Origin of the sequence: Nocardioides sp. (assembly GCF_030655615.1) — a bacterium.
GTDB lineage: Bacteria > Actinomycetota > Actinomycetes > Propionibacteriales > Nocardioidaceae > Nocardioides.
In genome coordinates this window covers 1-55,943 of sequence record NZ_JAURVJ010000029.1, presented here as the reverse complement: position 1 = coordinate 55,943, position 55,943 = coordinate 1, and the positions used below count along the sequence as shown (strand labels likewise).

57 protein-coding genes and 1 pseudogene (1 of these 58 running past the window's edge) are annotated in these 55,943 nt (G+C 66.8%); 37 read left to right on the top strand and 21 right to left on the bottom strand.

Going from position 1 to position 55,943, the window contains the following annotated elements:
- The 4 genes from Q7T52_RS02715 to Q7T52_RS02700 all read right to left on the bottom strand — a co-directional run.
- Positions 1-1,423 carry the 5' portion of a hypothetical protein gene (locus Q7T52_RS02715; protein WP_304799208.1) on the bottom strand. It extends 587 nt beyond the left edge of the window, so 1,423 of the gene's 2,010 nt are visible here — the first part of the coding sequence; its start codon is at positions 1,421-1,423; its stop codon lies beyond the left edge, outside the window.
- Between the two features lie 138 nt (positions 1,424-1,561).
- Positions 1,562-2,395, bottom strand: a complete 834-nt coding sequence (gene mshD / locus Q7T52_RS02710; protein WP_304799207.1) for a mycothiol synthase — start codon at positions 2,393-2,395, stop codon at positions 1,562-1,564.
- Positions 2,395-2,757 (bottom strand): DsrE family protein, encoded by a 363-nt coding sequence (locus tag Q7T52_RS02705; protein WP_304799206.1) that lies wholly within the window; start codon positions 2,755-2,757, stop codon positions 2,395-2,397. Before Q7T52_RS02705 ends, mshD begins: the two co-directional genes overlap by 1 nt.
- Positions 2,754-3,908: an acyltransferase gene (locus Q7T52_RS02700; RefSeq protein ID WP_304799205.1), complete on the bottom strand. Its 1,155-nt coding sequence runs from the start codon at positions 3,906-3,908 to the stop codon at positions 2,754-2,756. The genes Q7T52_RS02705 and Q7T52_RS02700 overlap by 4 nt, the downstream gene beginning before the upstream one ends.
- Positions 3,909-3,995: 87 nt before the next feature.
- Here Q7T52_RS02700 and Q7T52_RS02695 point away from each other — a divergent pair, with 87 nt between their 5' ends.
- Both Q7T52_RS02695 and Q7T52_RS02690 read left to right on the top strand, forming a co-directional pair.
- The gene (locus Q7T52_RS02695; RefSeq protein ID WP_304799204.1) at positions 3,996-4,928 is read left to right on the top strand and encodes a folate-binding protein YgfZ; all 933 of its coding nucleotides are present in this window, start codon (positions 3,996-3,998) and stop codon (positions 4,926-4,928) included.
- Between the two features lie 101 nt (positions 4,929-5,029).
- Entirely contained in the window at positions 5,030-5,473 is a 444-nt protein-coding gene (locus tag Q7T52_RS02690; RefSeq protein WP_304799203.1) for a hypothetical protein, read from the top strand.
- Here Q7T52_RS02690 and Q7T52_RS02685 read toward each other — a convergent pair.
- Positions 5,379-6,365, bottom strand: a complete 987-nt coding sequence (locus Q7T52_RS02685; protein ID WP_304799202.1) for a glycosyltransferase — start codon at positions 6,363-6,365, stop codon at positions 5,379-5,381. The genes Q7T52_RS02690 and Q7T52_RS02685 overlap by 95 nt on opposite strands.
- Before the next feature lie 7 nt (positions 6,366-6,372).
- Complete coding sequence (locus Q7T52_RS02680; protein WP_304799201.1) at positions 6,373-7,116, bottom strand: response regulator transcription factor; 744 nt, start codon at positions 7,114-7,116, stop codon at positions 6,373-6,375.
- A gap of 126 nt (positions 7,117-7,242) precedes the next feature.
- On the opposite strand from Q7T52_RS02680, the gene Q7T52_RS02675 reads away from it, so the two are divergent.
- The 3 genes from Q7T52_RS02675 (at position 7,243) to Q7T52_RS02665 (ending at position 8,585) form a co-directional block, all read left to right on the top strand.
- On the top strand, positions 7,243-7,527 hold the full coding sequence (locus Q7T52_RS02675; RefSeq protein WP_304799200.1) for a MoaD/ThiS family protein: 285 nt from the start codon (positions 7,243-7,245) through the stop codon (positions 7,525-7,527).
- 97 nt (positions 7,528-7,624) lie between these two features.
- A complete protein-coding gene (locus Q7T52_RS02670; protein WP_304799199.1) occupies positions 7,625-8,044 on the top strand; it encodes a thioredoxin family protein in 420 nt (139 codons plus the stop codon).
- A gap of 4 nt (positions 8,045-8,048) precedes the next feature.
- Positions 8,049-8,585 carry a hypothetical protein gene (locus tag Q7T52_RS02665; protein WP_304799198.1) on the top strand — a complete coding sequence of 179 codons (537 nt, stop codon included), beginning with the start codon at positions 8,049-8,051 and terminating at the stop codon, positions 8,583-8,585.
- Between the two features lie 11 nt (positions 8,586-8,596).
- On the opposite strand, the gene Q7T52_RS02660 is transcribed toward Q7T52_RS02665, so the two are convergent.
- Positions 8,597-10,003: a polysaccharide biosynthesis tyrosine autokinase gene (locus Q7T52_RS02660; RefSeq protein WP_304799197.1), complete on the bottom strand. Its 1,407-nt coding sequence runs from the start codon at positions 10,001-10,003 to the stop codon at positions 8,597-8,599.
- Positions 10,004-10,047: 44 nt separating this feature from the next.
- Between Q7T52_RS02660 and Q7T52_RS02655 the strand changes: the two genes are divergently transcribed.
- From Q7T52_RS02655 to Q7T52_RS20590, 4 genes are read left to right on the top strand one after another with little or no spacing between them, the layout of a single operon-like run.
- A complete protein-coding gene (locus Q7T52_RS02655) occupies positions 10,048-10,860 on the top strand; it encodes an ATP-binding protein (RefSeq protein ID WP_304799196.1) in 813 nt (270 codons plus the stop codon).
- A complete protein-coding gene (locus Q7T52_RS02650) occupies positions 10,860-11,123 on the top strand; it encodes a hypothetical protein (RefSeq protein ID WP_304799195.1) in 264 nt (87 codons plus the stop codon). The genes Q7T52_RS02655 and Q7T52_RS02650 overlap by 1 nt, the downstream gene beginning before the upstream one ends.
- A complete protein-coding gene (locus tag Q7T52_RS20595; protein ID WP_370692282.1) occupies positions 11,093-11,398 on the top strand; it encodes a PqqD family protein in 306 nt (101 codons plus the stop codon). Before Q7T52_RS02650 ends, Q7T52_RS20595 begins: the two co-directional genes overlap by 31 nt.
- Positions 11,395-12,309: a nucleotidyltransferase family protein gene (locus tag Q7T52_RS20590; protein ID WP_370692281.1), complete on the top strand. Its 915-nt coding sequence runs from the start codon at positions 11,395-11,397 to the stop codon at positions 12,307-12,309. Before Q7T52_RS20595 ends, Q7T52_RS20590 begins: the two co-directional genes overlap by 4 nt.
- Here Q7T52_RS20590 and Q7T52_RS02645 read toward each other — a convergent pair.
- Positions 12,298-13,314 (bottom strand): GDP-mannose 4,6-dehydratase, encoded by a 1,017-nt coding sequence (locus Q7T52_RS02645; protein WP_304799194.1) that lies wholly within the window; start codon positions 13,312-13,314, stop codon positions 12,298-12,300. The genes Q7T52_RS20590 and Q7T52_RS02645 overlap by 12 nt on opposite strands.
- 263 nt (positions 13,315-13,577) lie before the next feature.
- On the opposite strand from Q7T52_RS02645, the gene Q7T52_RS02640 reads away from it, so the two are divergent.
- Genes Q7T52_RS02640 through Q7T52_RS02630 form a run of 3 tightly spaced genes read left to right on the top strand, consistent with a single transcriptional unit; the run spans position 13,578 to position 15,204 of the window.
- Entirely contained in the window at positions 13,578-14,039 is a 462-nt protein-coding gene (locus Q7T52_RS02640) for a DUF4395 domain-containing protein (RefSeq protein ID WP_304799193.1), read from the top strand.
- A gap of 11 nt (positions 14,040-14,050) precedes the next feature.
- Complete coding sequence (locus Q7T52_RS02635) at positions 14,051-14,905, top strand: sulfurtransferase (protein WP_304799191.1); 855 nt, start codon at positions 14,051-14,053, stop codon at positions 14,903-14,905.
- The gene (locus Q7T52_RS02630) at positions 14,905-15,204 is read left to right on the top strand and encodes a DUF1416 domain-containing protein (RefSeq protein ID WP_304799190.1); all 300 of its coding nucleotides are present in this window, start codon (positions 14,905-14,907) and stop codon (positions 15,202-15,204) included. The genes Q7T52_RS02635 and Q7T52_RS02630 overlap by 1 nt, the downstream gene beginning before the upstream one ends.
- 188 nt (positions 15,205-15,392) lie before the next feature.
- Here Q7T52_RS02630 and dtd read toward each other — a convergent pair whose 3' ends face one another.
- Positions 15,393-15,818: a D-aminoacyl-tRNA deacylase gene (gene dtd, locus Q7T52_RS02625; protein WP_304799189.1), complete on the bottom strand. Its 426-nt coding sequence runs from the start codon at positions 15,816-15,818 to the stop codon at positions 15,393-15,395.
- Between the two features lie 31 nt (positions 15,819-15,849).
- Between dtd and Q7T52_RS02620 the strand changes: the two genes are divergently transcribed.
- The 8 genes from Q7T52_RS02620 (at position 15,850) to Q7T52_RS02585 (ending at position 22,530) form a co-directional block, all read left to right on the top strand.
- Entirely contained in the window at positions 15,850-16,539 is a 690-nt protein-coding gene (locus Q7T52_RS02620; RefSeq protein WP_304799188.1) for an SGNH/GDSL hydrolase family protein, read from the top strand.
- Between the two features lie 100 nt (positions 16,540-16,639).
- Positions 16,640-17,428 carry an SGNH/GDSL hydrolase family protein gene (locus tag Q7T52_RS02615; protein WP_304799187.1) on the top strand — a complete coding sequence of 263 codons (789 nt, stop codon included), beginning with the start codon at positions 16,640-16,642 and terminating at the stop codon, positions 17,426-17,428.
- A 34-nt stretch (positions 17,429-17,462) separates the two neighbouring features.
- Entirely contained in the window at positions 17,463-18,311 is an 849-nt protein-coding gene (locus Q7T52_RS02610) for a 3-keto-5-aminohexanoate cleavage protein (RefSeq protein WP_304799186.1), read from the top strand.
- Between the two features lie 85 nt (positions 18,312-18,396).
- Positions 18,397-19,083, top strand: coding sequence for a collagen-like protein (locus tag Q7T52_RS02605; RefSeq protein WP_304799185.1), 687 nt, complete (start codon positions 18,397-18,399; stop codon positions 19,081-19,083).
- 97 nt (positions 19,084-19,180) lie between these two features.
- Entirely contained in the window at positions 19,181-19,672 is a 492-nt protein-coding gene (locus Q7T52_RS02600) for an FABP family protein (RefSeq protein ID WP_304799183.1), read from the top strand.
- Positions 19,665-20,120, top strand: coding sequence for a Fur family transcriptional regulator (locus Q7T52_RS02595; RefSeq protein ID WP_304799182.1), 456 nt, complete (start codon positions 19,665-19,667; stop codon positions 20,118-20,120). Before Q7T52_RS02600 ends, Q7T52_RS02595 begins: the two co-directional genes overlap by 8 nt.
- Before the next feature lie 156 nt (positions 20,121-20,276).
- Entirely contained in the window at positions 20,277-20,699 is a 423-nt protein-coding gene (locus Q7T52_RS02590; protein ID WP_304799181.1) for a hypothetical protein, read from the top strand.
- Positions 20,700-20,781: 82 nt separating this feature from the next.
- Positions 20,782-22,530, top strand: coding sequence for a DUF4012 domain-containing protein (locus Q7T52_RS02585; RefSeq protein ID WP_304799180.1), 1,749 nt, complete (start codon positions 20,782-20,784; stop codon positions 22,528-22,530).
- A 55-nt stretch (positions 22,531-22,585) separates the two neighbouring features.
- On the opposite strand, the gene Q7T52_RS20585 is transcribed toward Q7T52_RS02585, so the two are convergent.
- Positions 22,586-23,689 carry a glycosyltransferase gene (locus Q7T52_RS20585; protein WP_370692280.1) on the bottom strand — a complete coding sequence of 368 codons (1,104 nt, stop codon included), beginning with the start codon at positions 23,687-23,689 and terminating at the stop codon, positions 22,586-22,588.
- A gap of 60 nt (positions 23,690-23,749) precedes the next feature.
- Positions 23,750-24,406, bottom strand: a complete 657-nt coding sequence (locus tag Q7T52_RS02580) for an FkbM family methyltransferase (RefSeq protein ID WP_304799179.1) — start codon at positions 24,404-24,406, stop codon at positions 23,750-23,752.
- 805 nt (positions 24,407-25,211) lie between these two features.
- On the opposite strand from Q7T52_RS02580, the gene Q7T52_RS02575 reads away from it, so the two are divergent.
- The 3 genes from Q7T52_RS02575 (at position 25,212) to Q7T52_RS02565 (ending at position 27,825) form a co-directional block, all read left to right on the top strand.
- Positions 25,212-26,126, top strand: coding sequence for an O-antigen ligase (locus Q7T52_RS02575; RefSeq protein ID WP_304799178.1), 915 nt, complete (start codon positions 25,212-25,214; stop codon positions 26,124-26,126).
- Positions 26,072-26,971, top strand: a complete 900-nt coding sequence (locus tag Q7T52_RS02570) for a glycosyltransferase family 2 protein (RefSeq protein ID WP_370692279.1) — start codon at positions 26,072-26,074, stop codon at positions 26,969-26,971. The genes Q7T52_RS02575 and Q7T52_RS02570 overlap by 55 nt, the downstream gene beginning before the upstream one ends.
- Before the next feature lie 134 nt (positions 26,972-27,105).
- A complete protein-coding gene (locus Q7T52_RS02565) occupies positions 27,106-27,825 on the top strand; it encodes an FkbM family methyltransferase (protein WP_304799175.1) in 720 nt (239 codons plus the stop codon).
- Here the strand turns inward: Q7T52_RS02565 and Q7T52_RS02560 are convergent.
- From Q7T52_RS02560 to Q7T52_RS20575, 3 genes are all read right to left on the bottom strand, one after another.
- Positions 27,818-28,612, bottom strand: coding sequence for a glycosyltransferase (locus Q7T52_RS02560; protein ID WP_304799174.1), 795 nt, complete (start codon positions 28,610-28,612; stop codon positions 27,818-27,820). The two genes, Q7T52_RS02565 and Q7T52_RS02560, sit on opposite strands and share 8 nt — an antisense overlap.
- Before the next feature lie 1,645 nt (positions 28,613-30,257).
- Positions 30,258-31,328 carry a glycosyltransferase family 4 protein gene (locus Q7T52_RS20580; RefSeq protein WP_370692278.1) on the bottom strand — a complete coding sequence of 357 codons (1,071 nt, stop codon included), beginning with the start codon at positions 31,326-31,328 and terminating at the stop codon, positions 30,258-30,260.
- A 66-nt stretch (positions 31,329-31,394) separates the two neighbouring features.
- The gene (locus Q7T52_RS20575) at positions 31,395-32,036 is read right to left on the bottom strand and encodes a WecB/TagA/CpsF family glycosyltransferase (RefSeq protein ID WP_370692283.1); all 642 of its coding nucleotides are present in this window, start codon (positions 32,034-32,036) and stop codon (positions 31,395-31,397) included.
- 500 nt (positions 32,037-32,536) lie between these two features.
- On the opposite strand from Q7T52_RS20575, the gene gmd reads away from it, so the two are divergent.
- From gmd to Q7T52_RS02545, 3 genes are all read left to right on the top strand, one after another.
- On the top strand, positions 32,537-33,577 hold the full coding sequence (gene gmd / locus Q7T52_RS02555; protein WP_304799173.1) for a GDP-mannose 4,6-dehydratase: 1,041 nt from the start codon (positions 32,537-32,539) through the stop codon (positions 33,575-33,577).
- A complete protein-coding gene (locus Q7T52_RS02550; protein ID WP_304799172.1) occupies positions 33,574-34,548 on the top strand; it encodes a GDP-L-fucose synthase in 975 nt (324 codons plus the stop codon). The genes gmd and Q7T52_RS02550 overlap by 4 nt, the downstream gene beginning before the upstream one ends.
- A 346-nt stretch (positions 34,549-34,894) precedes the next feature.
- The gene (locus tag Q7T52_RS02545; RefSeq protein ID WP_304799171.1) at positions 34,895-35,581 is read left to right on the top strand and encodes a hypothetical protein; all 687 of its coding nucleotides are present in this window, start codon (positions 34,895-34,897) and stop codon (positions 35,579-35,581) included.
- 550 nt (positions 35,582-36,131) lie between these two features.
- Here Q7T52_RS02545 and Q7T52_RS02540 read toward each other — a convergent pair.
- The 7 genes and pseudogenes from Q7T52_RS02540 to cysC all read right to left on the bottom strand — a co-directional run.
- Positions 36,132-36,714, bottom strand: a pseudogene (locus Q7T52_RS02540) (IS481 family transposase); the annotation flags it as partial.
- A gap of 202 nt (positions 36,715-36,916) precedes the next feature.
- Positions 36,917-38,206 carry a sulfate adenylyltransferase subunit 1 gene (locus tag Q7T52_RS02535; protein WP_304799169.1) on the bottom strand — a complete coding sequence of 430 codons (1,290 nt, stop codon included), beginning with the start codon at positions 38,204-38,206 and terminating at the stop codon, positions 36,917-36,919.
- Complete coding sequence (gene cysD, locus Q7T52_RS02530) at positions 38,206-39,120, bottom strand: sulfate adenylyltransferase subunit CysD (RefSeq protein WP_304799168.1); 915 nt, start codon at positions 39,118-39,120, stop codon at positions 38,206-38,208. Before cysD ends, Q7T52_RS02535 begins: the two co-directional genes overlap by 1 nt.
- A 215-nt stretch (positions 39,121-39,335) precedes the next feature.
- A complete protein-coding gene (locus Q7T52_RS02525) occupies positions 39,336-39,551 on the bottom strand; it encodes a hypothetical protein (RefSeq protein WP_304799167.1) in 216 nt (71 codons plus the stop codon).
- 137 nt (positions 39,552-39,688) lie between these two features.
- A complete protein-coding gene (manA, locus tag Q7T52_RS02520; RefSeq protein ID WP_304799166.1) occupies positions 39,689-40,921 on the bottom strand; it encodes a mannose-6-phosphate isomerase, class I in 1,233 nt (410 codons plus the stop codon).
- 14 nt (positions 40,922-40,935) lie between these two features.
- The gene (locus Q7T52_RS02515) at positions 40,936-41,946 is read right to left on the bottom strand and encodes a sulfite exporter TauE/SafE family protein (protein WP_304799165.1); all 1,011 of its coding nucleotides are present in this window, start codon (positions 41,944-41,946) and stop codon (positions 40,936-40,938) included.
- A 3-nt stretch (positions 41,947-41,949) separates the two neighbouring features.
- Entirely contained in the window at positions 41,950-43,866 is a 1,917-nt protein-coding gene (gene cysC, locus Q7T52_RS02510) for an adenylyl-sulfate kinase (RefSeq protein WP_304799163.1), read from the bottom strand.
- A gap of 39 nt (positions 43,867-43,905) precedes the next feature.
- On the opposite strand from cysC, the gene Q7T52_RS02505 reads away from it, so the two are divergent.
- From Q7T52_RS02505 to Q7T52_RS02455, 11 genes are all read left to right on the top strand, one after another.
- On the top strand, positions 43,906-44,847 hold the full coding sequence (locus Q7T52_RS02505) for an asparaginase (RefSeq protein ID WP_304799162.1): 942 nt from the start codon (positions 43,906-43,908) through the stop codon (positions 44,845-44,847).
- A 148-nt stretch (positions 44,848-44,995) separates the two neighbouring features.
- The gene (locus Q7T52_RS02500; protein WP_304799161.1) at positions 44,996-45,577 is read left to right on the top strand and encodes a hypothetical protein; all 582 of its coding nucleotides are present in this window, start codon (positions 44,996-44,998) and stop codon (positions 45,575-45,577) included.
- A gap of 173 nt (positions 45,578-45,750) precedes the next feature.
- On the top strand, positions 45,751-47,157 hold the full coding sequence (locus tag Q7T52_RS02495) for a sugar transferase (RefSeq protein ID WP_304799160.1): 1,407 nt from the start codon (positions 45,751-45,753) through the stop codon (positions 47,155-47,157).
- Positions 47,154-48,545: a hypothetical protein gene (locus Q7T52_RS02490; RefSeq protein ID WP_304799159.1), complete on the top strand. Its 1,392-nt coding sequence runs from the start codon at positions 47,154-47,156 to the stop codon at positions 48,543-48,545. The genes Q7T52_RS02495 and Q7T52_RS02490 overlap by 4 nt, the downstream gene beginning before the upstream one ends.
- A 77-nt stretch (positions 48,546-48,622) precedes the next feature.
- Positions 48,623-49,495 (top strand): glycosyltransferase family 1 protein, encoded by an 873-nt coding sequence (locus tag Q7T52_RS02485; protein ID WP_304799158.1) that lies wholly within the window; start codon positions 48,623-48,625, stop codon positions 49,493-49,495.
- 80 nt (positions 49,496-49,575) lie between these two features.
- A complete protein-coding gene (locus Q7T52_RS02480) occupies positions 49,576-51,075 on the top strand; it encodes an oligosaccharide flippase family protein (RefSeq protein ID WP_304799157.1) in 1,500 nt (499 codons plus the stop codon).
- The gene (locus Q7T52_RS02475) at positions 51,072-52,229 is read left to right on the top strand and encodes a glycosyltransferase family 4 protein (protein WP_304799155.1); all 1,158 of its coding nucleotides are present in this window, start codon (positions 51,072-51,074) and stop codon (positions 52,227-52,229) included. The genes Q7T52_RS02480 and Q7T52_RS02475 overlap by 4 nt, the downstream gene beginning before the upstream one ends.
- A complete protein-coding gene (locus Q7T52_RS02470) occupies positions 52,226-53,374 on the top strand; it encodes a glycosyltransferase family 4 protein (RefSeq protein WP_304799154.1) in 1,149 nt (382 codons plus the stop codon). The genes Q7T52_RS02475 and Q7T52_RS02470 overlap by 4 nt, the downstream gene beginning before the upstream one ends.
- Complete coding sequence (locus Q7T52_RS02465; protein ID WP_304799153.1) at positions 53,371-54,186, top strand: polysaccharide deacetylase family protein; 816 nt, start codon at positions 53,371-53,373, stop codon at positions 54,184-54,186. The genes Q7T52_RS02470 and Q7T52_RS02465 overlap by 4 nt, the downstream gene beginning before the upstream one ends.
- Before the next feature lie 124 nt (positions 54,187-54,310).
- Positions 54,311-55,444, top strand: a complete 1,134-nt coding sequence (locus Q7T52_RS02460) for a glycosyl hydrolase (protein WP_304799152.1) — start codon at positions 54,311-54,313, stop codon at positions 55,442-55,444.
- A 2-nt stretch (positions 55,445-55,446) separates the two neighbouring features.
- The coding region (locus Q7T52_RS02455; RefSeq protein WP_304799151.1) for a hypothetical protein at positions 55,447-55,943 on the top strand (497 nt) is incomplete at its 3' end.

Here is a 55,943-nt window from a genome sequence, read left to right as displayed (position 1 = left end):
TTTCCGGCGCCGCCTCAACCACGGCCTCGCCCCCACGGTGGTCGAGCCGGTCGGCGCCCTGCGCCGTCCGTGTCGAGACCTCCGCAGCCGATCCCGGGGACGCCCCCACCGACTCCGGCTCCGCGGTCTCGACGACCTCGTCAGCAACGATCGCGGTAGGCTCCGCAGTCTCCCCGGAAGCGACCTCTGGCTCATCCTCGACAACGGGCGTCACGGCGACCGCAGGCTCCACCACCGGAGCAGCAACCGCGTCGGGTTCAGCGCTCCTGGCCGCAGCCCGACGTTCCCGACGCCGCGACCGGAAGGCGGACAACGGGTTCAGGGACGGCGGCGTCAGGTCAGCAACCACCGGCTCCGGCTCACCCTCCTCACGGTGGGTGAGCCGGTCGGCGCCCTGCGCCGTCCGCGTCGAGACCTCCGCAGCCGGTTCCGGTGAAGCTCCCAGCGGCTCACGTTCAGGTTCAGGTTCGGGCTCGGGTCCGGGCCCCGGCTCGACCTCGGCTTCTGCCTCCGGCTCGACTTCAGCCATCGGCTCCGGCTCGGGCTCGGGCTCCTCAACCTCGGCCACCGGCACCGGCACCGGCACCGGCACCGGCTCCGGCTCGGGCTCCGGCTCGGGCTCGGCCACCGGCTCGGGTCCCGGCTCAACCTCGGCCACCGGCTCGGGTTCGATCTCGGCAACCGCCTCGGGCTCGACCTCGGGTTCCGGTTCCGGCTCAACCTCGGCCGGGGCCTCAACCGCCTCGACCTCGAGCTCAGGCTCCCGCTCAGCCAGCTGCGCAGCCAGCTCCTGAGCCCGCACCTCCGCCTCCGCCCGTGCCTCCGCCTGGCTGACGAGATCGGCCTGAGCCCGTGCCAGCTCGGCCCGCAGTGCAGTGATGGCGTCCGTGGCCTCCCGCGCCGCCTTCTCCGCGTCAGCCCGCACCCGAGCCGCAGCAGCCGCCGCAGCCGCCGCCTCCGCCTCGGCCCGCTCGGCAAGCCCGTGCCGGGCGGCCTCGGCCTCCTCGACGGCACGCCGTTCCGCCTCGGCCCGCGCGCGAGCTTGCGCCTCGAGCTCGGTCTGGGTCCGGGTCAGCTCCTCGCGCAGCGCCTGGACGACCGACGTCGCCTCCGTCGCCTCGACCTCGGCCTCCGCGCGCGCCTCGTCGGCGTCCGCGGCGGCGTCGGCCGCGCTGGTCGTCGCCTCGAGGGCGACCTCGAGCTGCGCCCGCTCGGCTTCCTCGGCCTCGACCCGCGCCCCTTCGGACCCAGGCTCCTGAGAGGCCAGCGCCGCGCGTACCTCGTCCAGCTCCTCGATCGCGAGCCGCGCCGTCTCCGCCTGCTCGGCCGCCACCTCGTCGGCGGCCCGGGCGCGGTCGTCCGCGGCCGCCGCAGCGTCCGTCGCCACCCGGATCGCCTCGCGCTCGGCGTCCGCGTCGACCACCGCGACTGGTTCGACCTCGGGCTCGGCGGGCCGCCGCCGTGGGGGCCGTCGGCGCGGGCGGGCGCTACCGCTCGGCGGCTCCTGGGGGGCGGGGCTCATGCGGCGGATGTTACTCAGGGGCCACGGCCCCCGGAGCGGTTACGTCCCGAGTCGGCGCGTGTACTGCACGTGGGTGTCGCGCGCCGCGTGCTCGAACCCGAGCGAGCTGTAGAGCCGCACCGCCGGTTTGTTGTCCGACTCGACATAGAGCAGCACCTCGGCCACGCCCAGCCCGGCCAGGTGGTGGAGGCCGGCCAGGGTCACCACGCGCCCCAGCCCACGGCCCTGCGCGGCCGGCCCGACCGCGACGACGTACACCTCGCCGAGCGAGGCGTCGTGCTGCTTGGTCCAGTGGAACGCGAGCACGTCGCCGGTCGCGTCGTCGACCGCCACGAGCAGCCCGGCCGGGTCCCACCACGGCTCGGCCATCCGCTCGGCGAGGCCGGTCGCGTCGAGGCCGCCCTGCTCGGGGTGGTGGGCGAACGCCGCCCCGTTGACCGCCAGCACCTGCTCGGCGTCGCCGTCGGCATATCCGCGCACCGTCTCGCCGTCGGGTACGACGAGCGAGGGCAGCTCCAGCGAGGTCGGGCGCCGCATGACCCAGAGGTCGCGGGTCCGGTCCCAGCCGTGCGCGGCGGCAAGCGCCGCAGCCCCCGGGTGCCCGCCGTGCGACCACGCCCGGTCAGCCACCCCGACCTGGGCCAGCAGCCGACCGCCAACACCGTGGCGCCGTGACTCGGGCGCCACCGCCAGCGTCAGCTCCCCGTCCCGCGCCAGCGCGAACCCGCCCACGGCGACCGCCACCGACGCACCCTCGGTGCCGTGGTGCTTGAGCGCCAAGGCCGCGGCCTCGTCGAGCGGGTCGTGCCCGTCAACCAACTTGCACGCGGCGCGCACCGCCGCGATCGTCTCGAGCGCGTCGGGAGCGGACATCAGTATACCAGCGCCTGCACGCCGTCACGCAGCACCAGCTCGGTGAACGCGACGGCGCCGGCGATCCGAGCGCCCTCGACCAGGTCGGCCTCGGTCAGCGACCGCCGTGCCGCGCACTGCGAGCACACGGTGACGGACCCAGCCGCACGCACGGCCTCGACCAACGCAGCAGCGGGGGAGGCGTGCTCGAGACCCAGGTCGGGGCACCGGTCGCGCACCCCGAACCACACGCCGTCACCGGTCAGCCACAGCGACACGTCGGCCCCGGCGGCCACGGCCGAGGCCGCCACCGTCAGCGCCTGGTTGGCCCGTTCGGCGGCCTCCGCCCCGCAGGTCAGCTTCACGGCGAGGGATCGGGTCACGCGCCCACCCTAGGCGCGGTCGCCCGGCCGAGCAGCCGTCGTACGTCGTGAGTGCGCCGCTCGGTCACCGCGGCGAACCCGACCGCGATCACGATGAGGCCGCCGGTGATCACGAGCACCTCGACGAACCCGACGGGCCCGAGGGTCCAGCGCTCCTCGCGGGTGGGGGTGAGCCAGGCGGCCAGGAGCACGACGATCGGCATGTGGATGGCGTAGAGGGAGTACGAGCTGCGCGAGCCCGCCTCGAAGACCCCGAGCAACCGGCCCTTGACCCCGGTCCAGGCGAGGTCGTCGGTAAGGGTCCAGAGCAGGACGGCGGCGGGCAGGCCGACCACGACCGCGACCGGCGCGCCCTGCAGGTCGAGCTGGCGGGCGACGACCATCGCGATGCCGGTCACCCCGGCTGCGGCCAGCTGCGACCAGCCCATCGTCGAGGACGACCGGGCCGCCCAGCGGCGCGCCTGCGGAGCGAGGACCGCAGCCGCGACTCCGAACAGCCACGCGAGCGAGAGCTGCAGGACGTCCGTGCCGGCGACCACGCAGCCCAGGAGGGCCACGACGACGGCGACCACGCGCGTCGTCGTACCGCGCTGGCGACTGGTGGCGAGGGCCAGGGCCGCGAAGATCACGTAGAACCAGAACTCGTAGGACAGCGACCAGAGCGGGTAGTTGTAGCCGAACGGCTTGACGTGGATCTCCTGGACGAACACGACGTTGCCGGCCAGGGTGCTGAGCGCGTGCGACGGCACCTCCTCGATCCCGGTGTAGGGGACCGGCACCTGGTAGAGGTCGGAGCTCGAGAACGCCTTCCGCCCGACCCAGTCCACGACCGCCGTCAGGGCGAGCGCCGGCAGCAGCACGATCCAGAGCCGGGTCAACCGCGCGATGGCGTAGTCGCGGACGTCGAACCGCCCGGCCCGCACCCGGTTGACCACCCCGAACCCGCCGACCCAGTAGCCGCTGAGCGCGAAGAAGACGAGGACGGCGGGAGCGCCCATGCCCGTCACGGCATAGAGCGCCTGGCTCAGTGGGCCGTGCGACGCGGTCGGGTAGTCCTCGAACATCGTCAGGCGCACGTGGCCGAGCACCACCAGGAGGGCAGCGAGGAAGCGGATCGCGTCGATCGCGCGGTTCTGGGAGGTGGCGGCCACGCGGCGGACGCTAGTGGGCGCGTGCCCTCCTGACGCTCAGATCCGGAATCCTGGAGCCGCTCTTGACGTTCTGCGAGGGTGGCACCCATGAGCAGTCCCCTCCTCGCCCTGCCCCGAGCGGTCGCCGGCAACGGCATCGACGCCCCGGTCGCCGCCCACTACGGCTCGTTCAACGGCGAGCAGCGCACGGTGGAGTCGGGGGAGGGGTTCGTCGACCTGTCCCACCACGACGTGCTGCGGATCGAGGGCCCCGACCGCCTCACCTGGCTCCACAACATCACCACCCAGCACCTCACCGACCTCCAGCCGGGCGTGCTGGCGCAGGCGCTGGTGCTGAGTCCGCAGGGACACGTCGAGCACGAATTCCGCGGCACCGACGACGGCGAGGCGCTCACCGTCTGGACCGAGCCGGGTCGCGCGGCGGCGCTCGCGGAGTTCCTCGAGCGGATGAAGTTCATGATGCGCGCCGAGATCACCGACGTCACCGCCGACCTCGCGCTCACCTGGCGCCCCGCCACCGGCCACCGCCTGGTCCCGCGGGCCGACCTGACGACGTACGCCGCCGCGACCGAGCCCGCCGCCGGCCTCTGGGCCTACGAGGCGCTGCGCATCGCGCGCGGCGAGCCCCGCTTCGGCCTCGACACCGACCACCGCACGATCCCCAACGAGGTCGGCTGGATCGGCCCCGCGGTCCACCTCGACAAGGGCTGCTACCGCGGCCAGGAGACCGTCGCGCGCGTCCACACCCTCGGCCGCCCGCCCCGTCGGCTCACGCTTCTCCACCTCGACGGCTCCGAGAACCGCCTGCCCGCCGTCGGCTCCGACGTCATCCTCGGCGAGAAGTCCGTGGGCTTCGTCGGTACGTCAGCCCGTCACCACGAGCTCGGTCCGATCGCCCTCGCCCTCCTCAAGCGCAACACCCAGGTCGACGTCGACCTCATGGTCGACGGCATCGCCGCGGCCCAGGAGGTCGTGGTCGACCCCGAGGTCGGGCTGCACGTCCGCCCCAAGCTGCGCTGACTCCCACACGCGTCGGCTGAGGTGCGAGCGAAGCGAGCCTCGAAGCCACGGCGCACGTCAAAGCAAGCCCGCCGGCACACCAGCAATGGGAGGCTGCGGCCATGAAGATCGCGCTGGCCGCGCTCGTACTGGTCCTCGGCGCCCCCCTCTCGCCCGCCTCGGCAGCGCCCGCCGTCATGTCCGGGTCGGTGTGCGACGACCCGCAGTACCCCGCCGACTCGTGCACGCCGCCACGGGTCAAGATCGACGGACCCTCGCGAGCGACCCCTCGGACCCGGGTGACCTACACGTGCGTGGTGAAGGGCGTCGGCACCAACGCCAAGCCCGTCGGGACGATCACCCTCCTCGTCAACCGCAGGGGGAAGCGCTACTCGACGTCGGCCGTCCGGCAGCTGCCGGACACGGGCACGGCCGTGTTCAGGACTCCCCGGCTGCCGCGAGGTCGGTTCATCATCCGCTGCCGCTACGTCGCCGAGCCCGACACCGTCTTCCGGTCCGCTGACTCGGTGCCGCAGGCGCTGGTTGTGCGACGTCGCGCGGCTTGACGCTGGTCACGCCCGAGGACTCGAGACGTGCTTTGGTTCGCGTCCCTCGGATCCGATCGACTCTCCCGAGGACCCACGTGTGCGGCACCCTCGGGTGCCGGACGCCGAGGCGAAGGGCATCCACCCACCGGCGTGCGGAGTCTTTGAGCAAGCGACCGGCTGTGGGGTGGTGGTCGTAGCCCAGATCGACGTCGAAGAGGTGGTCATACCGGTGAGGCGAGATACGCCTGCCGCGGACCTCATTGCCGATGTTGGAGCCGTGAATCACTTGGATCCACATCGGGTCGGCGACGACCTCACGTAGAGGTCCCATCCGGCGCACATGGTTGTGCTGACCGAACCCGAAGATCGTGAAGGGGACGTCGCCCTCCGAGCGCTTCTCGATCAGCGACACGAACGGGTTCGAGGCGTAGTCCAACTGGTAGACCGCACCGCCCCTCACCACTTGGAGCCCGCGGGCGAAGTTCACATAGAGGAAGTCCTGCGAGTCGAACTCGTCTTGAATGGCTGCGAGGTAGTTCTTGGCCACAGCGTCATCACTGTCCAGCCGGGTGGTGATGACGTATGGCGCTGTCGCCCGTTCGCCGACAGCGCGCTTGGCGACTCCAGACCAGAAGACGTCATGGGTCCAGATGGGCTCGAAGACCCCGGCTGCGAGATCCTCAATCTCTTCGCGAAACTCAGGCGCGCAGCGGTCGTCGAAGAAGACCAACCAGCGGAACGGGACAGCGGGATCCTGTCGTGACATCGACGCCCTGCAGGCCTCGACGAAGAAGCCCAGCCGATACTCCAGCCATGCCGGCTGAGGCGGGGCCTGCTCGTTCGTGAACACCGCCGAGTACCGAGTGATGACGAAGTGCTCGAACAGCGGTTGCCGGTCGCTAGTTCCCACCGTGCACTCAGGCGTCCTGCGAGGCACGCTCCGTGATGCGAGCCGCGTCGGCGGCGACGGAGTCCTTCTCCTTAGCCGGCAGCACGAAGCGGTAGCCCACGTTGCGGACAGTCCCGATGAGCGTCTCGTTCTCCGGGCCGAGCTTCGCGCGGAGACGACGCACGTGGACGTCGACGGTGCGGGTGCCGCCGAAGTAGTCGTAGCCCCAGACCTCCTGCAGCAGCTGCTGGCGGCTGAACACGCGGCCGGGGTGCTGGGCGAGGAACTTGAGGAGCTCGAACTCCTTGAACGTCAGGTCGAGCGCACGGCCGCCAATCTTGGCCGTGTACGTCGCCTCGTCGACGACGACCTCGCCGGAGCGGATGACGTGGGCCTCGGGGTCGGCCGCGTCGCGAGCGGCGGTGAGCCGGCCGATCGCGAGCTTGATCCGCGACTCGAGCTCGGCCGGGCCACACGTGTGGAGCACGACGTCGTCCATCCCCCAGTCGTGGCTGACGACGGAGAGCCCGCCCTCCGTGACCACGAGCAGCACCGGGACGTCGGTGCCCGTCGTACGGATCAGGCGGCACAGGTCGCGGGCGCCGGCGAGGTCCTGACGACCGTCGACGAGCAGCAGGTCGGACTCGGGCGCCTCGAGCAGCGCGCTGCCCTCGGCCGGCAGGATCTTGACTCCGTGGCCCAGCAGCGTCAGCGCAGGCAGCACCTCGGCAGACGGCTGCAGTGCGCTGGTCAGAAGAAGAAGTGTGCTCATGGTGGTCCCCTCCCACATGTGCGGGTGTAGGACCGGAACACGTCGTCGGGCACCGGCCGTCGGTCACAGAATCGGGATCTGTTGACCTGGAGGGAAGAATACCGAAACGTGACGGACACAGGCAGCATGAGTGACAGAACTGAGACACAGGTCATCCTCGTTCGTTACTGGGCCTCCGCCCGGGCCGCCGCCGGGGTCGACTCGGAAGAGATCGCGGTCGACGGTCCGATCTCCCTGGCCGAGCTGGTCGACCGCGTCGTCGCCGGTCACCCCGGCGGCCGGCTGCCGCAGGTGCTCGAGGCGTGCTCGGTGCTCGTGGGCGACCGACCGGTCAAGTCCCTCGATCCAGCGACGGTCGTGGTGAGCCCACGGGACAGCGTCGAGTTCCTGCCGCCGTTCGCCGGCGGCTAGGCAGCGTCGCGGTGTGCGACGAGGGCGGCCACGCCCGTCCCGAAGACCACGTGGTCGCAGCCGGAATGCCGAACAACCCGAGGAAGTTGAACCATCCATGACCACTGGAGCCTGGGTCGCCATCGCGGCAGTGGCCACGGCGGTCGCGTTCGGCCTGTGGCGTCGCCGCACCGACGGCCGCTTCGGCGAGTCAGAGGAGCAGAGCGTGCAGTCCGAGTCCGTCCTGGCTGGCACCCCGTGGCAGGACGAGCTGGGAGAGCGGGCGACTTTGCTGCAGTTCTCGTCGGCCTTCTGCGCTCCTTGCCGCACCACGCGAGTCGTCCTGGCGGACGTCGCGCGGGCCGAGGGAGGGGTCAAGCACGTCGAGGTCGACGCCGAGCAGCACCTCGACGTCGTACGCCGGCTCGGCATCATGCGCACGCCCACGACGGTCGTCCTCGACCCCCTCGGGCGAGAGCTCGGGCGTGCGGCCGGAGCGCCCACCAAGGAGCAGGTGCTGCAGTCGCTGCCAGACTGACGCCGTGACCACCCAGGGGCCCGTACGGATTCTGATGGTGTGCGTCGGCAACCAGTGCCGTTCGCCACTCGCAGAGCGGCTCCTTCAGGCGCGAACAGGTCCCGGCAGTCACGTCGCCGTGTCGAGCGCAGGGACCATCGGTCCGTCAGGTATCCCCATGGATGCTCATGCCGCAGCCGAGCTGGCCCGCCTTGGCGGAACCTCTGACGGCTTCCTCTCGCGACGGGTCACACCGCAGCTCCTCGCTGACCAGGACTTGATCCTGGCCATGACCCGCGACCTCCGGACCGAGGTCCTCAGGATGGCTCCCCGCCTGATGCGACGGAGCTTCACCTTGGCTGAGTTCGCGGGCATCCTCTCGAGCAACTCGATCTCTGGCTCGACGCCGCAGGAGACCGTCCTCGAAGCTGCGGCTCAACGCGCCAGAGCGCCTCACGAACTCGACATCCGTGACCCCATCGGCCTGTCTACCAACGTCCATCGCACGGTCGCCAACGAAATAGATGCTCATGTCGGCGTTCTTGCGGCCAGGCTCGAGTGATCGGGCCCGCCTCAGTGTGCGCGACGCTTACCGCCGTGCGGTGCCGAGCTCGAACCGGACTTCTCCTTTTCGGGCACGTAGTAACCAGCCGTTCCACGGCGGCGAGGAACCCGATTAAAGACCACTCCCAGAACGCGCCCCTGCACGGCTTCGAGCTGGGTCAGGCTCTCGCTCAACTCATGGTCGACCGTCCGGCCGTGCGAAACCACCACAAGCGCTCCGTCACTGTGACGAGTCAGCACCGCACCGTCTGTAACGGGGAGCAGCGGGGGGGCGTCAATCACGACCATGCCTTTGAGGGCGAGCTCGCGAAGGAGGCCCTGCATCGCTTGGGACCCCAGCAGTTCGCTGGGGTTCGGCGGCGTGCTGCCGGCAGCCAGCACCGAGAGCTGGGGCAGTTCGCCGTGGTCCTGAAGCACATCGACCAGGTCGGCTTGGCCGATCAGAACATCGGTCAGGCCGGCGCCCTCAACAAGTCCCAGAGTGTCTGCCACGGTGGGCCGCCGGAGGTCACCGTCAAGCAGGGTGACTGGCTGACCCGACAACGCAATGGCTGCCGCGAGGTTGGCCGCGACCGTCGACTTTCCGTCTTCCGGCCGCGGGCTCGTCACGACGATGACGCGGGGCGGGTCGTCAATGCTCATGTAGGACAGATTGGTGCGCAGCTTGCGGAATGCCTCGCCAACGTCCCACTTCTGCTCGTCGGCAGCATCTGAGAGTTGGAGACCGCGGCGGCTACCGGCAGGGTGCACGGGTATTCGGCCGACTGTCGACACTGAGAATCGCTTCTCCACGTCGTCGTCTACACGCAGGCGACGGTCGACCATGGACCGGCCTACGGCGTAGGCGACGGCGAGCAGAAGGCCAAGAACCAGGCCCAGGCCTAGGTTAAGGACAGGGCGTGGCGAGACAGGTGATCCCGGAAGTGCCGCCGCTTCTACCGGCTCGACTCCTACAACCCCGGCGGCGCCGGTGCCTCTTGGGTCCTCGAGCTCAGCTACTCGCGCCGCAAGTGCCCGTATCCACGCGTCCGCGAGGCGCTGCGCCTGAACCGGCGAACTTGAGCGCGCAGTGATCTTGATGAGCACCGTGTCAACTGGCTGTTCAACCGCAATGTTCTCGATCAATCCCGACGCGCTCTCGTCGAGGCCCAGGTCGTCGATGACAAGGTCGGCGACAGCCCGGCTGCTCGCGATATCGACGTAGGACGCAGCACGCGACTTAGCCAGCGAGTCGCTGACTGATCCGACGGCGGCGTCACCGCTCCCTCCGGCGGTGACGAAGCCACCGGCGTCGGCGGCGTAGACCTTGGTCTGAGTGAGCGTCAGAGTGCCAGCGGACGCCACCACGACGACGACGATAAGTAGCGCACCGACCCAGTGAGCGCGCAGGGCCTTCGCATAGTCAAGCAAATCCATGGAATCAAGAACCCGTCATTGGGCAGTCGCAATAGGGTTCCGAGGTGATCAGAGACCTCGTTGGCGGCTGCATCTCAGTCGATCTTAGAGCGATGGACACGTACGTAACGGTCGAAGTGTCGGGATCGCACGCAATTGACCTTGCCACCGCGATTCGCCGTGCATGGTCGAGGTGCCTCACCGACGGCAGTATCGCAGCGGATGCGACCGTAGCGGTGGTGCAGGACGATAACCCTGTTGTCATCGAGCAGGCTCGCGCCCAAGGTGCCCTGGCGTCGACGGTTCGTGCAGAGCTACTGGACCGGCTTAGTCCACGTGTGACGGTCGCTGCCATAGATCACCAAGCCGGAAAGATGATCATGCTGCATGCCTGCGGTCTTGCCGATTCCGTCACGGGCCGAACGGTGGCGCTTGTCGCCCCGTCGGGTACGGGCAAGACAACGACGTCCCGGACCTTGGGACGACACCTCGGTTACGTGACTGACGAGACTGTGGCGATCCGCGCTGATGCAACGATCTCGCCGTACCCGAAGCCACTGTCTGTGATCGGAGGTCCAGGCGGCTTCAAGACCCAGATGAACCTTGACGAGCTGGACTTGCTGCCGGCGCCGGCACGGTGCGAGCTGGCTGGCGTTGCCCTGCTGGTTCGGGACGGCTCGAAGGTCGCCCGCGCCGAGTCCATCGCGACGGTCGATGCGCTCGCGCTGCTGGCACCTGAATCGTCTTATCTTGCCTCGGTCCCCAATCCGCTGCACAGGGTCGCTGAGTTGCTTGAGCTTACGGGGGGCCTACGCGCGCTTCACTACTCCGAGTCCGAGCAGTTGAAAGTTCTGGTAGCAGATATGTTGCAGTCCTGATGCGCGTTGCTCGTACGGATTGGACGGACTGGTACGTCGACAATGATCGTTCGGCGGTCTTCGTCGGCGGCCAAGTCGTCGTAGTGTCTGTTCTGGCAACAAGTTTGCTGCGCTATGTCGGCTCCGGCATCGATGTTGCCGACCTAGCTGCAGCCCTAGTCGATGAATTTGGGGCACCTGACGGCGTCGATGCTGCATCTGTAACCACCACCGCAGTAGGCGACCTCCTGGCATGCGGTGTTCTGACGGAGGTGTCACTGTGAGCCTGATCGAGCGGGCGAGCGACGTTGCGTGGGTTGATGACCAAACCCGCGTCGTGGTGCTGAGGTTGGGACACTTAGCGGACCTGCCGCTAGTTCTAGAGGGCAGCGCGGCCGCAATCTGGCGCCTTCTCGAGGTTGGGACAAGCCAACTGACACTTGTACGAATAATCGCCGACATGTTCAACCTATCTTCGAGCGAAGTCGAAGGCGACGTGAACCGGTTCTTGGACTCCGCTGAGCAAGCTGGGGTCATTAGTCGAATGCAAAGTGAATGAGTGGCGCGTCCCTTCAAGTCGAAGAGGCTGTGCCGCTCGGCCATGCTTTGATCCTGCGAGTTGCGGCTGACTCGGGTGTGCGCGCGCTTGCCATCAAAGGACCCGTCCTTGCCCTCCAGGGGTTGCGGCCACCTAAGACGTCCGTAGACATCGATGTTCTTGTCGATCCGGTTAAGATGTGGATTCTGCAGGCGGCGCTCGAGCGGCTTGGATGGATCGATGATGGGGCCTACGACACGCCAAGCATTGTGCCCCTGCACTCTGTTAACCATCGCCATCGACTTTGGCCTTGCGAGGTCGACCTGCATCATTGGTTCCCCGGGTTCCTGGCCAGTCCAGAGAATGTGTTCGAGGTGCTGTGGGCCAGACGCTCGACAGTGCGGATTGCGCATGTTGACATTGCTGTCTGCGACCAAGCGGGCAACGTTGCTATCGCTGCCTTGCACTACTTGCGTGACCAGTACAAGAGTCACGAACTTCGCGACCTGGCCGCGGTAGTGCGTCGCGATTGGAATGCTGAGCAGGTTGCGGACCTCGCGGCCCTAGCCGCCGACACGGGGTCGGCGCAGACCTTACGTCCTCTGCTTGACCTCATTGGCGCCCCGTTGATCCCTGACCGGAGGCCGCTTTTAGTTCCAATTGCAGACTGGGAGATGCGGGCTCGGACTGAGACGAATGAGGTGTTGCCATGGATCGTCGAACTGAGCCGTACGCCATGGCCGCTGCGACCCACCTTCTTGTGGAGGGCTTTCTGGCTTCGTAAAGAGTATTTTGCAAAGCCGTCGCCCGGCCGTGATCTAACGAACTGCGAACTACTGCGCGCTCGGTGGTTGCGGGTCCGACGTGGGATGCGAGTCATGCCGCTGGCATGGCGCGAATACCGCAGGTTGCGTGGACGATCAGGGGAGTAGGAATTCCGCCACGTCATCTCCCCCGGACGACAGACGCTGCAAGTCGATCCGCACCATGTGTTCGACCATCTCATGAAAAGTCACGCTCGCCTCCCACCCGAGTTGCTCTCGCGCCTTTGTTGGATCGCCGTACAGGTCAGCGACGTCGGCCGGCCGCTTGAGAGCCGGGTCTTGTCGTACGTAGGGGGACGGGTCGTCGATGCCGACCGTCGCGAAAGCCACTCTCAGCAGCTCGGACAAGGGCTGGGACTGCCCGGTCGCGATGAGGAAGTCGGCGGGGGAATCCTGCTGGAGCATCAGGTGCATCGCCCGGACGTAGTCACCGGCGAAGCCCCAGTCGCGACGCACGTCCAGGTTGCCGAGAGTAACCGTCTCGCGTTGGCCAAGAGCGATCTCGGCGACCGCGCGCGAGATCTTCCGAGTGACGAACTTTTCGGGACGCAATGGGCTCTCGTGGTTGTAGAGCGTGGCGGTACTGGTGAACAATCCGTAGGACTCCCGGTAGTTGACGGTGAGGTGGTGGGCGAAGCTCTTGCTCACGGCGTACGGGCTCCGCGGGTGGTGCGGGGTGCTCTCGGTTTGCGGCATGTGGTCGGCGGTCCCGAACATCTCCGAGCTCGAGGGCTGGAAGAACCGGGGAGCGGATCCGCAGCGGTTGCGGTGGCGAACGAGGGATTCAAGGATGCGGAGGACGGCGAGGCCGTTGGTCTCAGCCACCTCTTCGGCGTAGTCCCAGCTCGCGCCGACGGAGGTGAAGCCGGCCAGGTTGTAGATCTCGTCGGGCCGGAGGTCCTCCAGCAGCCGCTCGAACCCGGCTCCGTCGCGCTGGTCGTGCTCGACGACCTCGACTCCGTCGAGGTAGACCTGCGCCGCCGGAGAGTCGCGTGCGCCCGGTCGGACCGTTCCCACCACCCGGTAGCCCTCTTGGATGAGAAGGCGGGCGAGGTAGATACCGTCCTGGCCCCCGGCGCCAGTCACCAGGGCGGTTCGTGTGATGGTCGTCATGGTGATCGAAGCGTAGCCAGTCCCGAATCGTGGACGCAATGTCCATCATATGGGACATGATGCGGATCGGGCGACCAGGCGTCCGTACTGTTGCCTACATGGCGACTACCTGGCTGACGAAGCGACGCGCGGTGGACCACTGCCGCACGCGCTCAGCCCTGTGTCCCGCGCGCTGACTCGACCGCACCCATTTGTCGAAGTAGACGCCCCGTCCCGACGGGGCCTGTCCGTCAGTCCGCCCAGCCATTCGGCAGGAGACCGTCATGTCCGTGTCCGGACCCGACCACGGGATCGATCCCCGTGGCCCGCAGTTCACCGCGTCGCTCACGGCGCTGGTGCTGCTCGTGGTCCTGCTGACCCCCTCGCCCGTGGCGCCAGTCCTGCTCGCGCTCCAGGCGGTCCTCTTCGCCTGGGGAGCGACGGTGGGCGTCCAGCACACGCCGGTTGCCCTGTTGTTCCGGACGTTGGTCCGCCCGTGTCTCGGCGCGCCTGACCATCTCGAGGACCCCGCCCCGCCGCGCTTCGCGCAGGCGGTCGGCCTGGGTTTCGCGGTCGTCGGACTCCTCGGCTTCGCCACCGGTGTCGAGGCGCTCGCCCTCGTGGCCGTCGGGTGCGCGCTCGTCGCCGCTCTGCTCAACGCGGTCTTCAGGTTCTGCCTGGGCTGCGAGATGTACCTGATCGTCCGCCGCACCACCTCCCGCGGCACCGCCGCCGCAACCAACTGAAAGGCACCACCATGACCCGCGAGAACTCTCTCGTCACGACCCAGTGGGTGGAGGACAACCTCGACACCCCGGGCATCGTGCTCGTCGAGGTCGACGAGGACACCACCGCCTACGACAAGGGCCACATCAAGGGAGCGATCAAGCTCGACTGGTCGACCGAGCTGCAGGACCAGGTCCGCCGCGACTTCGTCAACAAGAAGCAGTTCGAGGAGCTCCTCTCCAGCAAGGGCGTCGCCAACGACGACACGGTCGTCCTCTACGGCGGCAACAACAACTGGTTCGCTGCCTACGCCTACTGGTACTTCACGCTCTACGGCCACACCGACGTCAAGCTCATGGACGGCGGCCGCAAGAAGTGGGAGCTCGACTCCCGCGAGCTGACCGACGAGAAGCCCACCCGCGAGACCACGTCCTACACCGCGCAGGACCAGGACACCTCGATCCGCGCCTTCCGTGACGACGCCGTCGCCGCGATCGGCAAGCAGAACCTCATCGACGTCCGCAGCCCTGACGAGTACGCCGGGCGCCTCCTCGCCCCGGCCCACCTCCCGCAGGAGCAGTCTCAGCGCGCCGGGCACGTCCCCACCTCGCTCAACGTCCCGTGGAGCAAGAACTGCAACGACGACGGCACCTTCAAGTCCGACGACGACCTCAAGGCGCTCTACGCCGAGGTCGGCATCGACGACTCCAAGGACACCATCGCACTGTGCCGCATCGGTGAGCGCTCCTCGCTGACCTGGTTCGTCCTCAAGAAACTCCTCGGCCACCAGAGCGTCAAGAACTACGACGGCTCCTGGACCGAGTACGGCTCCCTCGTCGGCGTCCCGATCGCCCTCGGCGACGAGCCCGGATCGGCCGACGCCTGATGTGCGGCGCGACTGAGGGCGGTCTCTCGCTCGACGGCATCAACGTGGCCAAGGAGGCCCTGATCCAGGGTCAGGTCCTGCGCGACGGCGAGCCCGTCGGCAACGCCTACGTCCGGCTCCTCGACAAGACCGGCGAGTTCACCGCCGAGGTCCCCACCTCGGCCACCGGCCACTTCCGGTTCTTCGCCGGCGAGGGTCAGTGGACCCTCCGCACCCTGGCCCCCAAGGCCACGCCTGTCGACAACCGCGTCGACGCTGCCGTGGGCAGCGTCGCCGAAGTGACCGTCGCCCTCGTCTGACCCTCTCTTTGTGCTGACCCGTCGTCCCCGGACGACGGGTCAGCGTCACTTCACGTCGGCTGAGGTGCGAGCGAAGGAGCCTCGAAGCCAGCGACGCCGGCCCGGGCACCCCCACCCCACGATGGTCGAGCCGATCGGGCGCCGTCCGCGTCGAGACCTCCGCAGGCGACCTACTCAACCCGCCGCGACTACCGCTCGAGCAGCACCGTGAACGGCCCGTCGTTGACCGACGTCACCGCCATGTCCGCACCGAAGACACCCCGCTCGACCTGGGCACCCAGCTCGACCAGCGCCTCGCACACGCCGTCGTAGACCGGCTCGCTTATCGCCGCCGGCGCGGCGTCCTGCCAGGTCGGACGCCGGCCCTTGCGTGCGTCGCCGTAGAGCGTGAACTGGCTGACGACGAGCATCGGCGCCCCGACGTCCGAGGCCGACTGCTCGTCCCGCAAGATCCGCAGGCCCCAGAGCTTGCGCGCCATCCACCCGATCTCTGCCTCGCCGTCGCCGTGGGTGACGCCGAGGTAGACGAGCAGCCCGGGTGAGTCGATCGCACCCACCACGACTCCGTCCACGACCACCGACGCCGACAACACCCGCTGCACCACCGCTCGCACGCCGTTAGTCTCCCCTCTCTACCCTGTCCCGGTGCTCCGTTCCGTCGCGCTCGTCCTCGTCCTCGCCCTCGTCGGGTGCAGCGGCGCCGACGGCTCGTCCGACGCCGCGCTGGGTACCGAAGCGCCAAAGCAGTCCCAGACGTCCGAGCCGCCCAAGACGCCCCTACGCGTCCTCATCGCGGGCGACTCGATCGCCGGGGGCTACTACGCGTCCGACACCGACCAGGCCTTCCCCGCGCTCGTCGTCGACGAGCTCGACCAGGACTACGACGTCTCGCGCGTCCTGGTGGCCGTCGGCGGCGCCCGCGCGTTCCGGGTTGCGGCCCAGGTCGAGACCGACACGATCGGCCGGGAGCCGGCCGACGTCGTGGTCGTCGAGGCCGGCACCAACGACATAGGCGTCTCCACGCTCGCCGACCTGACCTCCGGCTACACCCGCCTCCTCGACGCGGTCGAGGCCACCTCGCCTGACGCCGAAATCCTGTGCCTCGGCCCCTGGGACGCGCCCGCGGTCGCGCGCCAGTTCGAGACCGTCGTACGACGCCTCTGCGCCGATCACCAGTACCTCCGGCTCAGCGACCTCTACACCGAGGAGGGTCTGCGCGGGCCGCCCGGCGTCGACACCGAGCTCGGGACGAGCGACCGGGTCCACCCCAACGACCGCGGCCATGCGGAGATCGCGCGCCGGGTCGTCGAGGCGATCGACCCCGACATCAGCTGAGCTGGGAGGACGTCGGCTGAGGTGCGAGCGGAGCGAGCCTCGAAGCCACCGGCCGCGGCGGATACCCCCAACCGCAAAGGTGCGCGGTTCGAAGCGTGCCATGATCGCGCCCATGAACCCCGGTGACCGGCGTTGGCCTGCCGACGTCGGCCTCGCGGTCCTGGCGGTGGCCGTGGTGGCATTCGCGGCGTTCGTGGTGGTCCGAGGTCCGGTGCAGTCGTCCGCAGACGAGGCTGCGCGGTCGGACGTCAGCTCACCCACGGTCGAGCCGTCGGACGAAGTGCCGACGGGCCCTTCCACCCCAACCACAGGGCCCGCCGATCCAGCGGGCGCCCTCCGTGTCCTGGCCCTCGGCGACGAGACCCTGCGCGTCGCCGGCAAGGAGCCGCGCTGGGTCACGCGGCTGGGGGAGGGGCGCTGGAAGGTCGACCTCCGGGCCCGGCCGCAGTCCGGCTACCTGGCCATCGGACCGGCCCAGGCGTGTGGTCTACCCGCCTGTCCCAACGTCGCGACGATGCTGGCGGTGGCGGAGAAGCAGCCAGCCGTGCCTGACGTGGTCCTCGTCAGCGCCGGCGCCTACGACCTCGAGCTCCCGCCCGACGAGGTCGAGGCGAGCACCACGGAGGTCTTCACCAACATCCGAGCGGCCTACCCGGATGCGGTGGTCGTGGCCCTCCTGCCGCTCGGCAGGGGCCTGGACCCGCAGCCGGAGGACCTGGCTCGCGTGACCGCGCTCGTCCGCACCCAGGCCGAGCGGATCGGCGCGACGGCGGTGGATCCAGGTCAGCCGTTCGCGGGCGACGCACCGCAGGACGTCCGGATCGACCGCGGAGGAGACAGGCTGCTCAGCCTGGTGCAGCGAGCCGTCGACGAGGCCCTCGCCGGCTGAGCGACCACGCAGGTGCTCTGGCAGAGTCGGCTCTATGCCGTCCGCTCCACCGCCTGAGGCTCTGCTGGTCACCGTCGCCCCCACCGGGGCCGAGACGAGCAAGGCCGACTGTCCCCAGCTGCCCACCACCCTGCCCGAGCTCGTCGCCGCGGCCCGTGAGTGCGAGGCGGCGGGCGCCGCGATGATCCACGTCCACATCCGTGACGACGCGCACGCCCCCACGCTCGACGGAGAGCGGCTCGCCGACACCGTCGCGGGTCTGCGCCAGGAGACGGCCCTGGTCGTCCAGCTCTCGACCGGTGGCAGCGTCCACGACCCGCTCGACCAGCGCCTCAAGGTGCTCGACGCCGCCCCCGACTCGTGCAGCCTGACCATGGGCACGACCAACTTCGGCGACGACGTCTTCTCCAACCCGTGGCCCTTCGTCTGCGACCTCTACCAGCTGAGCCAGGAGCGCGAGGTAGTCCCAGAGTTCGAACTCTTCGACCTGGGCCACGTGACCTCGCTGACGCGGCTGCTCAAGACCTACGGCCTGCCCTACGGCGGCAAGGTCCACTGCGACTTCGTGATGGGCGTCCCCGGTGGCATGCCCGGTACGGCGGACGCCCTCGTCGCCGGCGTCGCCGCGCTCCCACCCGAGGTGACGTCCTGGGGGGCGACCGGGATCGGCCGCTCCACCCTCGCCGTGGGCCTCGCGGTCCTCAGCAAGGGCGGTCACCTACGGGTCGGGATGGAGGACGTGCTGACCCTCGCCCGCGGCTTTCCGGTGCAGAGCAACACCCAGCTCGTCGAGCGCGCCGTCGCGATGGGTGCGCTGGCGCAGCGGCGGCCGATGACGACGGACGAGGCGCGGGCGCTGCTCGGCACCCGACCCGCCGCCTGACGTTCACTACCCCGACGCACCCCAGCAGCGCCATAGCCACAAAGGACTATGGACTAATGGCCCGTTTGGACCGCAGTCTCCGTCAATGACATCTCTGAAGCGGACCCTCCCCGCCACCATCGCCGTCGTCGCCGCCCTCATGGCTGCTGGCTCGACCGGCGCCATGGCGGCCAAGCTGATCACTGGCGCCGACATCAAGAACAACACGATCACCACCGCCGACATCAAGAACGGCACCCTCAAGACGGGCGACTTCAGCGCCGCCGCCAAGACGGCGCTCAAGGGCGCCAAGGGCGACAAGGGCGCGACCGGTGCTGCCGGCCCCGAGGGCGAGCGCGGCGCGCCCGGCGCGACCGGTCCGGTCGGCCCCGCCGGCGCGACGGGCCCCGCCGGCGTTGCCGGTCCCGTCGGACCCCAGGGCCCCGCCGGCACCCCCGGTGGACCTCCCGGACCCCAGGGCCCCGCGGGTCCCGCCGGTGCCGGCGGCCTCGGCGAGGTCTACTTCGACAACTTCGGTGCCCCGGTGACCGCGACGACCAGCGGCGAGATCGTCTCCGGCTTCTGCGACGACGGCTACATCCTGATCGGCGCCTGGGGCTTCTACACCGTCTCCAACAAGGCGCTGCAGGTCTCGATCGACGAGGACATCACCGGCGCCGTAGCCTACGGCGACGCGACCGGGGTCGCCGAGACCGCCGTCCTGCAGATCACCTGCGCCGAGGCGCCGGCCCGCCCGGCCAACCGTGGCGCCGGTCAGACCGACAAGGGCTGACCCAGCTCCACCGCACCATCCGAACACCAACGCCGACACGAGCGCCGGGACCATCGGTCCCGGCGCTCGTGCGCGTCCTGGTCACTAGACTCGGGGCATGTTCAACATCCCCGACAACCTCCACCCCCTCTGCGGCCCGGTGGTCTGGTTGCTCGGCACTTGGCAGGGCAACGGCCACGGCGACTACCCGACGATCGAGCCCTACGAGTACGGCCAGGAGCTGGTCTTCCAGCAGGACGGCCGCCCGTTCTTCCACTACTTCGCCCGGTCCTGGGTCCTCGACGCCGAGGGCAACAAGGTCCGCGAGGCAGCCCAGGAGACGGGCTTCCTCCGCTGCCTGCCCGAGGGCCAGCTCGAGCTCGTGCTGAGCCACAACACCGGCTTCGCCGAGATCTGGTACGGCGTCGCGGAGGCCGGAAAGATGGAGCTGCACACCGCGGGCGTCGGCTTCACCGAGACCGCCAAGGAGGTCACCGCCGGCCACCGGCTCTACGGCAACGTCGAGGGCGATCTGCTCTACGCCTACGACATGGAGGCGATGGGACAGCCGCTGCAACCACACCTGTGGGCGAGATTGCAGCGTGCCTGAGGCAGAGCACACCCACCCGAACGTCACCGCACCGGCGACCGGCGACTGGCGGGCCGAGCTGCGGGCCAAGGGCTACAGGCTGACGCCGCAGCGCGAGCTCATCCTCGCGGCGATCGAGGACCTGGGCCACGCGACACCCGACGAAGTACTCGCTCACGTGCAGGAGCGGGTCTCGTCCGTCAACGCCTCGACGGTCTATCGCACGCTCGAGGTCCTCGAAGACCTCGGCCTCGTGCGGCACGCCCACCTGTCGGACCGCGCGCCCACCTATCACTCGGTCAGCGGGCACGAGCACTTCCACCTCAAGTGCCGAGGCTGCGGCCAGGTGACCTCGGTCGATGTCGACCTGGCGTCCGCGCTCACCGACCGGCTCGCAGACGAGTTGGGGTTCGTCGCCGACATCGGCCACCTCACGGTCTTTGGGCGGTGCTCGCGCTGCGCAGGGTGAAGCGAGTCATGCCCCCAGGAGTTTGCAGGAAATCTGGCGTTAACAAAGGTTCACACAGTACTTTTGGTATCCGCCTTCGGGAAACACGATACGTGTGATCTACTTCTGCTCGTCGCACTCACTCTCGACTCGGTCACCGTGCCAGGGAGATACACCATGAAGAAGCTCATCCTCGGCCTGCTGGCCGCGTTCCTGATGTCCACCGGCCTCGTCGCCACTATCAGCTCGGCACCGGCGCAGGCCATCTGCGGCAACCCGCAGTACCCGGACTGCCGCGCCACGGTGACGACCCTCAAGTCGTCCCCCGCGGGCAACGGCCCTAAGCGTCGTACCTTCACGACTACCGTCAAGACGGTGGGCTCCAATGCCAAGCCCGTCGGCACCGTGACCTTCCGCTTCAAGCGCGTGGGCGGCCCCGCCCAGTTCGCTACCCGCACCGTCCCGACCTCCGGCAAGATCGTGCTTGCGCGCACCTTTAACGCCAAGGGCACGTGGAACGTCCGCGTCACCTACAACGCGCGTCCCAACACGATCTTCAAGAGCTCGCAGAGCCCCAACGTGCAGTTCAAGGTGCGCTGACCGGCGCTTCGCTTTACGTTCCGATCCGTACCCCGGCACCAGTGCCGGGGTACGGCTCACTTTTGCGGAAGGCTCATGAGTCTTGAAGAAGGGCTTTTTCACTCTCCGTCGGCTACTCGTGGTCGCCGTGGTAGTCATCATCCTTGCGGCCGTATGGTCAGCGTGGCTGGCGTGGCGAACCGAACGTGAGCTCCGCTCAGCCGAGGATGCGGTCAACCGGCTGCAGGCGGCCGTAGAGAACGGCGACGACAGCGCGCGTGACACGGCGGTCGCCGATCTGCAGGCGTCCGCTTCCTCGGCAAAGGGCTATACCGATGGGTTGTGGTGGTCAGCGATGACCAAGCTGCCCGTGTACGGGGACGACGCCTCGGGGGTGGAGGCGCTGAGCGCATCGATCGATCTCGTAGCGCGTGAAGCCATCGGTCCGTTAGCGGCCACGGTTGACGCACTCGACGGGCTAGTCGAGGACGGTCAGATTGACCCAGCGAAGGTCGCCGAGTTGGAGGGCCCGATTTCCGGAGCGGCGCGGGCGATGCGACATGCCTCCGGGTTGGTGAGCGCCCATGACCCCAAGGACTTCATGCCCGCCCTGAGTACTCGATACGCAGATTACGCGAAGAGACTCGCCGGAATCGCGAGCGACTTCAGCGCGGCGGAAACGGCCGTTGATGTGCTGCCCAACATGCTCGGTGGAGATGGTCCCCGTAACTACCTCTTCATCTTCCAGAATAACGCTGAGATTCGGTCGACTGGTGGTCTGCCGGGGTCGTGGGCGCGCGTGCACGTTGAAAACGGCAAGATCCAATTGCGCGAGCAAGGCTCTGCAGCGGAACTAAACAACAATCAATCCGCTGCCGAACTCACCGACGAAGAACTCGCCGTGTACGATCAATTGCCCGCCCTATTCTTTCAAGACCCAAATTTTATTCCTGATTTTCCACGCGCAGCGACCCTATTCAACGCTTTCTGGAGTCGCACTTATCCGGCCGTGGAACTCGACGGAATTCTTACACTCGATCCAGTGGCGATGTCTTACCTCATGGCCGGAACCGGGCCGGTGCAGGCAGGTGAACTGACGCTCACAGCCGAAAACATCGTGCCCGAGTTGCTTAGCAACACATATCTGTCGATAACTGACCCGTCGAAGCAGGACGAACAATTTCAAGAGGTCGCTCGGGCGATTCTCAGTGCGTCGACCAGTCGCCTTGCGTCGCCCATAGACTTCGTTCAAGGCTTGTCGCGAGCCGTTCGCGAACGTCGCTTTCTGTTGGCGCCAACCGACCCTGCCGAAGTCGAGCGCTTGAATGGCGCCTCAATCCTCGGGCAGTTGACGGGTGACGACGGCGCGGTTCCACATGTCGACATTGGACTTAACGACGCGACCGGCTCGAAAATGTCTTACTACTTGCGGTACTTCGCGGGCGTGGAATCTAGGTCTTGCCTAAGCGGCGTTCAAGCGCTCGAGGGAACCATGACACTAAATCAGACAATCAGCCCTCGGGACGCACGGGCCCTTCCAGACTACGTGACGGGAGGGGACGCATATGGGATCCCGATTGGAAGCCAACTCGTCACCGCACGCATATACGGGCCGTACGGCGGATCGATCAGCGATGTCCGGTTGAACGGCGAGCCTCTAGATCCCAAGTACGGCCTCCAGATTGACGGGCGCCCAGTCGTGACTATCAGTATCCTAATCGACACCATTGACGATGCCCGAGTGACGTGGAAGATGCAGACCGCTGTTAAACAAACAGGGAGTGGGAAGGTCGGCCTTACCCCCAGTGTGCTTGGCGGTACACTCGATAGTCAGTTTAAGAGCGCCTGCTAGCAATCACGCGCGTCGCGCATAGAGGGGTGCACGCAGGGCCAGCGTCGTCTAGTTATCACCGGCCAAAATACTCGGAGTCTGTGACTGACAATACGTGGGTCCACTCAAACTGCTTCCAGAACTCGTCGCGCGATGGAACCGTCCGATCACCTTCGCTCATCTCTCTGAGAACCCGAGACCAGGCAGTGGGTTCGCTATTGACCATCGTTGCAGCCCCGGTGTTATGAGCTAAGCGGGATATCTGGCACCCCGCTCCTATGTACACAGGGGTATCCAGCGCCATCGCCTCAAGGAAAGCAATCGAATGGCACTCCCAGCGGCTGGGATGAACATAAGCCAGCGATCCCCTGATGGCGGCAACCTTTTCGTCACCAAAGACAGGCTCGCCTAGTTCCACAAACTCAGTGAGCTCCAACTCGGATATTAACTCAGCGACTGTTGCGCGGCCGTTGCCATAGTCATAACCGGCCAAACGAAGTCGGGGACGCACACCTTCGGGGACAAGCGCTAGACCGCGCAGGAGCACGTCGAGACCTTTATGGTGAGGATCGATCCGGCCAAACCAAAAGACGTAAGGCAACTCGACTGAATTGGGCGTCCGCGCGTCAAATGCCCCTGGTGCTGTTGGCCGAATCTCGACAGGATCAAAGCCTGTGGGCGCTACCATGCAGACGGCTCGGCCGCTCAGGTGCGAGACCAAGTTGGTTTCACCGTCGAAGTAAACGTGAACTCTCCAAGCGCAACTGAGGAAGAGTCGTTCGAATGCCCGACGTATTAAGCGGGGGCCTCGCAGGCCGGCCATCACGCCAGGCTCGTAGACACCATGAGGCATTGCTACGTAGCGGCGACGCGTGAGAAGACCCAAGCCAGCTGCAACATAATGACTTGCTGTCCAACCCTCGTGCAGGACAACAATATCTGCCCACCTCATCAACTTAGCAAGCTTCCATACGCTGGGGACGTACGTGGATCGGCCACGGCCAATATGTCGCACCCGGACCACCGGAACGTTATAGACGCTACTCCTGATCTGCCCAGACCCAGCGGCAATCCGGACCTCGTGGCCATGATCGACCTGGTGGTCAGCCCAGAGCGAGATAGCCGCTGTGACACCACTTTCGTGGGTTAGGGCCTGAGCGTAGTAGTGCAATATCTTCATCTTAGATAACCTAAATTTCGTTGCCGCGCGTCGACGCCAGGGCGGCCACACATGCGAGCACTATAGCGCCACGTACCAGTCATCCCAGAGCGAGAACTCCGGCCACACTTGATGGTATCCGCTACCTGACAGAGCCACGTTTATACGGGAACGATTCTCCGTGTGAAAATTGTGTTCGACCGTAATAATCTTTGGGCGAAAGCGGTCAAAGTCGAACGACTCGAGAATCGTCGCCTCCGAGCCTTCGGTGTCAACAGACAGGTAGTCAAACTCCGCCGGAGCGTTGTGACTATCTAACAGATCGATTAGTGTCACGGTCTCTACTTCGTACTGAACCCCCCCCTCACGTCTCCTCCGATGCACGTCGGCCGCCGACAAGACTTCAATTGTCGAAAACTCTGGAACGACCGTCTCGTTAAACAACACGAAATCACCAGTGCTATCTGAAACGCATCTGTGATCGACGGTACATGCCCGGTTCACGCTCAGTTCCGCGTGCCAAACCCGGGCAGGCTCCGCCAGAATCCCAGACCAGCCATATCGGCTCTCAAGCAGCATACTGTTACTCAGAGAAACACCGTTGGTGGCACCAAACTCAACAAAGAACCCATCACGTTTCTCAGCCAGTTGGAATAGCACAAACAAGTCCTGCTTCAGTTGGGCATGCGAATAGGCATAGTTACTGAGGCAGAAGGCCACAAACTCGGACTTGGCCAACTCGAGACTATCCGTTGCGAGGGCAGAATCCTCGAAACTTACTAGGGCTTCCCATAGAGTCACTGTCGGAGGACGGACTGCCTCAATGCTTACACCCAATCGTGCACGAGCCTCCTGCTTCGCGCGATTCCGCAGCCTCCGCGTAAGACTTTGTCCACTTGCCATGATCAGCCATATCCTTCCGAAGCTTGTGCACATCATCGAGGGCATCCGCGAGAGTCGCAGTGTTACGTTGCCGCACACTGGAACAATCAATAGTCCAACCATAGCCGCGCATCGTCCTGCTGTGCCGACCTTCTCACGATTCGTCGGATCTCGACATCTGCGCTTTGGTAGCCGCTAGAATCCTTGAGTGACCAAGAGTGGCGGGATGAGCCAACTTCGGGTGTCGACCGAGACGAATCGACGCTTGTATGGGACCACCGCGGTGGCATTGCTACTGTTCGGCGGTCGGTGGGGGTCGCATATCGGGTCCTCTGGAGTCTATATTGGCGATGTGTTGCTCGCGGGTGGCTCGCTAGCATGTCTGCTTTCTTTAAGTAAGTTTGACCCGCGGGTCAAATCTACTAGCGGCATACTAGGTACGACTGCTTTGGTCTTTGTTTCCTACATTGGTTTACGGTACCTGTGGTCAGCAGACATAAGTCGAGATTCTATTCGTGACTTTGTTCCGTACGCTTACGTCGTGGCTATGGGGGTGTCTTGGGCGTCGTATGCACGTGCATCACCCGACGCGAAGCGGCGTACGTCACGACTTTTGGTCGCGGGGTTATATGGTCACCTCGTTTGGTGTCTAGTCAGCTTTGTGCTGTACCCTCCGATTGCAACGATCACGCCCGTTGTTGATGGCGTACCGATATTTGAGACGCGAAGTGATTTCGATACCGCGATTGTCGGAGTTGCGCTTGCCCTAGCATTGCATCGGGTAGTTTCAGGCGAGCGGAAGTACTGGATGGTTGACGTTGCAATCGTCGGGTCGGCGATCGCCATCCTGGTCGTGTCCGAGTCGCGCGCTGGCACGTTAGGTGCGGCGGTAGCAGTGCTCGTTGCACTTCGTCACGCGGTGAAGCGCCGGCGCTCACTGCGCAAGCGCAACGAGTTGATGATGTTTGGGCTCGCGGCAGTAATCGTCGGGTTAATTATTGTGCAGCCAAGCACTGCTGCCACGGCGCGACTCGCAGGCGTCATACCTGGCATCCAGACCAGTAGTCAGTCTCAAGCACTGGCTGCTAGCGGTCGAGGTACGGCTGACGCCAGGGAGAGGACATGGTCGTATCTAGTCGAATATGGAACATCTTCGACGTCGAAGACGGCGTTCGGAGTTGGCTTCGGACCAGACTTCATGACTGAGACGCCCGCCGGCCGGTTGCTTGTCGGCGGTGGTTATCAGCTAGACAGTGGAGAAACCGCGACGAGGTCACCGCACAACTACTGGTTGGGAAGCTTTATAAGGTTAGGCATTATCGGGCTTGCGCTCTTAACGCTGATGGTCGCCGTCGTTCTTTCGTTCGCTTGGAGAACGGGTGGCCTCGGGAAGGACGAGGGCGATCTGGGACTTATAGCCGCGCTCGTCGCTGTATCATTAGTTATTCCGGCGTCTCTGGGAGTCGTATTAGAGTCACCTTTTGGCAGCGTGCCGTTTTGGTGGGCAGCTGGGGTGCTGGCATGCAGAGCACGAGAGGCGAGAGCCAACTATCGGATGGAGGACTTTCGAGGATGATTTCGGTACTTACACCAAGTTTTAATTATGCGCAGTTCATAAGGATGTCACTTGATTCAGTGCGACTTCAGGATCAGGTCGACGTGGAGCACGTCGTAATGGATGGCGCCTCGACCGACGAGACGCCCCAGATACTGAATACGTATGGTGGTTTGCTTTGGAACTCACAAAGCGACAAAGGTCAGAGCGACGCTTTGAATAAGGCCTTCAGCAGGAGTTCGGGTGACTGGATTGCGTGGTTGAATGCAGATGAGTTCTACCTCCCCGGCGCGCTCGCGGCTCTGCATCGCCGTGCGATGCAGACAAACGCTGATGTGGTCTTTGGCGACTTTCTGCTGGCTGATGGAGACGCAGAATTTCAGCGGCTTGTTGCGTTACGCGAGTTGTCTTCGTTTGCACTGCGAAATTACGGGACTGTAGTCCCGACCTGCTCGGTCTTGATCAGACGATCTATCCTGGGGGAGGAGCCGTGGGACCCCGAGTTACGCAAGGTAATGGACTGGGACTTATGGCTCCGCTTGTGGACCCAGGGGGTAAAGTTCACTTATCTGTCACAACCCATTGGTGTGTTCTTGAACCATGGCGCCAATGTGACGGCGATAGCAACGCCATCCGATGACGTGGAGATCGTCGGGCTAGAGCGCAAGTATGGCGTAGCAGCGATACGACGTTTTGCCCCCGTGCTGCGTTTTGCTGGGAACGTCGATCACCTCTCGAGAAAGATGCTGAACGGTTCGAAGGTTCGAGAACGCCGCGCCCAGAAGTACGGTGTGGGTTTGAAGTTAGACTGGATGAGTTCTCCGACGAGTTTACAAAATGTACAGGGAGCGATGTCGAAACTATGATGCCTCGTGCACGTCCAACTGCGGTGTTGCGGCAGCGAATGTTGCTGAGTCTAAATGCTTTGGGACTAGAGGTTCGGCGTCGATCCCACGGCCTGCAGTTTGGTCGAGTACCCTCGGCCGACCCATATTTAGGGGTGAACAGAGACGCCTTAGCTGGTAGCCTCAGAGTCCTGCGAGATATTGGGTTCCGGCCAAACGTAGTCATCGATGTCGGGGCTGCGTTCGGGACGTTTGCTTTGCTTGAGACGTTCCCCGATGCGCACCACTACCTCGCAGAGCCGCTTGCCGAGTTCGAGCCCGCTCTCAGTGAGGTTTCCAAGTCGGTCGAACGTGCCACGCTATTCATTGGTGTAATCGGATCAGATGATCAGCCTACAGTTCTCAAGGTTCACCGTGACTTGCTTGGCTCGTCTCTTTTGGCGGAGTCGGCTGACGATTTTGGATCGGTTGAAAGAACCGTGGATAGCATCGCGCTTGACTCGTTAGTCACTGAACGCACTGGGCAGTTTCTCCTCAAGATTGATGTGCAGGGTGCTGAACTGACTGTCTTGCGAGGCGCAAAATCGGTACTGGAAAGCACCGCTGTGGCAGTTATTGAATGTTCACTCTTTCAGTTCTTCCAGGATGGCGCCTCGATTACTGAGATTATTGACTTTATGACTGATAATCAGTTTTCGATTTACGATATTATCGAGTCGCAATATCGGCCTCTCGATGGCGCTCTAGCCCAGGTCGACCTTGTCTTTGTACCAACTAGTTCATCGCTGCGAAACGACGTCCGTTACGCGACTCCAGAACAGCGCAAAGTCCAGGATAAAAAGTTCAAGAAGGGTATAGCGCGCTTTATTAGTTAGGCAGCCGGCCTGAGCGTGCCTGTCTGTCCGTAAATCGAGGTGGCAAGTCCCAAAGGGTGCGCTCAGCGAGAGCTAATGCGCGGTCCGACCACCCAATTTTGCCTGCGAAGCGTTCACATTCGGCCGCGTAGACAGTTGCCTGTGAACTCAAGTGCTCGCCATGGTATTTGAACCCGGCCAATGCGTAGTCAACGATAGCGAGGTCCGCCGAATGCGCGAAGGTGTGCCACAGGAATGCGTCGCCAGCTAGTCGATATGTTGATAGTTCCTGTAGATCCACCAAACGCATTAGATCAGCGGTCCAGAACGTTGACTCCTGTTGAACCGCTGGTAGCAAGGTGCGTCCGTAGTAGCATTTCCTGAGATATTTGCGACGGTATCGAAGTGGCCGACGGGCATTCACAATATTGCCCGCATTGTCATAGTAGACATCCATTCCGGTGAGCCAGTTCGCACCGCGACTAACGGCCTCCGCCACTAGATTGAATGCGTTTGGCTGTAATAAGTCGCCGGCATTGAGGTAGAAATAAACCGCGCCTTCGACCTGTGAAAGACCGCGGTGAAGCGCGTCGTACATGCCATTGTCAGGCTCGCTGTAGACGCTGACTCCAAGAGACTCGAACCGGCGTGCGATGGAGACCGTTCTGTCCGTGGACGCGCCATCTCGAATCACGTATTCCAAGGTGTGGCGTCCGACCTGCAATCCGTCTTGCGAAATTATGCTTTCCACCGTTGGCGCCAAGTGTCGAGATGCGTTGTAGGTGGGTGTCACCACAGCGAACTTCATTTCAGTTACCAGCCTTATGACTTTGGATAGCCCTCTGATCGTGATGCGGAAATCTTTTGATGATCATAACCCAGATTGGTACCACCTGAATCAGCAAAAGGCAGGCAGCCGACGACCAGACTGGCCCTGTGACTCCGATACTCTCAGCTAGCACAATGCTGATTGGAACGTTTACGCCAGCGCTAAGACTAGTTATAAGAGCAAGGCGCCGTAGTCCGTGGGCGTCGCTCATGGCCGCAGCTGGCGCCAACTGAAGTGCGAACGACACAAGCAGTGCTCCGAATGCGATGAGAAGCAGACGGGCATCTTTGACCTCGTTCCCGAGCCAGACCTGTAGGAAGTAAGGTCCTCCCAGCACGAGGCCGACCCCTAGGATAGTCGCGCCCGCGGCCAACGAGTAGGCGGCCCGAAGAACCGCGGACACGCTGACTCGTCCCTCGGATCGAGATGTCGCGAAGTGAGTCCATAGAAGCGGAAAGACGCTTGTCATGACGGCGAACGAAATGGCATATAGTTTCTCAACCACGGCGTAGTCTGCTGTAACTCGCGCCCCTAAGGTTGAGGTAATTACGATCGGGTCGATACTGAACGACGCTGTGATACCAATCGAGATAATCATCATAGGCCAAGTGGTTGCCCATATTTCCTTAGAAGTCACGCTAGCGGCGGTCACTCGTTGCTGCGACCGTAGGTCGAAGTGTTCGGTCAGTTGGCTCTTTAAAAGCCTCCCCCCGCAAATGGCCGCAAGTAGATTCGCAGCCCCGGCAAGGGCCACTATCGCGACGAATGGCGCATCAAGAATTTTGCAACTAATAGCCGCGCCGAGTAGCCATACCGCGTTTAAGATCGGGAAGAGTGCGACCCAGGCGGTCTTGCCGAGGCCCTCTAGAGCTCTGAAGATGACTGAGCAATAGATCAGGCTTGCGCAAATACTGATATACACGCTGATTAGATGGGATTGCTGCCCTAGCACTGGGGTCCATGCACCAGTGAGTTCGCCAATGGCAACGATCCCCCAAACGGCTAATGTGAGTTTGGCCGTTTGGCGCGCGCCAAGCCGAATGGCCGTTTTTGCTGTCTCTAGACTTCCTGAGGCCGCAGCTTCCGCGACGTACGTCCGAACGCCAGCTGCTAAGCCTTGATCGGCTACCACGAGGACCGAGGATGTCGACAAGATGGTGGCTAATGTCCCGTAGCCACTGTGGCCGTACGTCCCAATGACCACCGGCACAACTGTTAGTTGGCAGGCTGCCACAATCACTCGCGCGAGTGCGGCAGAACCCACGACTTGAACGGCTGATTTCTTGAAGGATGACTGCAACTCAGATTGCCCTTCGTTGGTGGATTCAAGTGCTAGCCAAGTCTTATCTCACCGACGCCTTCTTTGTGGCGTGGGCTGTTTACGCACACTTTTTTGGTTGAATTGAAAGTAGTCCATTCGTCAACACATGGGCGAGTGTTAGTTTGACGGATCGGTCATCCGGGAATCGATGCAACTTCATTCAGCGGGGCGCTCGCGCCAAGCCGATGAGTTTGGCCGCCCGCCTGAAGCGTGTTAATTGTGCGATATTGTATCAGGCCACATACCGAACTTGACCGCATCATAGTTTGGTTCGGGTCAGCTAGGCGCACGCTTAACCGATATTCAACCTAACTTGTCGTACACCGCCGTTATTGCATCGAGCCACGCTTGAGAACTAAAGGTGTTTCTGTGGTACACGCGACACTGGCGTCTCATTTGGTCGCCTCGTCCCTGTACCTGATTCAAGGCGTCGATCAGACCATCCCTCGCGATCGGCCCGACTGACATAGGGACCGCTACCCCCGCTGCTATGAGCGCGGGAGCTGCTGCGACTCTGGTGGAGATTACTATCGGGACCGAACGAGCGAGTGACTCGAGGATAACTGTTGGCAAACCTTCAGACCATAAACTGGGAACAATGAGTCCGGTAAATCGGCCTAAGGTTTTAAGCAGATCGACGCGATTCGCTAGCCCGTGCCAGTGAACGCCCGTTTCAGCGGAGTGCTGGCTCTGCAGGAGAGGGCGGAGGGGCCCGTCTCCGTAAATGTGTAATTGCCGGCCAGGTGGCCAGTTCGCCAGCAGATCAACCAGTCCTTTTTCCTCCGTCAGCCGCCCGACGAAAGCCCAGGAGTCGGAGTGGGCAGTGCTTGCATCTGCATCGGACACGAAATTCGGAATAACGGTTACGGGACGTCCTGAGTATGATGCGATTATCTCAGCCATTTGATCATTTAAAGCAACCAACGTTTTTGGATGACGAAGGATGGGTCGGAAACCACCCACTCGCGTGGCTCCGATTGCGAGGGGCAGCGTTTGGCTACGCGACCCGCGGTAACAGCCGTACCTGATAGCGGGCAACTTTGACGGTCCAAGACACTCAAAGCACTCCTGGCCGTCTCTGAATAGAGTGCCCGCGGAACAAACCGTACGGTAGTTGTGTAAGGTCGCGACCGTTTTCATTCCCCACCGCTCGAGCCACCTCGTTCCAAAATTTGGAAACGTGTTATGCAGGTGCACAACATCAGGCTGCAGGGCGGCAAGCTCCTGAGCAGGCGATGCTCCGTAGCCGGTGGCGACTCTGGTAGCGGCCACCATCGCATATTGCGTCGACCCTTTGTAGTCGTCGGTTCGACGTGCAATCAAACTGACTCGATGGCCGTGGTGTCGAAGAAGATCGACCTGCTCAGCAACCATAGTGTTTTCACCGCTTGGCTGGTCGGCCGAGTAGAAGCTGTGTACGACTGCTATATGCACGACTTGTCAACTTCGATTCTGAAACCAGTGACGTAGTGTCAGTATTACGAACCGCGTGTTACCGATCAGGTAGCGGCGCCAGAGTCGGCGTGGCTCGCTGAACAATCTGTACGACCACTCCATATGATGGGTGGTGAGCCACTTTGGTGCCGTCGCTTTGGTTCCTGCTGTGAAGTCAAATGCTGCGCCAACGGCTGCCGTCGTCTGCCCTGTACTGCGAAGAATCCGTAGAGCCTCCGCGTCTTGCTTAGGAGTACCAAGCGCAACCCAGATAATGTGTGCGCCACTGGTGCGAATCCGGTGGTCTTGGTGTTGAACCTGAGTTGGTGTCTGTTGGTGAAATGGTGGCGAGTATGTGCCGACAACCAACGCCCCGGGAAACTTGACGGCGATCTGACGTTGCAGCTCGACCATGGTGGCCTCGGTAGACCCGAGCAGGTAATGCTGGAGCCCAAACTCGCGGCCTCGATCGAGGCACGTCTCGAACAGCCATGGTCCTCGCACCTGCTCGCAGACTTGATCGGCGGGATGAGTGCGACGCAGGACGGAAGCTAGGGGGCGACCGTCTGGAAGGTTTACGCCCTCCCCAGCCAAGAGCCGCTGGTACGCCGGGTCCCGGGACGCGGCGTCCAGCGTCCCGGCATTCACAAGACGGTAAGTGGTCGCGGGCCCGTGCAGAGCAGTGTTGATAAGTTCTGATATCGCCGCCTCGGAAGTGAGGGTCGCCACAGGTATCCTGGCGAACTGCTTAGTGGCGCGCTCGCTAGCGGGTTGCTGCACTACCTGGCCTGTGTCATCGCGGGTTCGCTGGACCTCATGGCACACACAGTAGTCAGTCTCGCACCAGTTGGCCGCGGGGAGTGCGCAACGTCTCGATGAACAGCGATCAAGGGGTGGTGTGTTGAGGGCGACTCTGAGTCTTGCCTGCGTAACGGTCCGGCCAGCTGATGCAGGTGTCCGCCAAGAACTGCGGTTCAGGTGCGCGCGCCCTGACGCCCAGCACTGCGACGTTGATCGGCGGTCCGGGCCCGAAACCGGAACGTTAGACCGCGCTGAACGGACCTCTGTGCGAGGCTTCTGCCACCAGTTGGCGATCAGCGCAACTGGGCAGACTTGCAAGCATTGGTCAGTCGGCCTTAGGGAGAATCATGAAGAAAGCACTCATAACCGGGATTACCGGCCAGGATGGGTCTTACCTGGCCGAGTTGTTACTTGGGAAGGGCTACGAGGTGCACGGACTAATCCGCCGTGCGTCGACTTTCAACACGGCGCGTATTGATCATCTGTATCAGGACCCGCACGACCGTGACGCCAGACTTTTCTTGCACTACGGAGACTTGTCGGATGGAGCTCGACTCGTAACCTTGATTGCGGAGATCCGACCTGATGAGGTCTACAACCTGGCAGCGCAATCGCACGTCCGCGTCAGTTTTGACGAGCCTGAGCACACCGGTGATACCACCGGAGTCGGAGCCATGCGGCTTCTCGAAGCCGTCCGGATGGCGGGGGTTCAATGTCGCTATTATCAGGCCTCGAGTTCTGAGATGTTCGGTGCGACGCCCCCTCCCCAGAACGAAGAGACGCCATTTTACCCACGCTCGCCGTATGGCGCCGCCAAGGTGTACGCGTATTGGGTGACTCGCAACTACCGTGAAGGTTACGGGATGTTCGCCACAAACGGTATTTTGTTCAATCACGAGTCACCTCGCCGTGGCGAAACGTTTGTCACGCGGAAAATTACTCGTGCAGTTGCTCGCATCAAGGCTGGCTCACAGAGCCACGTCTATCTCGGTAACCTCGACCCGGTTCGTGACTGGGGGTATGCCCCGGAGTACGTAGAAGGCATGTGGCGGATGCTGCAAGCAGATGAGCCTGATGATTACGTGCTGGCCACCGGCGGAAACTTCACCGTCCGCGACTTCGTCGTTACGGCCTTCGAGCACGCCGGGCTCAATTGGGAGGAGCACGTGCGGTTTGATGAACGGTACCTACGACCGACTGAGGTTGATGCGCTTGTGGGCGACGCCTCCAGGGCGGAGGCCAAACTGGGCTGGAAGCCAGCCGTAGATACGGCCGAACTCGCTCGAATAATGGTTGACGCAGATATTGAGGCTCTCAAGCACGAAGGCCGTCCATGGATTGATTCCGTGCGGTTGGCTGGCTGGCCGATGCAGGACCCTTCTCGGTGAACGCCGAAAAAGAGGTGCGACCTCTAGACCGCGAGGCAGTGACCTACGTCGCGGGACACCGTGGTCTTGTTGGCGGAGCTATTGTGCGGCACCTTCAGACAAGCGGGTTTCACGATCTTCGTGGCCGTTCATCCACTGAACTTGACCTGAGGGTACGAAGCGACGTGTTTGATTACTTCGCCGAGACGAATCCGCGGTACGTCGTGTTGGCTGCCGCAAAGGTGGGGGGAATTCTAGCCAACAATACCTACCCGGTCGACTTCCTCTCGGATAACCTGAGAATACAGACCAACGTCATGGATGCAGCGTTGCAGTTCGGAACGGAACGGCTGTTGTTTCTCGGCTCATCGTGTATTTATCCCAGGATGGCTGCACAACCCATTGAAGAGTCAGCACTACTAACCGGGCATCTCGAGCCGACCAACGATGCTTACGCGATTGCCAAGATCGCAGGAATCCTCGGGGTTCAGGCGGTTCGCCGGCAGTATGGGCGCTCATGGATCTCGGCAATGCCCACGAACCTCTATGGCGAGGGCGACAATTTCTCTCCTACCGGCAGCCACGTTCTCCCAGCGCTCATCCGTCGATACGACGAGGCCCTCCAAGCGGGAGCCGACACTGTCACCAATTGGGGTACCGGCATGCCTCGGCGTGAGTTCCTCCACGTGGACGATATGGCAGCGGCCTGCCTGCATCTGTTGGAGAATTATGACGGCCCCGCGCAGGTCAATGTGGGAACCGGTCGGGACAACACGATCAGAGAGATTGCCGACACCGTCGCCGAGGTTGTTGGGTTTACGGGGAGGACCGAATGGGATGTCTCCAAGCCTGACGGCACGCCGCAAAAGTTGCTGGACGTGACAAAGCTGCGGGACGCTGGGTGGACCGCGTCGATCGGGTTGCGAGACGGGATCTCGAGGACGGTTGACTGGTACCGCTCGAACGCCAGCGGACTGCGCGAGGCTGGTTGATGATGCCCCTGAGTTGGACGCGCAACTTATTCAGAGGACATGACTTGACTGTCACGGGCTAGCGAGCAGGTGGACCTGAGAGCATCGTGTCTGCCCTATCGTCGCCCGGTCCCGCTCCGTAGGTACCGCGATGGTGAACGCGTGCTGTACGAACGGGCCGTCCCGCAGCGCGGCACTGCGTGGCGGGCCGGTAGCCAACCACAGAAAACGGGCGCGTTAACTTTTCGCGTTGACAACCACCAGATTGACGAGATGCTGACGCGGCTCGCTGAACCGGGTTAGTGTCTGCAAGCGGCGCCGTCGACGGCCCGCCTGGCATCAGCCACGCAAACAATCTCTTCAAGGAGTGCCCGATATGGACGCCCAAATCGCCCCTGAAGCCCCAGATGCCCCCGTCTCGTTGGGCAACCGAAGCTTCAGCCGTCGTACGCTGGTACGCACCGCGGCATGGAGCGCGCCAGTCATCTCTGTGATGTCAGCGGCACCGGCGTTCGCCGCTTACTCCACACCGACTGTGCTCAGCATTACGAGCGTTGGTCTCGCAGCAAGCAATCGTGTGAAGACTGCTGGTAAGCAGTGGTTTGTCTGGAGCGGTACATCGTACATTTCCTTCACGGAGACCGCGACGACTTTGCCTGCAACGATCGCCAACCCGGCGCTCTTGACCACCACGGTTTCGGGTGTCAAGTCCACCGGCGGGTCGGGATCGGAGATCGTCACGCTCACTCTGACTCTCGCCCCTCAGACGACCTCGGGCACGGCCCGCGGACACGGCCAATACACGTTTGATACAACCAACTGGGAATTGTCGACGGCAACGCCGCCATCCATTGACAACGCCACGAAGGTCGTCACCTTTACTTTCGTATCAAAGGCGGCGCTGGCTGCTGGGGCAACCGCCCCCGACCTGGTGTTCGTCACGGCAGTTGGGTCTACGAGTGGCGCCACCTCCTACGCGATCACATCTGGTAGCGCCACGGCAACAGCCACGGCTGCTAATGCAACGTCGGGAGTCATGACTGGGACTCTTTAGTCCCGCAGCGCTTCTGGCCTGCAGCGGTGGCCATTGCCACCGCTGCAGGCTCGCTTTGATGAACAGGTGTGCTAGTCAAGGCAGCTGCTCCGGGCGCCACACCGCTGACCTGACCAGGAAGAGCCTGTCGCAGATGATCGCGACCCTGCCGCTGAATCTGCGCAAGGCGATCACCTGGGACCGGGGATGGCCCAACACGCCCAGTTCCGCATCGAGACCGGTACCCCGGTCTACTTCTGCGGCCCCCAGGAGCCGTGGCAGCGCGGCACCAACGAGAACTCCGCGGCCTGAGCCAGACCGACTGCGACGACGTCGCGCCGCGCCTGAACACCCGCCCCCGCAAGGCCCTCGACTGCCAGACTCCAGCCCAGGTCCTCAACGCAGGACTCGTTGCAACAACCGATTGACTCCGGGGGTGCCATAGCTAGTTTGGCCAACCACTCATACGCGAGTGCGTGTGAGTAGTTGGCAAGGGCAGGGCCCGTGGACGGGGCGTGCAGGACCGGCCCCAGGAACCCGAGTTGATCATTTCTGCGCGGACGGTGATGGCGCGACGCGTGGGGTTCAACGCGGCCGGTCGTTCGAGAGCAGCCGTTGGGGTTCGCCGTAAGCACCGATGGCCTTGTCGACCACCGTGATCGCGTCCTTGGAGGTCTCGCCCCACGCCACATGCGGGGCCACCGCGAACTGCGAATGGTCATCGAAGAGCTGGAAGATCACGCACTTTGCGTTCACCGGTCAGGACGTACTCGGTGGCGTCGAGCTGCCAGCCCGCGTTCGATGCTGGGTTGACGAGCCCGTGCCGAGCGTGCGGCTTCTGCGGCTCAAGTCGAGCCACACCGGCCTCGCGAAAGACCCGTGCCAGCGACGCGATTGAAGACACCGGGTCCAGGCCTATCGCGCGCATCTTGTCGCGCATGCTGATCGGACCGTGATCCAACCCGGAGGACTCCAACGCGGCGCAGACCTGGATCGCTTGACCTTTGACCACCTAGATCAGTCTCGACGGGCTCGGTCGGGCCGGCTGGACCGAGGCTCCGAGACTGCAGCCGGACCGTCCTGACGGGCACGCTTGCGCAGCTCGTAACAGGGGATTTACGAGTGATGGAGTACTCGGCGCAGAACGTCGCCACTGCCCTACGCGGGGCATCCTCGGGCCACGGCGAAGTCGCGAGCCGGACACGGGGATCGATTGGTTCACTGGGAACCATCCTCGAAGCATCGAGGCTAATGTGTCACCACCAATAACGCCCGAACCGTCACCTTATGCATCAATTCAGAACTATCAAAGAGTCCCTGAGACATGACAAACGGCAGGGCGGATAAAGACCCGCTTCAGGAACCTGAGTTGATCATTCCTGCGCCAACCGTGATGCCGGTGGCTTCGTCGATGAGGATGAAGGAGCCGGTGGTGCGGTTCTGGGAGTAGGGGTCGCAGAGCAGCGGCACGGTGGTGCGCAGCTGCACGCGACCGATCTCGTTGACGCCGAGCTCTTTGGTCTCCTGGTCGCGGTGCAGCGTGTTGACGTCGAGGCGGTACTGGATGTCCTTGACCAGCGCGCGTGCGGTGCGGGTGGTGTGCTTAATGGCCAGCTTCTGCCGCGGCTTGAGCGGCGTGGTGGTCATCCAGCACACCATCGCGTCGATGTCCTGGCTCGGCACCGGGGCGTTCTTGACGCGGGCGATCATGTCGCCGCGGGAGACGTCGACGTCGTCCTCGAGGCGGACGGTGACCGACATGGGCGGGAAGGCCTCGGAGATCTCCTGGTCGAAGAGATCGATGCCGGCGATCTTGGAGGTCATGCCGGAGGGCAGGACGACGACCTCGTCGCCGGGCTTGAGGACGCCGCCGGCGACCATGCCGCCGTAGCCGCGGTAGTCGTGATGCTCGTCCGACTTGGGGCGCACGACGTACTGGACCGGGAAGCGGACGTCGACGAGGTCGCGATCGGAGGCGACGTGGACGTGCTCGAGGTGGTGCATGAGGGTGGGGCCTAGGTACCAGCTCATGTTGTCGGAGCGGTTGACGACGTTGTCGCCGGCCAGGGCCGAGATCGGGATGACCTCGAGGTCGGGGATGTTGAGCTTGGTCGCGAACTGCGTGAACTCCTGGTGGATCTTGTCGTAGACCTCCTGGGAGTAGTCGACGAGGTCCATCTTGTTGACCGCGAGCACGAGGTGGGGGACCCGCAGCAGCGAGAGGATGACCGCGTGGCGTCGGGACTGCTCGGTGAGGCCCTGTCGGGCGTCGACGAGCACGAGGCCGAGGTCGGCGGTCGAGGCGCCGGTGACCATGTTGCGCGTGTACTGCACGTGGCCGGGGGTGTCGGCGATGATGAACTTGCGGTTGGGCGTGGCGAAGTATCGGTAGGCGACGTCGATGGTGATGCCCTGCTCGCGCTCGGAGCGCAGGCCGTCGGTCAGCAGGGCGAGGTCGGTGTAGTCGTAGCCCTTGGACACGCTGGTGGCTTCCACGGCCTCGAGCTGGTCGGCGAAGATCGACTTGGAGTCGAGCAGCAGACGCCCGATGAGGGTCGACTTGCCGTCGTCGACCGAGCCTGCGGTGGCGAACCGGAGCAGGTCCATGTTGGTGGAGCGACCATCAGTCGTGGTTTCGGCGTTCATCAGAAGTAGCCTTCCTTCTTCCGGTCCTCCATGGCTGCCTCGGAGAACCGGTCATCACCACGGGTGGCGCCGCGCTCGGTGAGCGTGGCGATGGCGACCTCGTCGATGATCTCGGGGATGGTGCTCGCGGTGGACTCGACGCACCCGGTGAGGGTGATGTCGCCGCAGGTGCGGAAGCGGACCGTGCGCTCCTCGACGACCTCGCCCTCGCGCAGCGGGTTGAGCGGGGTCTCGCTCATCAGCATCCCGTCGCGGACGAACACGCGGCGCTGGTGGGAGAAGTAGATGTCGGGGATCTCGATGCCCTCGCGGCCGAGGTAGTCCCAGACGTCGAGCTCGGTCCAGTTGGAGATCGGGAAGATCCGCATGTGCTCGCCGGCGTGGATGCGGCCGTTGTAGAGGCTCCACAGCTCGGGTCGCTGCATCTTGGGGTCCCACTGCCCGAACTCGTCGCGGTGGGAGTAGACGCGCTCCTTGGCGCGGGCCTTCTCCTCGTCGCGGCGGCCGCCACCGAATGCGGCGGTGAAGCCGTTCTCCTCGATCGCGTTGAGCAGGGTGGCGGTCTGCATGCGGTTGCGGCTGGTCTTGCCGTCGTCGACCACGACGCCGTTGGCGATCGCGTCGTCGATGCTGGCGACCACGAGCCGGACCCCGAGGCGGTTGACCCAGTTGTCGCGGGTGGTGAGCACCTCGGGAAAGTCGAGGCCGGTGTCGATCTGGAGCACCGGGAACGGGATCTTCGCGGGGAAGAACGCCTTCTCGGCCAGCCGCAGCATGACGATCGAGTCCTTGCCGCCCGAGAACATCAGGACGGGCTTCTCGAACTCGGCGGCGACCTCACGGAAGATGTGGATCGACTCAGCCTCCAGCTGGTCGAGCTGGCTCAGCCGGTAGTCGGCGTGCGTGGTGGTCATCAGGGTGCGGGTGCCTCTCGCGGGGGTCTGCGTCGTTGGACAGCAGCGATCACTGTAACGGTGGGCCTCGAAGCGGACGAACACGACGAGTATGTCGACTGGCTCACCCTAGTTGAACGTGTCTCAGCGGGTGGTGGGCGCCGCGCTGGCCGCGTGTGTGTCGCCCAGTGCCACCGACGTCCTGGTCCTCGGTTCCTGACCATGTAGGGACAGGTTCAGGGGTTGCGTCCGTGGCGATACCAGAGTCCCGCGAGGGCGGCGATGCCCACGGTCCAAATGAGGTTGATCGGCACGTCCGACGCGTGCACCCCGTGCGTGGTCGACAGCTTGAGGATGACCCGGCTCGACTGGGGGCCGTCGGTCAGCACGAACGCCGCTGCGAGGAGGCAGTGGGCGAGCACGGCCGTAGCGAGAAGGATGCGGTCGACCACTCGGCGAGGATAGGGCGAGCAGACGACGACCACGTCAACCGGAAGTTCGGACGATGTTGCGGGGGTGCGCCTGTTGGGCTGTTCGGCTGCGGAGGCTTCGAGGCTCGTCTCTGGGGCTCCTCGCACCTCAGCCGACGTCAGACGGGGACGGAGCCGATGGCCACGCGGGCATCGCCGGTGAGGGTGATCTGTCCGTCGTCGTGGGTGACGAAGACCGACTGACCTCGGGAGGCGGTGACGGTGCCGGAGGAGGCACCGCGGGCGGCAACGGTGACGGTGCCCTCCAGGACGAGGACCGTGCGAGGGCCGGTGCTGGGGAGGCGCCGCAGCGGGGTCTGGCCGACGGTCAGGCAGAACTCGCCGACGGGCGGCTCGAGGTGGCAGTAGCCGCTGGCCCGCTCGGACGGGTCCCAGCGGGGCGGTGGGATGGGCGTGAAGCTGGTGATGGTCAGCAGCTCCTCGACGTCCATGTGCTTGGGCGTGAGGCCGGCCCGGAGGACGTTGTCGGAGGAGGCCATGATCTCGACGCCGAGTCCCTCGAGGTAGGCGTGGACGACGCCGGCGTTGACGAACATCGCCTCGCCGGGGGCGAGGAGGACGTTGTTGAGGAGCAGGGTGACCAGGACGCCGGGATCGCGGGGGTAGTCGCGGACGAGCTGACCGCAGCGGGTGAAGGTGCGGGCCGCCTCGGCACGGAGCGCGGGGTCACCCGTGCGGTGCGTGGGGTGCCGGCCCTCGTCGCGGGCTGCGCGGGCGCCGGCGTGGCGGGCGGCGTCACCGACGTCGCGGAGGATGCGTGCCAGTCGACGTCCCTCGAGTGCGAGCGTCTCGGTGACGACCGCGCGCAGCGCTTCATGAGGAGGGCCCTGCTCGAGGCGCTCGGCGACGTCGTCAGCCCACGGCACCTTGAGCAACCGCAGCATCGCCGCCGACTTGCTGACGTCACGGAAGCCGGCCAGGCCCTCGAAGCGGGTCAGGGCGAAGATGAGCTCGGGCTTGTGCCAGGTGTCCTTGTAGTTGCGGTGGCCGGCATCGAGGGGGACGCCTTCGGCGTCCTCGTGGCGGTGGCCGAGCCGGGCTCGCTCGCTGCTGGGGTGCACCTGCAACGACAGCGGCTGGTCGACGGCGAGCACCTTCATCAGGAACGGCAGCCGGTCACCGAAGACGTCGCAGACCCGCGCACCCAGGACCGGCACCGGGTCCTCGGCGATCACCGCGTTGAGGCGGCGTCCGTCCGGCAGGCCCGAGGGGTCGCCGTCATGGGCGCCGATCCAGAGCTCGGCCTCGGGGCGGCCGCTGGGCGGTCGATCGAGGAACCGGGCGAGCTGGTCGGTCGATCCCCAGGCGTAGTCGCGCACCGGGTTGGTCATGAGGAACACGGTGGTCAGTCCCGAGGGCTGGTCGAGGCGGCGTACTGGCTCGGGTCGCTGCCTTCGAGCTCCGCGACGGTGGGTGCGCCGAACATGGGGAGCCCCTGCTCCTTGCGGAGCAGCCCCCAGATCAGCGGCACGAGCACCACCATCGCGACACCGACGCCCGCGATCAGGAGCGGGTGCGTGTCGTCGACGCCGAGTGGCGCCCAGCCGGCCTTGTCGAGGAGGGCGACGCCCGACATCGTCAGCACGACCACGATGCCGCGGCGGATGAATGACTGCGGCACGCGAGGCGCGAGACGGCTTCCGAGGATCGTGCCGGGTACCGATCCGAGGACGAGCGGGACGAGCAGGTTCCAGTCGAGGCCGTGGATGGCCACGTTGGAGATCGCCGCGGCGAGGACCAGCGGGACGGCCTGCACCAGGTCGGTGCCGACGAGCTTCACCGCGGACAGCCCGGGATAGAGCATCAGCAGCGCGACCATGATGACGGAGCCCGAGCCGACGCTGGTCACCCCGACCAGCGCCCCGCCGAGAGCCCCCACGAGCAGGGTCACGAGCGGACGGATGTGGGGGTCCTCCTCGCCCAGGACGCCGCCGGTACGGACGCGGCGCAGGTTGATGTAGAGGCGGAGGGCGTACGTCGATGCCGCCAGCAGCAGGGCGAAGCCGATCGACATCTTGAGCACGTAGTCGAGCTGGTCGGGGTCGTCGGTGAGGGCCTTGATGACGTAGGGCCCGGCGAGTGCGCAGGGCACCGAGCCGATGGTCAGCCACTTCGCGAGCGTCAGGTTGGGCGAGCCCTCACGGGCGTGCACGACGGCGCCGCCGGACTTGTAGACGGCAGCCGCCGTCAGGTCGGCGGCGACGACGGTCGCGGCCTCGCCGGACCCGGCGCCCAGGAACAGCAGCGCCGGCGTCATCAGTGCGCCACCGCCCATGCCGGTGAGGCCGACCACCACTCCGACGACGAAGCCGGCGGTCAGGATGGAGAGGAAGTCGCCGGTCAGGAAGTCCGTCACGGGTCAGGCCGTCCCGGCGTCGGCGGTGGCTGCCTCGGCGGCGGCCAGCCGGGGCACGACCGCGCCCAGGAGGGTGTCGATGTGGGTGGCGCAGGCCTCGGCCGCCTCGCTGCCGCGACCGTAGGGGTCGACGACGTCGAGGGCGTGGGCGGCCGTGCCGCGCCGCTCGCCGAGCGAGCGGAGCAGGTCGGCGCGGTCGAGGCCCTCGGGGAGTCGCTGTACCGCCTCGGCGAGCTGGCCGAGCGTGAAGACCTTGCGGAACGCGCCGGGGGTCTCGTCGAGCACGAACCCGCGGTGCGACGCCTCGGCGGTGACGACGAGATCGGCGTCCTCGACCATGGCGCGGGTGAGCTGGCGGCTCGCGAAGGTCTCGACGGTCGTTGCTGCTTCGGGGTGGTGGCGGGTGAAGGCCTCGGCCATCGGCGGGTTCATCGGCTGGCCGGTGAAGCCGTGGGTGCCGGCACTGGTGAACTCGATGGGCGCGCCGCCTGCTTGGGCGCGGGCCGTGAGCTCGATGTAGGGGGAGCGGCAGATGTTGGCGGTGCAGACGAAGAGGACCTTGAGGGGTCTCGTGACGATTGCTGGCGCAACCTCCTCGGCCTCCGTGTGGACTGGTTGGTCTGTCGCTGCGGGGGTTTCGAGGCTCGTCGCTAGCGCTCCTCGCACTTCAACCGACGTTGGGGGATCCGTCGGCTGAGGTGCGAGCGGAGCGAGCCTCGAAGCCACGGGGTCTCGGAGGTCGGCGTAGCCCTGGGCGGCGAGCTCGTCGAGGACGTCGGTGAGGGCGTCGTCGATGGTGCGGCCGGTGGTGTCGACGCGGACGTCGGCGTCGGTGGGCTCCTCGTAGGGGGAGGAGATGCCGGTGAACTCGGGGATCTCGCCGCGGCGGGCCTTGGCGTAGAGGCCCTTGCGGTCGCGGCGCTCGCACTCCTCGAGGGGGGTGGCGACGTGGACGAGGAAGAACGCGCCGCCGGCCTCGTCGACCATCTCGCGGACCTGCCGGCGGGTCTCGTCGAAGGGGGCGATCGGGCTGCAGACGGCGACGCCGCCGTGGCGGGCGATCTCGGCGGCGACCCAGCCGATGCGGCGGAGGTTGGTCTCGCGGTCGGCCTTGCTGAAGGTCAGGCCGGCGCTGAGGTGGCGGCGTACGACGTCGCCGTCGAGGGTCGTGACGGTGCGGGTGCCCTGCTCGAGCATCCGGTCCATCAGCGCTCGGGCGAGGGTGGACTTGCCGCTGCCGGAGAGGCCGGTGAAGAAGAGGACCAGGCCGACCCGGTCGGGAGGCGGCTGGTCGGCGTCGAGGATGTCGTCGAGCTCGGGGAGCGGGTCGCCGTCGTCCTCGACGAGGCCGACGACGGGGTCGCCGGCGGCGTAGGTCGAGACGACCTGGACGCCGAGCGCGTGGTCGGCCTCGGGGTCGCCGTGGTCGGCGAGGGGGACAGCGACGACGTCGGCACCGAGCGCGTCGGCCACGCGCACGGTCGCGCGCAGGAGGGCGACGGCGGAGAGGTCGGGGGTGCCGTGGCCGACGAGGGCGAGCAGCACGAGCGGGCCGAGGGCCTGCAGCTGCGCGAGCTGGGCGGCGCTCACCGGACCGGTGACGGGCACGAACGTGCGACCGGCGTAGCGGTCGCGGACCTGGGCCGGGGACAGGTAGAGGCGACGGAACGGGCCGTGCTGGGCGGTCGTGAGCGCCTCGACCCGGCGGCTGCCGTCGGGCTCGAGGTGAGCGTGGGCGAGGGGGAGGCCCTCGGGGTCGACCAGCTCGACCGTCGGGGCGTCGGCCAGCTCCGGCGGAAGGGTGAGCGTGACGGGGGAGCCCGGGGCGCCGTACGCCGTCAGCGGCGCGAGGGCGCCGGAGGTCAGCAGCTCGAGGTCGTCGAGCTCGCGCTGGGTGGGGCAGTGCTGGGGGCTCGACACGGGGTCATCCTTGCAAACCACCGCGGATAGCCTCGCCCCATGTCTGAACCCGTCATCGTCGCCGAGATCGTCCGCTCCGGGTTCGTCGAGGGGCACCACTACGGCTCGGTCGTCGCGCTGGCCGCCGACGGGTCCGTCGACTGGTCGGTCGGGGCGGTCGACACCGCCGTGCTGCCGCGCTCGTGCAACAAGCCGCTCCAGGCGCTGGGGATGGTCCGGCTCGGGCTCGACCTACCGGACGACCTACTCGCCCTGGCCTGTGCCTCGCACTCCGGGGAGGACTTCCACCTCGAGGGAGTACGCCGGATCCTCGCCTCCGCCGGCCTCGCCGAGGCCGACCTGCAGACCCCGCCGGACTGGCCGCTCGACGACGTCGCCCGTGAAGGCTCAATCCGCGCGGGGCGGGCCAAGGACTCCATCTCGATGAACTGCTCCGGCAAGCACTCCGCGATGCTCGCCACCTGCGTCCTCAACGGGTGGGACACCGCGACCTACATCGCGGCCGACCACCCGCTGCAGGTCGGGATCGCGGAGGCGTTCGCCGACCTGACCGGTGAGCCGGTCGAGGTCGTCGCCGTCGACGGCTGCGGCGCCCCGCTGCTCTCGACGTCGCTGGTCGGCCTGGCGCGGGCCTTCCGGGCGCTCGCGGTCGCCACGGAAGGCGCCGAGAAGAGGATCGCGGACGCCATCCGCGCCTACCCGGCGTACGTCTCCGGGACGCGGCGCGACGAGCTCGCCCTGCTCACCGCCCTGCCGGGCGCAATCGGCAAGGCGGGCGCCGAGTCCTGCTACGCCGTCGCGCTGCCGGACGGCCGGGCGTTCGCGCTCAAGACCGATGACGGGGCGCCGCGGGTGCGGCCAGTGCTGATGGCCGCCGCGTTGCGGCGGTCAGGCGTCCACGACGCCGCCGTCGACGCGACCGGGGTGCTGCCGCTGCTCGGCGGCGGGGTGCCGGTCGGGGAGATCCGCGCGGTCTTCTGACGGGTCGCCAGCTCGCCGCGTGACGCGCCGGGCTGCTTCCGTCAAGTTGAGACAACGCGCCCGTAACTTCTGCTGCTGACGTCTCAAGTCGGCTCCGCCGCGGGCCGATGCTCGACGTGGAGCCCCACCCCACGAAGCAGGAGTACCCGTGTCGATCGAGCAGCCCAGTCGCCGCACCTTGATCAAGGCTGCCGCCTGGGCGGCGCCGACGATCGTGGTGGTGACCAGCGCGCCGGCGTTCGCAGCCGCGTCGAACCAGGTCTATGCGACGGTGTCGGCGTCACGTGAGGGCTCGGTCGTGACCGGTACCGCGACGATCTTCAACACCACCGCGACCCCGGTGTCGATCCAATTGACAGCGATCGTGTTCAGCCCTTCGCCGCCGTGGTACTCCGCCTACACGGCCGAGCCCAGCGGTGCGTGGACCACCGTGTCCGAGACCATCAGCGTGGTCGACGACGAGGAGGGCAGCACCATCACGGTGACGTCGATCTCGATCACGGACGTCCCGGCAGGGGGCTCCTTGCCCTTCTCGCAGCGGTTCCAGTTCAGGGGCGCGCCGACCACCTTCGAGGCCGGCACGGTCAAGTTCGAACTCACACCGTCGCCGAGCGTCTCTGTCGCGCAGCCTCCCCCGGCTAGTTATCCGGGGGGTACTGACCCGGTGCCAGCACCGCCGCCGGAGAAGGGATCGGACCGGCTGCTGCCCCGGCCGAGGCTGATCAGGTGAGAGTTGACGGGCCGGTCCGTACAGGCTGAGTGAGCCGTCTCACGTGGTGCAGATGGGTTGTTACTGCCTTGTGGGGCTGACGAGCACGGGCCGTGCCTCCCTCTTCGGCATGCTCTTTACATAGCCCATGGGGGATGGCGGTCAACAGGTCGCCAATGACGAAAGTGATCACAATGGCGGTAACGACTGCTGAGGCAGTTCACACCGGCCGACTGGTCTCGGACTTTCCGGCCGCAGCATCCATCACAGCAGCACCCAGGACGTGGCTGAGCTTCCGCCCGTTCCTGGTCGGAGCAGACCTGCTGGCCGTCCTGCTGGCCCTGGTCGTCACCTCCACGATCAGCCTCCCCGGCCTGGCCGCGGTCGGCGTCTCCGTCGTCGCTGTCGCCTTCGGGCTCAGCGCCTACCGCTCGCGCCTCACCCTCTCCGTCCTCGACGACGTCCCTGCCCTGGGCGCCGCCGCGTTGACCGGCGTCGTCGCCGGTGGCACGGTCGCCGACGCCCGGCTCGGCCACGTCGACATGTTCATCCTGCTCGGCGTGCTCCTCGCCCTCCTCGTCGTCTTCCGTGCGACGTCCTACGTCGCCGTGCGCCAGGCCCGCAGCACCGGCTACATCGCCCACCGCGCCCTCGTGCTCGGCGCCGGCGAGATCGGTCAGGACCTCGCCCGGGCCGCGCTCGACCGCCCGGAGCACGGTCTCGTGCCGGTCGGCTTCCTCGACGACGACGCGCCCCGCGACGCCTCCCTGCTCCCCGTGCCCCACCTCGGCGGCTACGCCGACCTGTCCGCGACGATCCAGCGCCTCGGCGTCAGCGAGATCATCGTGGCCTGGGGCCGCACCCAGGACTCCTCGCTGATCGAGATCATGCGTGAGTGCGACCGCCTCCATTGCGAGATCTTCGCCGTGCCGCGCTTCTTCGAGCTGCAGCACCGCAGCCGCGACATGGACGAGCTGTGGGGCATCCCGCTGGTCCGCTTCCGCCGCGCCACGTGGCGCAGCGTCTCGTGGCGCGCCAAGCGCGCCCTCGACATCCTGGTCGCCGGCACCGCGCTGCTGATGTTCGCCCCGATGCTGGCGCTGGTCGCGCTCGCCGTACGCCTTGAGCTCGGCAAGGGCGTCATCTTCCGCCAGGTCCGCATCGGCGTCGACGGCACCCCGTTCACCCTCTTCAAGTTCCGCTCGCTCCGCCTGCCCGAGGGGCCCGGCGCCTCGCCGGTCTGGTCGATCAACGGCGACGCCCGGCTCGGCCCGGTCGGCCGGTTCCTGCGCGCCAGCTCGATCGACGAGCTGCCGCAGCTGGTCAACGTGCTGCGCGGCGAGATGAGCATCGTCGGTCCCCGTCCGGAGCGCCCGGTCTTCGTCGACCAGTTCGCCCACGAGGTGCCGCGCTACCACGGCCGCCACCGCACCCCGGCCGGCCTCACCGGCTGGGCCCAGGTCAACGGCCTGCGCGGCGACACCTCCATCGAGGAGCGCGCCCGCTTCGACAACTACTACATCCAGAACTGGTCGCTCTGGCTCGACGCCAAGATCGTGGCCCGCACCGTAGGCACCGTCCTGTTCCGGCGGGGGTCGTGACCCTCGGGTCCACCTTCGACACCGTCCTGCTCGGGGCGGTCGCGGTCCCGCTGCTCGTCTGGATCGGTGCGGCGCTCGTCCGTCGCCCGCAGCGGGGCCTGCTCCTGCTCGCCGCCCTGCTGCCCTTCGACGGGCTCCTCCTCATCCTGCCGGGCGGCGGGTCCTTCGGAGCCTGGAAGGAAGCGCTCCTGGTCGTGACGCTGCTGGCCTCGCTCGTCGCGCCCGTCTCCGCCCGCCGGGAGAAGTCGTCCGACGTCGCGATCCCGTCGTGGGTCCCCGTCGCGATCGTCTTCGTCGCCCTCGGCGCCGTGTCGGCGGTCGTCGCCGGCGGCGCCATCGGGTTCTGGGGCTTCAAGATCGGCTATTTCTACGTCGTGGTGCCGTTCATCCTGTGGCGCTGCCCGTTCGACGCCCGCGACCGCGACCGGGTGGTCACGGTGCTGATGGCGGCCGGAGCGCTCACGGCGGCGTACGGCCTCTACCAGCAGGCGATCGGACCTGTGCGGCTCAACGAGATGGGCTACGAGTACAACTCCGCCATCCGCTTCTCGGGCAGCCTGCTGCGCTCGTTCTCCTCCTTCACCCAGCCCTTCTCGTTCGGGCTCTTCGTGATGCTGGTGCTGCTCGTCTGCCTGCCGGTCGCCATGGCCGACCCGCGCCGCGTCCGCAACGCCCTCTTCCTGCTCATCACCCCGGTGCTCGTGGTCTCGATGGCGTCGTCGGTGGTGCGCGGCGCGATGCTCGGGCTCGCCGTCGGGCTCGTGCTGCTGGCGTTCTGGCGGTTCCGCGGGCTTGTCCACGCGTTCGTCCCGGCCTCGCTGACCCTGCTGCTGGTGCCCGGGGCGGCGCTGTCGGCCTTCCTGTCCTCCAGCAGCCTCAACGAGCGCACCAGCGGCTGGTCGCTCATCTTCGAGCGCGTCCTCGCGGCCCCGTTCGGCAACGGCGTCGGCACCACCGGCGCGGCCGCCGAGAAGGCCGTCCAGCTCGGTGCCGACTCCGCCGACGTCATCACGGTCGGGACCGCGGGCCAGCCCCAGCTCTACCTGCCCGACAACCAGTACGTGAAGACCGTCCTCGAGCTCGGCCCCGTCGGTCTCTACCTGCTGCTGCTCCTCGGGGCGACGGTCGTGGTGAGCGCCGTCGCCGCCTCCCGGCGTACGATCGGCGACGACCGAGCACTGGCCCAGGGCATCGCCGCCTCGGTCGTCGGTGCGGCCGCAGCCTCGTTCGTCTCGACCTACCTCGAGATCTTCCCCCTCGACTTCTACTTCTGGCTCACCGTAGGAATGCTCCTGTGCCTGGATCGGCCATCGTCGTCAACGCCCTTGCTCTCCGCCCCGCCGGAAGTGGCGTCCAGACCTACATCCGTGAGCTCCTCGGCGCGCTGAGCACGGCCACGACCGCCTCCGTCACGGCGCACGTCCAGGAGGACGCGGTCGGTGAGTTGCCGACGTCCGTCACTGCCGTGTCGCACCCCGTAGCCGACGGCGTACGCCGCGCCGTGGCCGGGCTGGGGCTGCGCACCGGCGACGACCTCTTCCACGGCCTCGACATCGACCTGCCGCTGCGCACGTCGGGTCCCCTCGTCACCACGGTGCACGACCTCTCGGTCTTCGACGTCCCGTGGGCCCACGGGCGGGTGCGAGCCCGCGGCGAGCGCGCGCTGGTGGCGCGGGCCATCGGCCGCGCCGACGCCGTGATCTCAGTCAGCCACTTCACGGCCGAGCGCGTGGCGGCCCTCTTCGGCCGGTCCAGCACCGTCACCCACCTCGCCGCCGGGCCGGACATGCGACCGCCCGGGCCCGACGAGGTCGAGCGGGTGCGCGCGCACTACGGCATCGGCCCGCGCAGCGTCCTCTACGTCGGCAACGTCGAGCCGCGCAAGCGCGTCGACCTCCTTGCCGCTGCGTGCGAGCGGGCCGGGGTCGACCTCCTCGTCGCTGGTGCGCTCGGCGGCGCCTCGATGCCCGCGGCCGCCCGGCACCTGGGCTACGTCCCGACCGCCGACCTGCCTGCGCTCTATGCCGCGGCCGACGCGGTCGCCTATCCCTCCACCTACGAAGGCTTCGGCCTCCCGCCGGTCGAGGCCATGGCCTGCGGTGCAGCCGTGGTCGCCACCCGCGTCGGTGCTCTGACCGAGGTCGCCGACGACGGCGCCCACCTCGTGCGCCCCGACGACGAGAGCCTCCTGGCCGACGCGCTCCGCCAGGTCGTCTTCGACGTCGACCACAACGCTGCCCTACGCACGTCCGGCGTCCGCGCGGCCGGCCGGCTGCGCTGGAGCGACACGGCCGAGCAGACCCTCGCCGTCTATCGAGGCCTGGGCGTCCCGTGCTGAACGACCCCGCCCAGGACGACGCGCCGGCCGCGGCCCCCGGGCCCCCCGACCCCACCGACCCGATCGAGACGACTGGTCCCGTGCCGGAAACCCAGACCACCGAGGACGCCGAGGACGCCAAGGCCGCTGCCGAGGACGACCGGTCGCGCAGCGTCCTGGTCAACACGGGGTGGCTGATCGGCAGCCGACTCGCGCAGGCCGTCCTCGGGTGGGGCGGGACCCTGCTCATCGCCCGGACCATGTCGCTCGAGGAGTTCGGGCGCTTCACCACCATCTTCACCGTCCTGGGCTTGATGGTGATCGTCACCGACATGGGCATCGGGCGGATCGCGGTACGCGGCATGCTCGGCGAGGACGACACCCTCCCGGGCGCAGCCACCGACCCGGTCCACTTCGCCGGCGCCTACATCGGCCTGCGCAGCCTGCTGGGCGTCGTCGGCTACGTCCTCGTGCTGCTCGTGGTCACCTTCCTCGGCTACCCGATGGAGGTGGTCGGGGCCACGGCGGTCGCCGGCATCGTCATCGTCCTGTCGACCCCGTCCTCCGCGCTCGACGTCGTCTTCCAGGCCCGGCTGCAGATGGGCATCGTGAGCGCCGCCGGGGTCGCCGGCCTCGTCGCCCAGTTCGCCCTGACCGCCGCGATCGCCGCGGCCGGCGGGTCGCTGCTGCTCTTCATCATCCCGGCCGTGCTCTGCCAGGTCGTCGTCCTCTCGTGGAAGATCCCCGCCGCGCGCCGGCTGCTGCCCATCCGCCTGATCGTCGACTGGACGCTGTGGAAGCGGCTCCTCCGCGAGGCGCTGCCGCTGACCCTCGGCATCGGCCTGGCCACCGTCTACTACCGCGTCGACGCCCTCATGCTGTCCAAGCTCGACGGCTTCGACGCCGTCGGCGTCTACGGCGTCTCCTACAAGTTCGTCGACCTGCTGCAGTTCGCCGCCACCGCCGTCACCGTCCCCCTGCTCACCGTCCTCGTCCAGTCGTGGCCCGGCGACCCGAGCGCCTTCCGGGCGGCCGGGCGACGGGCGGCCATGCTGCTCGGCGTCCTCGGTGGGTTGGCGATCGTCGGCCTGGTCGGCTTCGCCACCCCGCTCACCACCTCGTTGTACGGCGCCGGCTACGCCGTCGGCGACGACGCGACCCGGCTCCTCGTCGTCGCCACGACCCTCGCCCTGTTCGGCTCCCTCGCCATGACCTGCCTGGTCGCCGTGGGCCGCAACCGCGGCTACCCCCTGGTGATGCTGACCGGGCTCGTCCTCAACGTCGGCGCCAACCTGGTCCTGATCCCGCGCTACTCCTACCACGGGGCCGCGGCAGCCACCCTGGCCTCCGAGGTGGTCGTGCTGGCACTCCTCCTCACCCTCCTGCTGCGCCACGGCGAGCTGCGCCCGCTGGGTCTCGGCCGCCTGGTCGTCATGCCCCTGGCGATCGGGGTCGGCCTGGGGGTCGGCTACGCCGGCGACCTCGTGCTGCCGTGGGTGCTGGCCGCCGGCCTCGCCGCCGCCGCGTTCGTGGCGGTTGCCGTGCTCGGTGGGCTGACCCGGGCCGCCGGTCTGGGCCTCCCGCGACGGAGGACGGCATGACCGCCCCGCTCCGGATCGTCGCCCTCACCAGCACCGGGCAGGTCTCGGGGGCCGAGCGCGTCCTGGTCCGCACTCTCGCCGCGGCGGTCGAGGCCGGGCACGACGTGGTCTGCCTCAGCCCGGCCGGTGCGCTCGCCGACCAGGTCGCCGCCACCGGTGCCCGGCACCGGGTGGTCCCCGAGCTCGGGCTGAGCGGCGGGCCGCGTCCGGTCGCCGCGCTGCGCACGATCGGTCGGTGGCTGGGCGCCGCGTGGGTGCTGCGCCGCGCCGTCCGCGGGGCCGACGTCGTCCTCGTCAACGCCCTGCTCGCCCTTCCGACGCTGCGCCTCGCGTCGCTCGCCGGGGTCCGGATGCCTGCGCTGTGGCTGGCCCACGACGTCGTGGTCGCCCGGAGTCGGCTGCAGCTCTACCGCTGGTGCCGCCCGGCGCTGACCCGGGTGGTCGGCGTCTCCGAGGCCGTCGCCCGACCGCTCCGGGCCCTGGGCGCCGGGCCCGAGGTCACCGTCGTCCACAACGGGGTGCCCCCGGTCGACCCGGCCGACCGGGCCGACCCGAGCCGCGTGGTCGACGTACCGGTCGTGGGGCTCAACGGCCTGCTCACGCCGTGGAAGGGTCAGCAGGTCCTGCTCGACGCGAGCTGGAGGTTCGGCACCCCGGCCCGGGTCGAGCTGATGGGCGGTCAGCTGGTCACCGACGGGGCCTACGTCGCGGAGCTGCGGGCTCGCGTGGACGGCACCGAGCTCGGCCGTCGGGTCGAGCTCGTCGGCCACGTCGACGCCCCGCTCCGGCGGATGCGCGACTGGACCGTGGCCGTCAGCGCGAGCGTCGAGCCCGAGGCGTGCCCGCTCAACGTGCTCGAGGCGATGAGCCTCGGCGTGCCGGTCGTGGCGACCGACCACGGGGGCTCGCCCGAGGTGCTCGACGGCGCCGGGCTGCTGGTCCCACCCGGCGACCCGGACGCGCTGGCCGCGGCCGTGACCAGGTTGCTGGACGACCCCGAGCTGCGGCACCGGCTGTCGGTCCGCGGGCTCGAGCGGGTCGGCCGGGCGCACCGTCTCGACCGCCAAACGGCGGCGCTGCTCGACCAGATTGCGACCGTGGCCGGGAGGGTCGTGCACGATCCGGGGACCGGTATGGGCAGGATCACCCCATGAGGGCCTTGTTCATCAACGAGAACATCGGGGGCCACGCGACCGTCCACGCCCACCTCCGCAACGCCCTGGTCGGGATGGACGACATCGACGTCGACATCGTCGACGTACCCGCCCCGACCGGAGGTCGCCGGTTCGTCGGTGCGGCCGTGCCCGGCCTCGGCCGGCTCGACGCCGACCTCCAGCCGCTGCGCGCCCAGCTGTCGCTGAGCGGCTGGGTCCGTCGCGAGCTGCGCACCCGCCTGGCCCCCGGCCACGGCTACGACGTGTTGCACGTCTACACCGGCAACGCAGCCCTCCGCAGCGCCGGCCTGCTGGCCTCGCTGCCCTCCGTCGTGTCGACCGACGCCACCAACGCGACCAACAACTACCGCCTGCCCTACCGGCAGGCGACACGATTCACGCCTCGGGCCGTGCGGGCCGCCCAACGCTTCGAGCGGCCCGTCTACGAGGCTGCCTCGATCGTGATCGCCAACACCGGCTGGGTGGCGAGCTCGCTGCGCGACGCCTACGGGCTCGGCGACGACAAGCTGCGGGTCTTCCCGTTCGGCATCACCCGTCCGCCCGGCATCGGGAGCGGGCCGGCACCCGGCACCGTCGCTCCCGAGGGCCTGCCCCAGCTGGTCTTCGTCGGGCGCCAGCTCGAGCGCAAGGGCGCGCTGCGGCTGCTCCGGCTCCACCAGCAGCACCTCGCCGACGAGTGCGAGCTGGTGCTCGTCACGCCCGAGAATCCGCCGCCGGGTCGCAACGTGCGGGTCGTCAGCGACGTCACCGTGGGGTCCGGGCGCCTGTGGGAGGTGCTGCGGGCGGCGGCCGTGTTCGTCTTCCCGAGCGTGATCGACCAGGCCCCCAACGCGGTCATCGAGGCCCAGGCCGCCGGGCTGCCGGTGGTCGTCCTCGACCTGGGCGCGATGCCCGAGATGGTGCCGACCACGGTCGGACGCGTCGTGCCGCCCGACGACGACGAGGCCCTGGTCGCCACCCTCCGCGACCTCGTGCGCCACCCCGAGGTCCGCGCCGAGCTGGGGGCCGCCGGCCGCGAGCGCTTCGAGTCGGTCTATGACGCCCGCGTCTCCACGCGTCGCCTGGTCGAGACGCTCGGCGAGGCGCGGGAGCTGTTCGCCCGCCGCGAGGGAACCTCGCGATGAGCCGGGCGCGACGAGCGGCCAGGCCGCTCGGCGCTGCCGCGCGCCTGGCCTCGGGGCGCGCGGCGAGCGGCGGGGGAGCGGTGCTCTGCTACCACGACGTGGTCGGTACCCGCGACGAGCTGAGCGACCCGCTGGACGTCACGATCGACCAGGTGCGCACCCACGTACGGGTGACGCGTCGGCTCGGCTTCCGGTTCGTCCCGCTCGCCGAGCTCGGCGCGCGGGTGGTCCGGGGCGAGGCCGTCGACGGCCTCGTCGCGGTCGCCTTTGACGACGCCCTGGCGGGAGTGGCACGGCACGCACTGCCGGTGCTGGTCGAGCAGGAGGTGCCGGCGTCGCTGATGACCGTCGCGACGGGCTGGGGCGAGCGGCCCGCGTGGTGGCCGGGCTCCGGCCGGACGATGACCAGGAGCGAGCTCGTCGAGGCGGTCGGGCTCGGGTTCGACATCGCCGCGCACACCCGCACCCACACGTCGCTCGCCGGCCTCGGACCCGCCCGCCTCCGCGACGAGGTCGCCGGGTGCCGTGCCGAGCTGGAGGACCTCACCGCCAGCCGACTGACCCAGTTCGCCTATCCGTTCGGCCACCACGACCCGGCCGCCCGCGAGGCGGTCGCCGACGCCGGCTTCGACGCCGCGTGGACCTTCCTCAACGGACGGGTCTGTCCCGGCGACGACCGCTACCGGCTGCCGCGACTCACCATGGGCTCCCACCACGGCGCGACCCGGCTCGCCTACCACCTCGGGCGCTCGGCCGGCTCGTGGCCCGACCACCAGCAGGACCGGGTCGCCGGGACCCCGGAAGCGCTGTGACCGGGAACGCACCTCACGTGCCCTCCGCGGGGGCGAAGTCGCCTCGCGGGCTGTGGCCGCCTGTCATCATGGGCCTTGCCGCGGCCGAGAGTCGGACCGCGCTCGACCCCCCAGGAGCGCCGACGTGGACCACGTACGTCGCGACGACGCACCCGCGCCGGGTCGGGGCCGTCGGGTCCACCTCCTCACGCTGGTCCTGCTCGTGGCGACCCTCCTCGTCGTGCCGCGTGCCGGCCCCGAGCGCGGGTCGCGTGGCACCGGCCTGGAGCTGGTCGACGCCTCCGGCGGCGAGCAGTCGGCCCGTACGACGGCCCTCGACGTCGGCGTCAGCCCGGGCTTCGGTCTCTTCGAGCTGTCGTCGCGTGCCCTCGTCGCCGACCTCACCACCGCCCGACGGGCCGGCCTGCGGCACCTGCGCGTCGACGTCGGGTGGGCTCGCATCGAGCACGCCCCCGGTCGCTACGACTGGTCCGCGACCGACCGCGTGCTGCGGGCGGCCCGGTCCCACGGGTTCCAGGTCCTGGCCGTCGTCGGCTACCGGCCCGGCTGGGCCCCGCCGCTGCGCACGGTCGCAGCGCGCTCGGCGTACGCCCGCTTCGTGGGGCGGGCCGCCCGCCGCTACGGGTCCTCGGTCGCCGCGTGGGAGCTGTGGAACGAGCCCAACCTGGAGCAGTCGTGGGGGGTGGCGCCCGACGCGCGTGCCTACGCAGGTCTCGTCGCCGGTGCTGCCCGGCAGCTGCGCGCCCACGATCCCGGCGCGCCGGTGGTCGTCGGGGCGCTCTCGCCGGCCGTCGACGCCCCTGACGGGAGCCAGGTCTCGCCGATGACGTTCCTTTCGCGCTTCTACGCCTCCGGCATCGACCGCAGCCTGTTCGACGTCGTCTCGGTGCACCCCTACAGCTACCCGGCCCTGCCGACCGACGACGCCGACTGGAACACCTTCCACCGGCTGCCCGACCTCCACGCCCTGATGACCCGCGCCGGCGATGGCGCCAAGCAGCTCTGGCTGACTGAGTACGGCGCCCCCACCGGCCGGTCCTCGCGCTCGGTCTCACGACGGGGCCAGGCCTCGATGGTGGTGGACGCGGTACGCCAGGCGTCCACGCTGCCGTTCGTGGGCCGGCTCTACCTCTACGCCCTGCGCGACACCGCGCGCCGTCCCACGGACCTCGAGGCCAACTTCGGCCTCCTCGACCACCGCGGACGACCCAAACCCGCTCTCGGCGCTCTGCGCCGGGCGCTTCATGGAACGGCCTGACCATGGATCTTCTCGACCACGCCGCCGGTGTCTGGGCCCGCAGATGGGTGGTGCTGTCGGTGGCCCTGCTGCTCGCCGCCGGCGTCTTCCTGTGGCGCTCGACCATCACCGAGGACTTCGAGGCGTCGACGACGGTGCAGATCCGGCTGCCCGCCACCGAGTCGGGCGACCTGTCCATCCGGGTGCAGTTCTACTCCGAGTCCGTCGCTGGCCTCACCTCGAGCCGCGAGGTCGTCACCGAGGCGCTCAGCAGGGCCCGGCGGGCCACGGACCGGGACGCCGTCGACGAGGCCGTCGACTCCGTGTCGGTCGAGGCCGGCGCCGAGGCCGGCTTCCTGGTCGTGTCGGCCCAGGGGCCGTCGGGCGCGGCTGCGGCCGAGCTGGCCGACTCCCTCGCCGACGTGCTGCGCGAGCGGATCGCCGATCAGCAGGACGACGACCTGACCGCACGCCGGACGTCGATCAGCGACGCCATCGCCGACCTCGCCCGGGAGCGCCG

What these genes read in the sequence shown, in the direction of transcription:
- mshD (WP_304799207.1), bottom strand. Translation starts at nt 2,395, where the DNA reads ATGTCCGCTCCCGACGCGCTCGAGACGATCGCGGCGGTGCGCGCCGCG.
- Q7T52_RS02695 (WP_304799204.1), top strand. Translation starts at nt 3,996, where the DNA reads ATGAGCAGTCCCCTCCTCGCCCTGCCCCGAGCGGTCGCCGGCAACGGC.
- Q7T52_RS02690 (WP_304799203.1), top strand. Translation starts at nt 5,030, where the DNA reads ATGAAGATCGCGCTGGCCGCGCTCGTACTGGTCCTCGGCGCCCCCCTC.
- Q7T52_RS02680 (WP_304799201.1), bottom strand. Translation starts at nt 7,116, where the DNA reads ATGAGCACACTTCTTCTTCTGACCAGCGCACTGCAGCCGTCTGCCGAG.
- Q7T52_RS02675 (WP_304799200.1), top strand. Translation starts at nt 7,243, where the DNA reads ATGAGTGACAGAACTGAGACACAGGTCATCCTCGTTCGTTACTGGGCC.
- Q7T52_RS02670 (WP_304799199.1), top strand. Translation starts at nt 7,625, where the DNA reads ATGACCACTGGAGCCTGGGTCGCCATCGCGGCAGTGGCCACGGCGGTC.
- Q7T52_RS02660 (WP_304799197.1), bottom strand. Translation starts at nt 10,003, where the DNA reads ATGGATTTGCTTGACTATGCGAAGGCCCTGCGCGCTCACTGGGTCGGT.
- Q7T52_RS02650 (WP_304799195.1), top strand. Translation starts at nt 10,860, where the DNA reads ATGCGCGTTGCTCGTACGGATTGGACGGACTGGTACGTCGACAATGAT.
- Q7T52_RS20595 (WP_370692282.1), top strand. Translation starts at nt 11,093, where the DNA reads ATGCGGTGTTCTGACGGAGGTGTCACTGTGAGCCTGATCGAGCGGGCG.
- Q7T52_RS20590 (WP_370692281.1), top strand. Translation starts at nt 11,395, where the DNA reads ATGAGTGGCGCGTCCCTTCAAGTCGAAGAGGCTGTGCCGCTCGGCCAT.
- Q7T52_RS02645 (WP_304799194.1), bottom strand. Translation starts at nt 13,314, where the DNA reads ATGACGACCATCACACGAACCGCCCTGGTGACTGGCGCCGGGGGCCAG.
- Q7T52_RS02640 (WP_304799193.1), top strand. Translation starts at nt 13,578, where the DNA reads ATGTCCGTGTCCGGACCCGACCACGGGATCGATCCCCGTGGCCCGCAG.
- Q7T52_RS02635 (WP_304799191.1), top strand. Translation starts at nt 14,051, where the DNA reads ATGACCCGCGAGAACTCTCTCGTCACGACCCAGTGGGTGGAGGACAAC.
- Q7T52_RS02630 (WP_304799190.1), top strand. Translation starts at nt 14,905, where the DNA reads ATGTGCGGCGCGACTGAGGGCGGTCTCTCGCTCGACGGCATCAACGTG.
- Q7T52_RS02615 (WP_304799187.1), top strand. Translation starts at nt 16,640, where the DNA reads ATGATCGCGCCCATGAACCCCGGTGACCGGCGTTGGCCTGCCGACGTC.
- Q7T52_RS02610 (WP_304799186.1), top strand. Translation starts at nt 17,463, where the DNA reads ATGCCGTCCGCTCCACCGCCTGAGGCTCTGCTGGTCACCGTCGCCCCC.
- Q7T52_RS02605 (WP_304799185.1), top strand. Translation starts at nt 18,397, where the DNA reads ATGACATCTCTGAAGCGGACCCTCCCCGCCACCATCGCCGTCGTCGCC.
- Q7T52_RS02600 (WP_304799183.1), top strand. Translation starts at nt 19,181, where the DNA reads ATGTTCAACATCCCCGACAACCTCCACCCCCTCTGCGGCCCGGTGGTC.
- Q7T52_RS02590 (WP_304799181.1), top strand. Translation starts at nt 20,277, where the DNA reads ATGAAGAAGCTCATCCTCGGCCTGCTGGCCGCGTTCCTGATGTCCACC.
- Q7T52_RS20585 (WP_370692280.1), bottom strand. Translation starts at nt 23,689, where the DNA reads ATGAAGATATTGCACTACTACGCTCAGGCCCTAACCCACGAAAGTGGT.
- Q7T52_RS02570 (WP_370692279.1), top strand. Translation starts at nt 26,072, where the DNA reads ATGCAGAGCACGAGAGGCGAGAGCCAACTATCGGATGGAGGACTTTCG.
- Q7T52_RS02560 (WP_304799174.1), bottom strand. Translation starts at nt 28,612, where the DNA reads ATGAAGTTCGCTGTGGTGACACCCACCTACAACGCATCTCGACACTTG.
- Q7T52_RS20580 (WP_370692278.1), bottom strand. Translation starts at nt 31,328, where the DNA reads ATGGTTGCTGAGCAGGTCGATCTTCTTCGACACCACGGCCATCGAGTC.
- gmd (WP_304799173.1), top strand. Translation starts at nt 32,537, where the DNA reads ATGAAGAAAGCACTCATAACCGGGATTACCGGCCAGGATGGGTCTTAC.
- Q7T52_RS02535 (WP_304799169.1), bottom strand. Translation starts at nt 38,206, where the DNA reads ATGAACGCCGAAACCACGACTGATGGTCGCTCCACCAACATGGACCTG.
- cysD (WP_304799168.1), bottom strand. Translation starts at nt 39,120, where the DNA reads ATGACCACCACGCACGCCGACTACCGGCTGAGCCAGCTCGACCAGCTG.
- manA (WP_304799166.1), bottom strand. Translation starts at nt 40,921, where the DNA reads ATGACCAACCCGGTGCGCGACTACGCCTGGGGATCGACCGACCAGCTC.
- Q7T52_RS02505 (WP_304799162.1), top strand. Translation starts at nt 43,906, where the DNA reads ATGTCTGAACCCGTCATCGTCGCCGAGATCGTCCGCTCCGGGTTCGTC.
- Q7T52_RS02495 (WP_304799160.1), top strand. Translation starts at nt 45,751, where the DNA reads ATGGCGGTAACGACTGCTGAGGCAGTTCACACCGGCCGACTGGTCTCG.
- Q7T52_RS02475 (WP_304799155.1), top strand. Translation starts at nt 51,072, where the DNA reads ATGACCGCCCCGCTCCGGATCGTCGCCCTCACCAGCACCGGGCAGGTC.
- Q7T52_RS02470 (WP_304799154.1), top strand. Translation starts at nt 52,226, where the DNA reads ATGAGGGCCTTGTTCATCAACGAGAACATCGGGGGCCACGCGACCGTC.
- Q7T52_RS02465 (WP_304799153.1), top strand. Translation starts at nt 53,371, where the DNA reads ATGAGCCGGGCGCGACGAGCGGCCAGGCCGCTCGGCGCTGCCGCGCGC.